Here is a 57,671-nt window from a genome sequence, read left to right on the forward strand (position 1 = left end):
AGGAGGCCGGCCATGGCCGAGCAGACCACCACCACCCCCGCCGTCGACTTCGCGGCCGAGGTCAACACCCACGACGTCGCCGAGCTCACCCTCGGGCGTCAGGTCTTCAACGACTCCGACAAGGACAACTACTTCGAGGGCTGAGCCGCCCCGGCGTCACGCGAATCCGGGGGTCGTCGCACTGCGGCGGCCCCCGGGCTCGTTTCCGGAACCGAGGAGGAGGCAGAGAGATGGAAGAGCAGTGGCTTGCCGCCGGACCAACGGCGGAGAGCAGCGGTATCGGTGTCGCCGGCCTCGACGGCGTCCGCACCGGCGCCGGGGCCCGGGTGCGCGGCGCGGCTGAGGGCGCCGCTGCCGTCGCGGTCATCGGGGACTGCCCGGTGGGCGAGAAGGAGCTGCACGGCGCGCTCGCAGCCGTGCGGGCGGGACGGTGGGAGGAGCTGACGGGCTGGCCGGGCTCGTACTGGGTGATCGCCGGGAACGAGCGCGAGCGGTTCGTCTGCGGGGACCTGGCCGGGCGTCGGCCGATCTACTACACCGTCGACGGAACGTGGACGACCAGCCTTCGCCGTATCGGGAAGCCGCTCACGGCCGACCTGACGCTGGCGGCCGCGAGGATCGTCGCCGGAAGCGACCACTGGCCCGGCCGCAGCCCGTACGAGCAGATCAGTGTGGTGCCGGGCGGCTGCGGCCTGCTGCTCCGTACCGGGCAGGCGCCGCAGCTCGTCGACGTCGCCGCGATCAAGCCGGTCGAGGACCTGCAGTCCGGTGCCGCACGGTTCGGATCCGCACTCACCGAGGCCGTTCAGTACCGGGTGAGCGCTGCTGGGGCGACGGTGGGCGCGGACCTGTCGGGAGGTCTCGACTCCTCTGCGGCCGTCGTCCTCGCCTCCCAGGTCGGCCGGGTGCACGCGGTCACATACACCGACGGCTACACCAGCGCCGAGGACGCCTCCTTCGCCGCCCGGATTGCCGAGCACAGCGACATCGAGCACACCATCGCGCACGGTACCGACGAGGACTTGCCCTTCTCCTTCCCCGTCGGCCAGCCGACCGGCCTGGAGCCGGCCATGGGTGCCGCCCTGTTCGACATGGACCGCACCTACCTCGCCCCCGTGGCAGGCCGGCCGCTTCACCTGACCGGGCACGGCGGCGACGTCGTCCTGGACGCGACCTCCTCGATATGGGTCCGTCTCCTCCAGGACGGCGAGCGCCGCGCCGCGCACCGCCAGGTCGTCGCCTTCGCCCGGCTGCGGAACATGGCGCCGGGCCCCTTCTGGAAGAGCCTGCGGGAGACCGCCGCGCTCGGCCGGACCGGCGTACTGGGCAGGGCCGTGGAGCAACTGGAGAAGAAGCCGGCGCGGCCCGCGCAGGACGCGATGGGCTGGTCCTGGTGCCGCCTGGGCGCGGCCGCGTCCTGGCTGACCCCCGACGCGCGTACCCAGGTGGCCGCGCTGCTCCGGCAGGCCGCCGCCGACACCTCCCAGCCGGAGCGGGCCGACGAGTTCGACCAGTGGTCCGCGCTCCGCTTCACCGGCGCGGCCGCGCGCGCCTGGGAACCCTACGCGGACGCCCTCGGGGTCCGCCCCGTCTACCCGTACCTCGACAACACCGTGGTCCGCGCCGCGTTCGCCGTGCCCCCGGCGGCGCGCCGCGGCCTCTACACCTTCAAGCCGCTGCTCTCGGCGGCCCTGCCCGATCTGCCCGACTGGCTGCTCGGGCGCCGCTCGAAGGGCTCCTTCACCGCCCAACGGGTCGTTGCCTTCCAGCGGCACCGCGCCCGGCTGGGCGACCTCCTCACCGTCAGCCCCCTGATCACCGCCGGTCTGTTCGACCACGCGGCCGTGACCGGCACCCTCGACCAACTCGGACAGGGCCGGACTCCGATCGGAGCCGCGGACATGCACCAGATGCTGACGGCCTCCTGGTGGCTCACCGGCACCCACACCCCTGCGGAGGCATCGTGCTGACGCCGGCCGGCCACATCCACTACGCCACCGACGAGCACGGGATCGTGCTCCTCGACGTTCGCGCCGCGAAGTGGTCGATGCTCAGCCCCGACGTCTCCCGGATCTGGCAGGCGATCGTCACCAACGGCACCACCAACGGCACCACCAACGGCACCACCAACGGCCTCGCCGACGAGCTCGCGATCCCCACCGGCCGCGACCCGCACGCCGTGCGCCAGGGCATCGACAACCTCGTGAACCAGTGGAAGCGGGACGGGCTCCTCGTCGACCCCACCCGCGCCCCGCGCCGCAGGTGGTGGAAGCGATGACCCAGATGGTCCCCGCCCCGCTGGACACCCCCACCCTGCCCGAGCGGGCCATCGCCGCTGCGGGGCTTGCGCTCTCCCTCGCGCTCGGCCGCTTGCCGCTGAGGCACCGCATCGCCGCCGTCCGCGCCCTGCACCGCCTCCCGCACGCCCCCCGCGGACAGGTCGCCCGGCTCGACACGGCCGTACGCCACATCACCCCCACGTGGTGGCCGGGACGAATCGCGTGCCTGGAGATCAGTCTCGCGACCGTCCTCGCAACCGCTCTCACCGGCCGCCGCGCCTCCTGGGTCCTCGGGGCCCGCCGACTGCCCGACGCCGCACACGCCTGGGTCGACACCGCCGAGGGACCCGTCGGCCACGACGTCGGCGACGGCGCGGACCGGCCCTACACCCGCGTCCTGTCCGTCCCCTAGGACGCTCACAAACGGCTGTGGTCCGGCGAGACATGCCTCCGTCTCCCCGGACCACGGCTCCCCGATCGGGTGAACTTCGTAACGCGAAGTTGACGGCCTGATTGTCTGACCGGCCCCGATGTGCACATGCCTCCGACAATCACGTTGCCTCACCCCGCCACGACGCGCGTTCCTAGGCCCGTGAGTTCTACCGCCACCATCGCACCGGCCGCCGTCGGTCAGCCTCCCGTCATGCGTATGGCCTCCGACCGGTACCAGGACGCCAACGCGACAATGTCGACCTGGGCCATTGCCCGCCGCCTGCCGAAAACCCTCGGCGAAGCCGTCCGGCTGGGCTGGGCCACCGACCACCGCGCCGTCCTGACCCTCGCGGCCTGCCAGATCGCCGCCGCCCTGCTCACCGCCACCGCGCTCGCCGCGACCACCCACGTGCTCGCCGGCCTGTTCACCGGCACCGGCGTACTCGCCGGGCTCCAGGATCGTGCCGGAGCCCTGACCCTCCTTTGCCTCGCCTTGTGCGCCCGCTACGTCTTCGACGCCACCACCCGGGCCGCCGCCGCCCGCCTGGCCCCGCAGGTCGTCCGGGAAGCCGACCTCCGCGTCATCGCCGCCTCCACCGCGGCCGAACTCGCCGCGTACGAGGACCCCGACTTCGAAAACGCCCGCCAAGCCGCCTCCGACGGAGCCGACAAAACCCGCGACCTCATCATCGACGCCCAGCTCCTCACCTCCGCCGCCGCCCAGATCGTCGCCGCGGCCGCCGTCGTCGCCGTCCTGCACCCCGCCGTCCTCGGCCTGCTCCTGCTCGCCGCCGCCCCCTGCGCCTGGGGCGCCGTACGCGCCGCGCGGATCGAGCACGACGCGCACCACCGCAACCTCGGCGACTCCCGCCTGCGCAACGTCTTCCGCTCCTACACCACCGAGCACACCACCGCCGACGAGGTCCGAGCCGGCACCATGGCCGACTTCCTCACCAGCCAGTACCGGATCATCTCCAGCCGCCTGGAAGCCGAACAGCTCACCGCCACCCGCAAGGCCCTCACCGTCCGCGGCATCGGCGACGCCCTCACCGCACTCGCCACCGCCGCCGCGTGGGCCGCGCTCATCCTGCTCGTCTCCACCGGCCGCATCGAACTCGCCGCCGCCGGCGCCGCAGCCCTGGCCCTGCGCACCGCCTCCGCCGCGCTCGGCACCACCGTGCGCGCCGGGGCCGGCCTCTTCCGCACCTCGCTCGCCGTCGGCGACTGGCACCACTTCCTCGCCGTCGCCGGGCCCTGGACCGCCCGCCGCGGAACCGCCCGGATCCCGGAGACCGGACCCGAGGTGATCAGCGTCAACGACGCCGCCTTCACCTACCCGGGCACCGACCGGCCCGCGCTCACCGGAATCAGCCTCGACCTCAAGCGCGGCGAGGTCATCGCACTCGTCGGCGAGAACGGCTCCGGCAAGACGACCCTGGCCAAGCTCCTCACCGGCCTCTACCTGCCCACCAGCGGAAACGTCCACTGGGACGGCATTGACCTCGCGACCGCGGATCCGGCCACCGTGTACCCCCACATCGGGCTCGTCCCGCAGGACTACACCCGCTGGCCGCTCGACGCCCGCTCCAACGTCCACCTCGGCCAGCCCCGCCCCGAAGGTGACCCCGCCATCCATGCCGCGGCCGAAGCATCCGGCGCCGACGCCGTCCTCGCCCAGCTCCCCGACGGTCTCAACACCTCCCTGGCTCGGTCCTGGTGGGGCGGACACGACCTCTCCGGCGGCCAGTGGCAGCGCATCGCCATCGCCCGCGCCTTCCACCGCGACGCCCCCGTCCTCGTCATGGACGAACCCACCGCCGCCCTCGACGCCCGCGCCGAACACCGCATCTTCACGCGTCTCAAGCGCCTCGCCGCCGGTCGGGCGACCCTCTTCATCACCCACCGTCTCGCCAACGCACGCCTCGCCGACCGCATCGTCGTCCTCGAAGGAGGCCGCATCATCGAGAGCGGCACGTACGAGGAGCTCGTGGGACGCGGCACCGACTCGGAGTTCTACAAGCTGCTCCAACTGCAGGAGAACGGAGACTGACCGGCGGGGCTGGTGGGGGCGTAGTTCTCCGTTGAGGTGTCACAAAAATTGCTCGTTGACGTTTGGGAGGGAAAGGGGTTGCGGCTTGTGTCAACCCCGCACTGAACCGGAGGAACGGTGACGACCGCGACAGCTCCCCTCTCGCCCAAGAACCGTGCGTACCTGCAGGAGAGCCTGTTCGCCTGGCTCGAGCCCGAGACAGCGGCAGCGCCTGCCCCTGCGCCGCGCAGCGAGCCCATCCCCGCCCCCCTGCCCATGGGAAGGGCAGCAACGCGGACGCTCTACGAATCCACCCCTGGTGGGCCGCCGGCTTCCCCCGGTCAGGCGCGGCCGCGCGAGCCTCTCCCCGCCCCCACGGCCGTGCAGGCGCCCGCCAAGGCCGCCCCGGCAGAGCCGACGAAGGCGCCCGAGCCGACGAAGGTAAACGACCTCTCCCACGTGTGGGTCGTCGCCGCAGAGGTGGAGGTCACCCCGCGGATCGCAAGCATCGCCGACTTCCGAGGCAGCTTCAAGGCCGCCGAGGGGCAGCGCGTCGAAGCCCTCGAGGTGTACTGCAGGGGCTGCCGCCGCCCGTACGACGAGGTCCGCGGCAACGACTGCGCTGCCAAGGTCGACAACACCCACCTGATCGGCGGCGACCAGTCCCAGCGCGCGAAGCGGAAGGTCGTCACCCCTCCCCCGAACGCCCGCATCATCCCGGGCGCCACGATCAACCGCCGCGGCATCGGCGCCTACATGTCCGGAGTCTCCCGCCCCAAGAGCTGACCGCGCGACAGTAGCGCCGCCCGCTGTCCATGGTGCGCGGCGTGACTACTCAGCGAACCTCCAGGGCCCTGGCCCGCGAAGCGGCCGGGCTGTGCCTCACCCCCCTTGGCGTGCTCGGTGTCCTCGTGGCGCTGGGCTCACTCCACTGGGCTGCCGGCCTGTCCGCCGCCATGGGCGGGGTCCTCGCCGCCGCCGTCCTGCTCCCCCCTCAGCCCGACGCGTCCCGCCAGGCCCACGTGGTGCGCTGGGCGGCCGGCCTCACCGGATACGGCGGCCTCACCGGCTGCGCCTTCGCCCTGTGCGCGCCCGTGGGATGGATCGGTGTCTCCCTGGCCGTGACCGCCGCAGGCTGGTGGCTCGCCACCAGCCAAGCCGTTGAGGGGGCCTGATGCCGCGCCAGTTCCTCCCCACTCTCCGGGGGCTCTTCGCGCCCAGGGACGTCGAGATGGCGTCCTCCCCCGTCGAGACGAAGGACCTCATCGCCGGGGGCGTCTACACGTCGATGTCGTACGCCGGGGTCACCAACGTGTGGGGCACCCCAGGCCGGGCGGCCGGCTGGGACCTCGAGCGCGTGATCTCGGAAGGCTATGAGCGCTCCATCTGGACCTTCAAGAGCGTCGAGGCGATCAGCAAGCACGCCTCCACCCTCCCCGTGCAGATCGGTCGCGGCGGCGACGAGCGCGAGTTCGACGAGGTCCTCGAGGACCACCCGCTCCTGCGGCTGCTGAACAAGCGGGCCAACCCCCAGGAGACCGGCGACGTCTTCAAGAAGCGCCTCAGCGCCCAGTTGCTGCTCAGCAAGAAGGGCGCGTTCATCGAGAAGACCAAGAGCCGCGCCGGCGTCCTGGTCCGGCTCGACCTGCTCCCGCCGGACCGAGTCGAGGTCATCCCCGACGACGAGAACGCCTCGTACGTGAAGCACTTCCAGTTCACTGACTACCGCGGCCGCGTTCACGAGCTTCCGCCGGAAAAGGTCATCTGGATCCGGGACCCGCACCCAACGGACCCCTTCTGTGGCGTGACTCCGCTCGAGGCAGCCGGCCTGTCCGTCGACCTGGACGTGAAGGCCCGCACCTACAACATCAGCTTCATCGACAACGACGGCCGCCCCGGCGGGATCGTCGGCATCGACCTGGACGGCGTCGACTCCGGCGAGGTCGACCGGATCCAGCGCCGTCTCGCCCCCGGCGCGCACAACGCCGGGCAGCTCACTCTCGTCGGAACCGGGCCGGGTGGCGTCTCCTACGTCGACACCTCTGCCCGCCCGCGCGAGATGGCGTACGAGACGCTCTCCACCACCTCGAAGAACGAGATCCTCAGCGCCTTCGGTGTGCCCGAGTCGGTCATCGGCAACGCGTCCGAGCGGACGTACGCGAACGCCGACCGCGAGGAGTACAACTTCTGGCGCCACACCGAGCTGCCCCACCTCAACCTGATCGCCTCCGCGTTCGACCCGGACCTATCCGACGACTGGGTCATCCGCTTCGACACCAGCGGCATCGAGGCCCTGGAGTTCCCCCGCCGCCAGGCCCGGGAGGAAGCCCGCAAGGAGTTCGAGGCCGGGCTGATGACGATCGACGAGTACCGAAAGATCGCCGGGCGGCCCCTCTTCAACACCCCCCAGTCCCGGGCCCTGTGGATCTCCCCGCAGAAGGCGCCGGTGCCCGCCAACGACCAGGACGCGGCCGCGCTCGGCCTCGCCCCCGAGCCGGGAGCCGGCGGCGAGCTCGGACCCGGCCCGGACCCGGCCCTGCCCGCAGGCGAGGGCTCCGCAGCGGCGGCAGTGGCCGAAGCTCGCTCCCTCGACCCGGGCCCGACCGCCGCGGACGATGTCGCCCTCGCCCGCGGGCAGGCACCGCTCGAGCTCCCCGCGGCCCCGGGCGCACCGGCAGCCGCCGACGTCGCACGCGCCCGCACGGAGGCGTCCGCGCCTCCGGCCCCGGGTGATGCCGCCGACGACGTCGCACGGGCCCGCACCGCGACCGTGGAGCCCGGCCGGGGGCCCGCGGCCGACGACGTCGAGGCCGCCCTCGCCCGGCCTGAGACGAAGTCCCTGCGACCGACCGGATTCGAGGTCACCGACGACGACTTCGACGCCCTGTCCATGGCCGTTCAAGCAGCCCTGACGGCTCTTCTGGCGCGGCAGGCCGGTGTCATCGCCGCCCGGCTGCGGGCGCCGAAATCCAGGAAGCACACCCGCTTCTGGACCCCGGAGAACGAGCAGGACACACGCGGCGGCGAGGCGAATCTCGACGAGGACCGCCTCGTCGGCGCTGCCCGCTGGGCGGAGGAGACCACCAACACCCTCGCGCCGATCCTGCAGCAGGCAGCGACCACCACCGCCCGCAATGTCAGCCGCGCCCTCACCGGCAACGACTCGGCGCCCCCGGCAGCCGTTGCTGCTGCCCTCGTCTCCGCCATGTACGCCGGCGAGGCCGTGGCCGCCCTCCTCGGCGACCTGGCTGAGGAACTGCGCACCCTGCAGACCAGAACGGACCTTGAGCTGGAGGACCTGGAGCAGGCAGTCAGCCAGTTCTACGCGACCTCCTCACCGGCGCTGATCGCCAACGTCGCCGAAGCGTGCGCCGTGTCGACCGTCAACGGTGCCGCTGACGCCGCGGCTGAGAGCGCCGGCCCCGGGGTCGTCCGGACATGGGTCACGCGCCAGGACGACCGCGTACGGCCCGCGCACAAGGCACTGCAGGGCAAGACGCTGCCGGCAGGAACGCCGTACGAGATCTCTGGCGCTCAGCTCCGCTACCCCGGCGACCCCTTCGCCCCCATCGGCCTGACGGTGAACTGCCGCTGCCGTCTCCACTACGACACCGACCCCGAGGAGTAACCCATGTGGCCTGCCATCTGGATCGCCTGGACCCTGGCCTTCGCGGTTGCCGAGGCTGTTGCCCTGGCGAACCGGCGCGACGAGGACACCCTTTCCGAGAACGTCCGGCGCCTGTTCCGCACCCGCACCAGCAAGGCCGGGCGAGCGATCTTCGCGGTTGGCTGGTTCGGGTTCAGCGCCTGGTTCGCCATTCACATCCTGACCGAGACCATGTGAGACATGGGCGGCAGGCCTCTTGCCCAATTGGGCAAGAATGATCTTGAACAGTAGGGGCGCAGCTCAGCACGCGACGATAGCCGCCCCGGGTGTGCATCGTCCGCGCATGCTGAATCGTCCCGACGCTGCCCGAGCTGAGTTGCAGGCCCAGAGTGGCCTCGAGACCAAGGCCGCCCGCCGCAAATGGAACCCTGCCCTGCACCCGCGCGACAGCAAGGGCCGCTTCATCGAGACGGGCGGAACGGTTCGCTTGTGGGGAGGCAAGCTCGCCCGCGTCGTCCGCGCGCTCCCCAACGACCGCATCCTCGTCCAGGACCAGAGCGGCCCGAACGAGTTCCGCGGCCGTCGCCACACCACCAGCGCCAAGTGGGTCAGCATGGTGGCCCGCCCCGACGGCACCGCGCCCACCGACAACGAGCAGAAGGTCCAGGAAGAGGACGCGCGCCGTCTCAAGAACCCGAGCCGTGGCAACGGTGCGGCACTCGATGACGACGGCGACCCGACCACCCCCAACGACCCCCACGACGTCGACGACCAGGGGCGCCCGATCGGCGTCGACGGCCCCGACGGTCCTCCAGACGACGACGATGAGGACGAGCCTGCCGACGGCCGACTGCCCGTCAACGTTGCCGCGCTGCCGAACAAGCGCCACAACGGAGACGGCCGCTTCGACGACATCGCAGCCGTCCGCCAGCATTTCCTCGACCTCGCCGACGCCCCGGGCCAGAGCACGGACATGGCGGAGTTCCTGCGCTTCGCCGCAGGTCGCGACGACCTGCAGACCACCGACGACGGCCGCCTCGTCATCCTGATGGACCTCCAGCGCGGTGGCTGGTACCTGACCGCCGCAGGCACTGGCCAGCGCATGAACACGGCCGGCACCTTCGACACCCCGCAGCACGCCGCCCGGTTCGCACGCCACCTCGAGCGCACCGCGCCCACGGACGGCTCACAGACAGCGTTCAACTCCGGCTTCGACTTCTCCGACCCTGACCTCGACACCGTCGCCAAGACGTGGCGCTCAAGCCAGGGCGAGAACATCGCGGCCGCCATCAAGCGGGCCCGTACGGAGTTCAGCAACGGCACGCCCCCGGCCGCCCGCGCCCCCAAGGCGGACAGCACCCCGGAGCCCGAGGCGCAGCCCCTCGAATACGACTGGGCCCCCGAAAACCTGATCACCGTCAGCATGCCTGCGGCGGTCGCGGAGTACGCCTTCCCGGACGGTGAAGCGCCCGAGCATGAGCCCGACATCCGCAAGGCGTACGACGACGCGAAGCGCGGCCGCACTGGCGTCCTCAAGATCACCGCTCCTGTCGAGGTGCACGAACTGCTCATCGACCGGTCTTCTGTCCTCGCTGGCGACGGCGCGGACGCGACACCTGCCGAGACCCGCGGGTACAGGAAGTACATCAAGGACGTCGACACCGCCGCGCAGGAGCAGCGCGCGCGACGTGCCGAGCAGAACACCCCCGAGCCGCCGCCCGCCGCCCCGGCCGCCCAGCCCACGGCGAAGAACGGCGACACCGTCAACCTCACCCCCGACGAGGTCAACGAGCCTGCGGCCGCCGCCCGTGCCGCCAAGGCCCCGTCCGCCATGGGCAACAGCGAAATCCGCGACGAGATCGTCTCCCTGATGGAGAAGGAGATGGCCGACGGCGGGCTGTCCGGCGTCGACCGCACCCGCATGACTGTCCTCGAGGCCGAGGAGGCACGACGCGCCGGTCGAAAGCCGAAGGAAGAGCCGAAGCCGAAGGCGAAGACTCCCACCGAGGAGCCGGGCGGGCTTTTCGACGCGGAGCCCGACCAGCAGCAGCGCCACGTTCCCGACCCGAACAACCCCCACGACGTCGCCGACGACGCGTTCGGCACCCCTGACCTGTTCGCGGCCGCCGAGGGCCGCGACACCAGCCGTCTCCGCCCCGTGCAGACCCGCGCCCCGCAGGACTTCCAGCAGGGCGACCGGTTCGTCGACACCGACGGCCGCACGCACACCGTGGCGCAGGCCCCGATCCGCACCGGTCGTGGCCGCATCCGTGTCGTGGACGAGGACGGCCGGGAGCACTTCCTCAGCCCCGACACCGAGCTGCGTGTCCTGGCTCCCGACGAGGCCGCCCCGGCAGTCCCGGACGCCACCCCCACGTCGGACGGCCCGGATGACGTCCCCGAGGGCGACACTCCGACCCCGGAGAACACCGACGCACCGGAAGCGGACAGCACGGCGCCGGAGGACACCGACGTCCCCGAGAACGCTGCCGAGCCGGCCGACACCGCGGCGGTTGACGACCAGGTCGTCATCGACCACAGCGGCACGGGCACCGTCGTGCGCTTCCCCACGCCCAACGGAACGGTCACCGACGGCGAGTTCGCCGCGCTGCGCAGCCTCGGCTTCAAGGCGAGCCGAGACCGGTCGAAGCCGCGGTTCTTCTACCTGCCCAGCAACATGACCCTGTCGCTCCGTGAGGACCGGGTGCGCCGCCTCAAGGAGTGGCTGGACGGCCGGAGCATGGCCTACCAGTCCCCGAAGGAGACCACCGAGCGCCCGGAGCTCTCCACCGAGCAGCTCGCCCAGCTCGAGGGCCGCCACATCGCACCCGTGGGCACCTGGGCACTGACCGACTTCCAGCCTGGCGACGAGGTATGGACCGGCCTGTCCTGGGACACCGTCGACTCGCTCGGGCCGAAGAACATCCGGCTGCAGTCGCGTGGTTCCGTGCCGTACGACCGGATCCTCGCCCGCCGCCGCGGCGGCGAGATCCGCACCATGCTCGACACCCCGGCCGACGACGGCACCCCGCGCCCGGGAACCGATGACCCGAACTACCTGCGTGACGAGCAGATCGCCGCCGAGCTCGACCATCTGCGCGCCGCCACCCTGCCGGACGGCTCCGACCCCACCTCCAAGGCTGTCCGTCGCCAGGTTGCCGCTCGTATCCGCCAGCTCGACGAGACCCGCGGCCAGCGGGCCTACGCCCGGCGCCGTGCCGAGTCGGACCGGCGCGACCGGTCCGCGTTCGTCCGCGACCCGGCCCGTCTCGCCGCGAAGAAGGGCGAGCAGGTCCAGGGCCGCGATGGTGCGCTCATCGGCGCCGTCTACCAGGAGAAGAAGGGAAAGTGGACCTTCGCAGACCGCGACGGCCGCGTCCCGGGAAGCCGCGGCACCGTCACCACCTACACGAGCCGCGCCGCCGCCATCACGGCACTCAACAAGCACACCGACTTGCGCAACGACCGCTCTGGCGAGGGCTGGAAGTACACCGCCTGGGACGACGTCCAGGCCGGTGACACGATCCGCCTGCCCGAGCTGGGTCGCACCGATAACCGCCGTGTCATCACCGGCTGGTCCGAGCCCTTCGAGGTCTCCCAGATCAGCCGCGGCGAGAACGGCCAGATCATCCTCGCCGGCCGCCGCGGCGACGAGGACGTCGAGCTCGAGGTTCCCCACACCGACGCCACCTTCGGCGCCACGAAGCCGGGCACCGTCCCGGAGCGCGAGCGCAGCGCCGCGGGCGACGGCATGCCGTGGCAGCAGATGACCCCGAACGACTTCGGCCGGGACGAGCGGCCGACCCCGGCCGGAGACCAGAACGCGCCGCGTCCGGCCGATGAGTTCGGCACGCCGGACCTCTTCGACAACGGCACCCCGGACACTCCCGAGGCGGCCCCGGAGGCGCCGGAGGCGGCCCCGGAAACGCCGGCCCTTCCGCGCAACGAGAACGAGACTGCCCGCGCGATCCGCGACCGGCTCCCCGACCTCCCCCCGCTGCCGAAGCTCACGGGCCTCAACCGACAGGACAAGGACACCGTCCGCCGCATCCGCGGCGACTACGCCAGGATTCTGGAGTCCCTCAACGGCATCGTCGCCGAGAACCCGCCGACTGGTGACGCCCGCGAGGACCTGCGCCGCGTCCGCGAGAACCTCGACTACATCGCCGAGCGGCTCACCAGCCAGCTCCTGCCCGACTCCGAGCAGGCGCGGACCGCGCAGGCCAGCCTGTACGACCTCGGCCAGGACCTCGACAGGATCATGTCGGCGCTGCCCGAGCGCACCCCGCAGCCTCAGGGAGACGGCCCCAACGGCGGCACCCTGTTCCGCCCGTGGGACCTCCAGGACGGCGACCTGGTCCGCTTCGACGCAGTCAGCCCCAGCTACCGCTCCGGCGGCCTAGCGCCGTACTTCGGTAGCTTCCGCAGCTCGTCCACCTCGTCCGGCGACCACGGCAGCACGTTGGTGACCTACCAGGGCCGCGAGTGGAACGACGACCGCCAGCAGTGGGAGCCGAAGATCTCCCAGGACACCGTCATCATGCCGCCCCGTGGGCTCGTCGAGCGATTCACCGAGGAGGAGTGGGACGCCTGGCGCCGCCCGCAGCAGTCTCAGGAGGCTCCCGAGGCCCCGAAGGCACCGCCGGCGCCGATCGGTGCCGCGTCGCCCCGCTCGATGAGCAACGAGGAGATCGAGGCCGAGCTCGAGGCTCTGCAGGCGTGGCAGGACCAGCACGTCAGCTCTGCAGGCGAGGGCCCGCGTGTTGAAGGCAACCGCATGCTCGCGATCATGCCGGTCGGAAACCGCCGGGGTGACCTGTGGGAGGAGCAGCGTCTCCGGGCGGCCGCGCGCCGCGACCAGGAGAGGAAGGAGAAGGCGAAGCAGGAGCGCGCCGCTGCCCTGGCGCGCACCGAGATCGGCCAACGGAACGGGGATGGGTCCTATCCGATCTCCGTCGACGGCAACGAGGCCGGCACCGCGCGGCGCCTCGGTCGCGAATGGTCGTGGACCAACACCGACGGCGACACGGCCCCCGAGCTCTATGGCAGCCGTACCGAGGCTGCCGTCGCCTTGGTCGGCAACGTCGATATCCGGCGGAAGAACGCGGCCGAGCGGGACCGCGGGTCAAGCAGCGACGCCAGCCGCTCGCACGACGACCGAGCCGGCCGGGCCCGGAGTGTTTTCGACGAAGGCATGAACGTCGTCGGCGGCGAATCCCTGCCTGAGATGCAGGAGCTCGACGACCGTCTCGGCCGCGCCGACACCAGCGACGACCAGGACGCGGAGCTTCGCGACGTCGCCGACCGTATGGACGAGCTCGCCGAGCAGTACGAGCTTGCCGGACCGCAGGGCGAGCTCGCGGCCGACCGATTCCGCCAGGCTGCCCGCATCGCGCGCGGCGAGGAGGACGACCGCCGCGACAACGACCAGTCGGACGACGGCAGCGAGAAGACCGACACTCCGGTGGACGGCGACGAGCAGCAGAGCGACGCCCAGCGCGACGAGGAGAAGGAGGACGGCCAGGAGGACGACGAAAGCCGCCGTCAGCGCCGCGACGGTGACGCCGACAGCGCTGGTCCGGACGGGGAGCCGGACGGTGGCGGGGCTGGCACGCCCGAGGGACCTGACAAGGACGAGGACGTCGAGGACGACCCGGAGGGGGAGCAGGGCGACGATCCGGAAGACGACGACGAGAAGCGGCGCAGGCGGCGCCGTCGCCGCCGTGACGGTGGTGGCAACGGCGGCCCCGGCGGTGGCGGTCCCGGCGGGCCCGGCCTGCCGCACCTGAACCTGCCGGACTTCGACGGCCCCAGCCCGACCGGCGGTGCCGGAGACGGCGGTGCCGATGCAGGTGACCGAGGCAGCGGCCGACGTCACCCCGACACGGACTCCCTGCGTAGCGCCTGGAGGAACGGCGAGGGGCTCTCCCCGGCCGAGGACACCCCCGAGCGACGCGCCCGCCTGGCCGACCTCGCGGACCGGGAAGGTCTCGCCTTGTCGCCCGACGGCGGCCTGGCGACGTACCCGGAGACGCAGGGCGATGGCACGACGCTGTGGCGGTTCACACAGGCCCGCAACGGCAGCGGCCTGCCCGGCATCACCCTGACATCCGACAACCCCGACGAAGCACTGGAGCTCGCCGGACGGTTCGAGGACCTCACCGACCCCAATGGCGACCCGTTCGAGTGGCACCAGGTGTGGGACTCGGGAATGGTCGCCGCCTGGCGGGACAGCGAAGGCCGCAGCCTGCCCGAGGCTCTCCGCGCAGTGCGCGACGACTACGAGCAGGAACGCGCTGGAGCCTTCTCCCTGCCCGAGGACCTCACCGCCCTGAGCAATGACGAGCTCGAGGCAGTCGTCCTCAACGGCCTGGGCCCGGAAGACATGCAGCGGCTCATGGACGAGATGGACCGCCGCGACGACGTCGACGCGCGCGTGCGTGCAGCCGTCCCGAACACCCCGCCGGCCAATGCCGAAGAGGAAGAGGCCCGCGGCCTCGCCATGGACGAGGCGTTCAAGTTCGGCGACACCGACGTCACGCAGCCCACCGTGGCCACCCCGGGGCGTATGCGGCGTGAGTTCGACGCGCTCGACGAGGAGCGGTACCAGGCAGCCATGGACGCCACCGGCGGCCGCATGCTCAGCCCCGAGGCAGAGGAGCAGGGCGTCGACCCGCGCGCCGTGTTCTCCGGCCGGAAGTACACCAAGGCGCAGGCCCTGGAGTTGGCCTCGCCCGAACTGCGGCTCTGGATCGAGGGCGACGAGGACAAGGAGATCCCCGGCAACGGGCGGCTCACCTACGCCGGATACCGGCAGCGCGAGACGGACCGTGCCCTGTACGCCGAGTTCGCCGAATGGGACGAGGCCCGGTACCGGCTGGCCATCGACGCGACGAACGGCTACTTCCTGCGCCGCGAGTACAAGTACGGAGGCAGCGGCTTCACCGAGCGAGACCTGTTCTCTGGCGGAAATATGACGGCCCGCAACCGGTGGCGGCAGTACGCCAGCGAGGAACTGCAGGAGTGGTTCGACGCCAACGGCGGCCGCCAGACCTTCGCCGACTTCAAGCAGGCACGACGCGACGGCGCCCGTGCCGAGCGGCACCAATACGAGGAGGAGCAGAAGCGCGCCACTGAGGAGACCCCGGCCCCTGCCGCCTCGGCCGCGGACATTCCGGCCCCGGCCGGCAACTCGCGGCACGACGAGAGCGAAGAGGAGGCCGCTTTCCGCTATGGCGGCCGCGACCGCATGCAGGAGTTCGCGGACCGCGCCGAAGTGCGCCCCGGCCGCAACGCCGACACCGTGTGGCTCGACGGCCGGCAGATCGGCCACATCAGCAACATCTACCGCTCCGACTCGGACCGTGAACCGCTCTGGGACGCGACACCGTTCTTCGGCTTCGCTGCCGGTCGGAGCAGCCGATCTCGCAGCCGGGACACGGCCGTCGCCAACCTGGTTGTTCGGGCCCTGCAGGACGGGCCCGCCGATCCGGCGAACCCGAACGAGCACATGTGGGACTCCGTGAAGTCGGGCCTGGCCGGCCTGACGCACGAACTGCCGGACCTGCCGCCGCGGCTGCAGAACAGTCCGGAGGCCCGCGCCCGACACGACCGGCTCAGGGCGATGATCGACGCCTTCCGGGCCAAGGAGTCGCCCAGCGGCGACCTGCGTCAGGACCTCGTCCAGGCGCGGGACGACTTCGCGTGGCTGCGGAGCACCCTGCCTCATACCCGGAAGGGCGGCCCGCAGCGGAACGCGCTGGACGACCTCGACCACCGTGTCCACGTGGCCCACCACTTGCTGGACGGTTTCGGGCCGGACAGCGACCTCGAGCGCCCCCGCTCCAACGACCCCCAGGGAGATGACGACACAGCGACCCCCGACGTCGTTCCGACGCCGGACGTCCCCGAGGCCGCGCCGGAGCCTGCCCCGGCCCCGTCGGCGACGCCTGACCCCGAGGCGGATCCGGACCCGATCGGCGGGCAGCCCGCACACTGGGCCCGTGTCGAGGACCTCGTCCCCGGCGACATGGTCCGGATGAACGGCACCACCCGGCAGGGCCGGCGAGTCCAGCGCGCCGGGTACGTCGGCAACACCGGACCTGTGCTCGTCGACGTCACCCGCCGCGGCCGCACCGAGCAGATGTGGCGCACGTGGGTCACGGAGCACCCGGACGGCACCGGCGAGTCGGGCAACGTCTTCACGTCGGCCAACTCCACCGCGGCCCGCGCCGAGGCGCCGGACAACGTCGTGCCCGGGTCTCCGGCCAGCGGCGCCCAGTCCTCGCTCCGGTCCGGCGACCTTCCCAACCAGGTCCCCGCGGACCGCGACGGCCGCGGCCTGTTCCCGGGCAGCACCGTGAGCGACACCGGAGACCGGGAGGGCACCGTCACCGGTGCCACCGACACCACTGTCGCGGTGCGCTGGAGTGACGGGAACGATGACGCGGCGCTCTCCCCGACCACCCTCACGGTCACCGATGGGCAGCGCCCCGACGGCTGGACCCCGGAGGGCCAGCGCGTGACCCCGTCGAGCGTCGTCAGCGACTCTGACGGAGCGCTCCTCGGCCCGGTGGACGACGTCGACGGCGACGACGTCACCATCACCACGGAAGACGGGGCGATCACCCGCAGCGCGGGGGACCTCCGCGTCACTGGCGAGGTCCGTGACGAAGCCCCGGACACGGGCCCCGTGACCGGTATCGACGAGCCCGCCGCCGGCGACCTCCAGGACGGCGACGTCGTCCTCCTGGACCTCGACGGGAACCTGACCACCGTGGCGATCACCGGAACCCCGGAGCGGGACGGAGACCGCGTGACCCTCCAGTACGCCGACACCACCACCGGCGAGATCGGCGAGATCGATGTCGACGCCCGCGCCGTGCTCCCGCGCGCTCAGGGCCCCGACGGCGGCGCCCCGGACCTCGGCCCGGACGACGCCCCGGAAGCCGACGACGACCTGACCATCCACCCGCAGCCGCGCACCGTGGAGCCGGTGACCGGTCCGACTGTCGACCCGGAGCTCGACTCGAGCGACCGGGACGTCATCGGCGACCACGCCGACGGCCCGGACGACGACCCCGACGCCCACCAGGCCGCCGTACGGATCAGCAGCGACCTGCCCGTCACCCCGCAGCAGGCCGCGGCCCTCGCCGCGCAACTGCGGGCCACCGCGGACCCCTCCATGCCGGAAGGGCGGGCCGCGCTGCGTGCGGCCGACCACCTGGACCACGCGGCCGGCCGTACGCCGCCCGCCGGATTCGACCGGCCGCGCCCGTCGAACGTCGCCCGGCTGGGAGCGGGCGACCTGGTGGCGCTGCGGTCGAACAGCAGCACCGACCCCCTGCGGGTCTACCGCGTCATCGACGCGATCGACGCGCCGGGCGGGATCCGCAGCCTGCAGCTGGAGAACGAGGACGGCGTCCGGGACCACCGCATCGAGCACGGAGCCATGCCGGTCTGGCTGCTTCCCGAAGCTCAGCCGGACCCCGTCACCCCGCCCGAGCCCGACGACACCACCCCGGAGGCCCCTAACACTCCCGCAGCCCCCGCCACGCCGGACACCCCGACCACCCCTGATCTGCCTATCGCCCAAGTCCGCCCGGGAAGCCTGCGCGCCGGTGACGTCATCGACGCGCCTGTCAGCAGGACCGGCTACCAGCTCAACGGGCACCGCAAGCTGACCATCATCAGCGAGCCGCAGCGCAATGGCTGGTGGATGCAGCTCACCGGTATTGACGAGGACGGCAACGTTCACGACTTCGGCCTGCACAGTGGCCGCGCAGTGAACGTCTACGACCGCAACCGGCCCACCCCGGCCCTCCCGACGACCGGCACGCCCCGCGACCCCAACCAGGCGCCGCAGGCGGACACCGACCGCCTCGCCAGCGACCACGCCCGCAGCATGGCCGCCCGCATCATCGGCGAGGCCATCGCCGGAACCGACCCTGCCGGGGACATCCACGCCCTGCGCGAGCAGATCGCCCAGCGCCTCACCCGCGAGGCCCTGGCCGACGCCCGCCAGAGCGTCCGCCGAGACGGGATCGACGCCCTCGACGCAACGGGACTCACGGGGGACGACCGGGCGGCCGCCCTGCGCCGCCTCCGGGATGCCCGCCAGCGGGCGCACACGCAGACGGTGAAGGCCGCCCTGCGCACCATCAACGATCTTGAGCCGCTCCCCGGCGAGAGTGACGAGGACCTGGCCGCGCGCGCCCGGGACCTTCTGCGCCTCATCCCGGACCAGATCGCCAACCGCCAGCGGGCGAACGCCGGCGGCGACGCGGAGATCAACCGGGCGGTCGACGGGCACGTCGACGAGGCGGTGAACGCGCTCATGGAGCAGCTCCAGGGAGCCGGACTCGACGCGGGTGACGCCGAGCGGATCGCCCGGATCCTTGCCCAGCAGATGGGCGGATCCCGGCGGCGTACCGCCCGCCGGATCGCGTCCCGGGTTGCTGCGGCGTCCCCGGCCGCCGGCCGGGAGCCGGGCCTGCTCGCGAAGATCGTGGCGCTCTTGATCCGGCTGTCCAAGCGTCTCGTGGAGCTGGTCAAGGCCGCCGCCCGGAAGATCGCCGAGAAGTACCGCGACGCACGGGAGCGCATGGCCCGGATGCGGGCGTTCCTCGGGCGCATGGTCCAGCGCGTCCGGCAGTGGCCGGAGTCCCGCCGCCTGGCGCGCCTGCACCGCGCGGTGAACCTGCCTGATGCGGACGGCGACACGCTGGCCGCCCGGGTCTCCCACTGGGCGGGCCTCATGCCGGAGACGGGCCGGTTCGGGCAGTCGCAGCGGCGCGTCACGTTCTGGCGGCCCAGCACGTGGAGGCAGCTCGCCGCGGGCCGGCTGCCGGAGCGCTCGGACCGGATCCAGTGGACTCGGGACCGGGCGGCCGACGGCGGCCCCGGCCTCACCGGGCTCCGGCACATGGCGGCGCTGCGGGCGGCCGGCACCGACGTCGACCAGGACGTGACCCGTCGCCTGGCCGCCGTCCTCGGCGACGACTTCGGCGACAACCCGCACGACACGCTGCAGCACGCCGACGACTACATCGCCAGCAGCGAGCGGCGCCTGGTCAACCTGCAGGCAGCCCGGAGCAGCGGCACCATCCCGGACGACCCGGACCTCGAGATCGAGCTCCACGCGGCCCGTATCGAGCTCTCGGCTGCCCGCAGGGAGTACGCAGACCTCCGCGCCCGCTACGCCGCGGCAGTTCCGGACGCTGTGGCCGCCTCCCTGGGCGACATCCGCGAGATGGGCCCCCAGGGCATCAGGGCGCTCGTGTTCGGGCCGGACACCGACCCGGAAGCGGAGCGGGCCCTGCGGGGCGTGGAGAGGTTCCTGCCGCGCGCGTGGTTCAACATCCCCCAGGTCCGCGGCGTGACAGCCGTAGACGGCAGCCGGGGCCGCTACGAGCAGGAAGGACAGCGCATCACGGTCGCCGATCTCGCCGACGAGGGCCGGGGCACCGCCGGGTACGGCCTGGCGCAGCACCTCGCCCGGTACCTCGAGGACCTGGACGTCGCCCAGCGCATGTACTGGTTCAGCCGGACGCACACCGGCCGGCCCGGCGCCCGACGGATGAGGCCGAGCGCCCTGGACCGGCTCCTGCGGCGCCAGCAGACGCAACCGGAGACCGGTGACACTCTCGCCCAGTCCATTCAGGCGATGTTCAGCGGCGATTGGTACCAGGACGACGACCTGCGCGCGTTCCTCCTGGGGCTGATGGCCACGCGATAAGGAGGCAGCAGTGCTCACCGTCACCGGCTCGTTCGACGACGGTGCGACCTACACCGTGCAGATCACCGGGCGGGCCGACCGCCCGGTGATCGGGTCGCACCGGGCCGCAGCTCTTGCAGAGCTCCACCTGGGCGAGAGCGTCGCCCTGTCCCCCACCGGCCCGATGGCGACCGCCGCCGGCGACGACGAGGCGTCCATCCTCGCGGTGCTCCGGCGGCACACCACCGTCCTCGAGGAGACGGGGCCGATGCCCGCCCGCGCAGTAGAGCCGTAAACGGCCTCTTGCCCAATTGGGCAAGAATGATCTTGGTCGGCGGATGGGCACCGGCAACGGGCGACACAAGCCGGGCCGCGTGCCCATCCTCCGCCCCGTGACCAGATACGGATTCGCCATCAAGGCTCTCCCCCCGGGCGGCAAGCCCTTCGGGGAGGAAGACGACGAGAACGACGAGACCATGGGCACCGAGAAGGCATCTCTCGACGAGGCCAACCCCGGCGGCTCCGAACCCACCGACGACTTCGCAGACGACTTCCCCGAGGAACCGAACGCCGCCCCGGCCATGCCCGCCGAGGACCCCGCGGCCGCGCCCCAGGGCACGGACGCCCCCTCGGAAGGCGAAGCCGGCCAGGCCCCGGAGGCGCCGCCGACGCCCCCCGACGACGACTCCCGCCCGTGGGCCGGAGACATGTACGACGAGGGCAACGAGACCGACCCGGACTCCGCGTACTCCGCATACAGCGGCGTCGACGGTGAACAGGCATGGCTCGACCGCGGGCCCGACGGCACACTGACCGGGTGGGTCCGCGACTCCACCGGCCAGGTGTGGCGCTACACCGACCCCGACGCCTGGTCCACCGACGTCGACGGCGCGCAGATGACCCGAACCCACGGCCCGGACGGCGAGGACAGCCCGCCCGAGCCGGGAGGGAGCGGTCAGCCGCCCGCCGAAGACCGCGGCGCCCAGGAGCCCCTGTTCGCAGGCCAGTAAGGAGCCGAGAAGGTGCAGTTCAACCGTCAGACCCAGATGGACCTCATCAGTGAGGGGAAGGCCGCGTTCCAAGGCGGCGACCCGTCCGATGCCTGCCCGTACGACAGGTACGGCGACCGCGAGCAGCAGGTCGGATATCGCTACTGGACGAGGGGCTGGGGCGCCGCCCGCGCCGAAAGCGAGGCTGCGGCCGCGCAGCGCGCGCAGCCCAGCGCAGGACAGTAGCCACGCGCTGACGGCACGGTGCCCGGCGGCCCACTGTCCACCGCCGGAGGTTCCCCGCCGTGCCGAGCGCTGCTCCACTCACCACATCACCCCGCCCCACCATCCAGCGAGGCACCAGCCGGGCAATCTACGCCGTCACCGGCGTCGTCGACGAGGTCAGCGACCTCATCGTCCCCGGAGCCTTCGCCCGCACCCTTGCCACCCGCCCCGTCAAGACCGTGTGGCACCACGGGTGGAAGGACCCCGTCGGCGTCGTCGTCGAGTGCGAGGAATGGCTGCCCGGCGACCCCCGATTCGCCGACGTCCCCGGGGAGTGGCCGGCCGAGGCCGGCGCCCTGGTCGCCACGGTGCTCTACAACCTGCGCACCCGCCAAGGCCGCGACGCCTACGAGCAGGTGAAGCAGTGGCACGAGCACAAGCAGGCCGCGTTCTCCATCGGCTACCGCGTCCCCGACACCGGCGCGAGCAAGCGCGGCGACGGCGTCCGCGTCATCCACTACCTCGATCTCTTCGAGGTGTCGCCCGTGCTTCACGGCGCGCACCCCCTCACCCGCTCGCTCGAGGTCAAGTCCGCCCCCAGCACCGGCGACGTCGACGGCCTCGAGTACAAGACCACCCCGTCCCACGTCGAGATCGACGTCGTCGCGTTGACGGAGGGCAAGGACATCAAGGTCGCCGGACTCGCGGTCAAGGCCGCCGACACCGGCCGCGTGCTGATGATCCAGCGCGCCCTCGACGACAAGGACCCGGCCGCCGGCACCTGGGAGCTCCCCGGCGGCCATCTGGAGAAGGGCGAGGACGCGCTCACCGCCGCCGTACGCGAGTGGACAGAGGAGACCGGGTCAACGCTGCCCGCCACTGCGAGCGTCGTCGGCTCCTGGACGGCCCCGAACGGCATCTACCGAGGGTTCGTTGCCGTCGTCCCCGCAGAGGCGGACGTGCCCATCAACACGCCGCACAGCGACCGGAGCGTCGAGAACCCGGACGACCCTCGCGGCGACGCCACCGAGGTCACCGCCTGGTGGCCGATCGAGTCCCTCCCCCGCATGCCGCTCCTGCGGCCCGAGTGCCGCGAGATCCCGTGGGCACTCCTGACGGGCGCCTCCCTGCCCCAGGGCCCGGCGCAGCCGCCCCCGCCCCCCGCCCCGAACATCCTGGAGGGCATCCTCGCCGCTACCCGGCACGGAGTGGCCCCCACCGAGCAGAAGTCCGCCCGTGCCGCCGTACGGGCGGCCCGCAACCTGCCGCGCGTCGAGCACAAGTCCGCCCGCTCGATGGTCGCCGAAGCCAAGAGCCGACTCCCTGTCCCCCTGGAGACCCCCGTGATGCCGTCCAAGCCCCTTCCCGAGTCGCAGGAGCAGTTCCGCTCCCGCCTGTCCGACAGCGTCCGCGAGCTCATGGACCCGGACGGCACCACCTGGACGTGCATCGAGGGCACGTACCCGGACCGCGTCATCGTCTCGGTGCACTCCGAAGACGGCGAGCGACGCACCCGCAACTACGCCATCCCGTACACGGTCTCGGCCGCCGGAGACATCACGCTCGACAAGCCCCAGCCCGTCGAACTGGCCACCATCGTCGTCCCCGAGGGCGCCACCGCACACCGTCAGGCGACCGACGACGAGGACGTCGACGCCCGGGTCATCCAGCCGACCGTCGGGGCTCTCGAGGACGCCACCGCGCGGGTCAGCAGCTCCACCGCCGACCCAGAGCAGCTCGAGGGCGTCCGCGACAAGGTCCGCAGCCTGATCGCCGCCCTGTCCGCCAAGGGGCTCGACGTCGAGGAGGAGGAACCCCCGCCGAGCGGCTCCACTGTCGGGTTGGACCTGTGGGACGAAGACACCTTCCCCGACGACACCGGCGAGGCGGACGGCCCCGGCGAGGACGAGGAGGACGACACCGCAGACACGCCGCCGGCCCCGGCCGTACCCGAGGAAGAGGAGGAGGACACCGTCCGCCTGGACCCCGACGAGGTGAAGGCACTCCTCGCCGAAATCCGAAGCTAGGTTGCATCCCTCAACTCCCCCACCCTCTCCGTCACACGCCCCACAGAGATAGCAAAACCGCAGGTCAAACCCATCGCGCTGCCCGCTCCGCACACCCGGAACGGGCAGCGCGCGACGTTAGGCCCCCTCTCCCCTTTTGATCCGCCTCGCGTTGAGGCGTCCCGGTGCTGGCCGGGCGAGCGACGCACGTCAACCGCACCCAGCACCCCAGGGAGAAGACCCCCAATGCCCACCAGCCGAATCGAAGAGCTGCAGGTCGCGCTCCAGGCGAAGTCCGCCGAGGCCGAGCGCATCTCTCAGACGTTCAAGGTCGAGGACGGCGGCCAGTTCATCGTCTCCAGCGACCAGGCCAAGGAGTTCCGCAAGGTCTCCGCTCAGGCCCAGGAGATCAAGTCGCTCATCGACGCCGAGCAGGGCCTCACCCAGATCAAGCAGTACCTCGAGGCCCCGGAGTCCGCGCCGGCCGCGGCGAGCCACTACGGGCAGCGCCCCGGCGTCGAGGAGAAGTCCCTCGGCGACCTGTTCGTCGAGTCCGCGTCCTACCGGCGAGGGGCCGAGCTCGAGTTCCGGGACAAGCCGTACATCCGCGCCGACATCGAGGGCAAGTCCATCTTCTCCCTCTCCGCCGGCACCGTGACCCACCAGGTCCTCGGCTCCGCGCAGAACCTGGGCATCGCCGAGCGCCCGTTCCGCAAGTTCCACGTGCGGGACCTCTTCCCGAAGTCCACGACCAAGAACGCCGTCCTGTACGGCGCCCGCGAGACCGGATGGACGAACGCGGCCCGGCAGGTCAAGGAGCGGTACGCCGCGGACGGCACGTCGCCGGCCACCGGCGCCGACACCGACACCTGGGGCCGGGCCCCCCGGTCGAAGCTGACCCTTACACCGACGATGTACCCGGTCGCAGAGGTAGCCACCCTCCTGGACGCCCACAAGAACATCCTGTCCGACGAACCGCGCCTCAAGACCTTCATCAACACCCGCATGGTCGAGGGCGTCAAGTACGCCGAGGACTGGGACCTGCTCCACTCCGTCGGTGACGGACAGTCCCTGACCGGCATCTACAACACTCCGGGCGTCCAGCAGTACACCGGTCTCGCGACCGACCAGTACAGCGTCCAGATCCGGCGCGCCATCACCAAGGCCCTGCTCGCCGAGTACGACCCGACCGGCATCGTCCTCTCGCCCACGATGTGGGAGCACGTCGAGGTCGAGGAGGACCATAACGGCGCGTTCCGCGTCGCCATCGCCGTCGCCATCGGCGCCGAGAAGAAGGTGTGGAGGCTGAACGTGGTCGAGACGACCGCGATGTCCGACAACGACTTCCTGATCGGCGCATTCGGCCTCGGTGCGCAGCTCCACGACCGGGAGAACGTCTCCGTCACCGTCTCCTCCGAGAACGGCGAGAACTACGAGAAGGGCCTCATCACGTTCCGCGCGGACGAGCGGCTCGCGCTCGAGATCCCCCGCCCGGAGAGCTTCGTCATCGGCAAGTGGACCACCCCGGCCCCCTGATCGATGCCGGAGTGAGGGGGCGTACCCAGACCTGCGGGCGCGCCCCCTCCCACGTACCACCATCACGACGACGGAGGACCCGGTGATCGAGAAACTGACAGGCCTTGCGGCGGAACTGGACGCCCTCACCAGCGTTCCCGCCGCCCCCCGCGGCCCCCGCTGCAGCGTCGGCGCCCTCCTGGACACCGCCGGCGGCGACGTGGCCGCCTCTCTGCGCGCGGTACTGGACAAGCCGAGCGTGTCCGCCACCGCCATTGCGGAGACCATCAGCCGCCACGGCGAGCCGGTCACGGCCTACACCGTCAACCGGCACCGCCGGCGCGGAGCCCCCAACGGATGCAGGTGCGAGCGATGACGAACCTGAGCAACGACCTGCAGGCCCTCCTCGAACCCGCGGCCGCCGAGCAGAGCAGCCCCAGCCAGGTTCAGCGTGCCTACCCGGCCGCGCCGCGCGGCTGGGAGAGCGGCATCCGCTACGAGCCGGGCGGCACGATCGTCGTCACCACCCCACCCGCCTCCGAGCACCCGGCCGGCGAGAACGAGTGGCGGGCCCGCGTCGAGGAGATGGGCCTCCCGATCCCCGAAGGCTTCCGCGTCCGCCTGGTGGAGGCCAAGCACGACCCAGCCGCCTGGCACCGCGACGCCCAGGGCGAGGACGCCGTTACCCGCGCCGTGTGGCGCTGCCGCTACGTCATCGAACCGGCCGCCCCCGCCTGGATGTCCGCCGACGACGTCGACGCCCTCGTCCGCGATGCGATGCGCCGCCGCCGCAAGCCCCGCACGGCCGTCGACGGCGTCGACCGCGCCCTGGTCGTGGTGTACGCCGATGCGCAGGCCGGGAAGGTCGGCCGCGATGGCGGCACCCCCGAGCTCCTCGCCCGGGTCGCTGACCGCTTCGACCGACTCGACGACCACATTCGCGACCTCAAGGCCGTTGGCCGCGCCCCGTCCGCCGCGTACTGGGCCGACGCCGGCGACTGCATCGAGGGCTTCGAGAATGTCGCGGCGCAGGCGTTCACCAACGACTTGACCCTGACCGAGATGGTCCGTGTCCACCGTCGCATCACCTTCGAGGGCCTGGACCGGCTCGCCGGGAAGTTCGGTCGCGTCGTCGCCGCGACCTGCGGCTCTAACCATGCGCGCGTGCGCCGCGGGAAGGACGCTGTGGGCCCGCCGGTCGACGACTGGGGCATCGAGGTCATGTCCCAGGTCGCCGACGCCTACGCCCGGAACGAGGACGCGTACGGACACGTCTCGTTCGTGATGCCGGAACGATGGCGAGACACCGTCAGTCTCGACGTCGCCGGGAAGATCGTGGGCCTGGCCCACGGACACCAGTTCCCCCGACCGGAGAAGGCCGCCGACTGGTGGCGCGCGCAGACCTTCGGCCGCCAGCCCGTCGCCGACGCCGACATTCTCCTCACTGCCCACTACCACCACTTCCGCGCGCAGCAGATGGGCAATGGGCGGATATGGCTGCAGGCGCCGACGCTCGACAACGGAAGTGACTGGTTCGCCGTCCGCTCCGGCGAGGTCTCTAAGACCGGCCTGCTCGTGTTCAGCGTCGGCCCGGACGGTCTGGACGATCTGCGGATCCTCTGAACGCGACGCAAGCTCCTTCGGCCGCTCACCGTCCTGGCCATGACCAAGACACCACGGTGGCTACTCACCCAGAACTCAGACATGCGCCGACAGGGGATCTACAACTGGTCCATCCCGGCGTGGGCCGGGACCCTGCCGGACGGCCGCAACTACAACACCTGCCCGTCCGCCGGAGTCTGCAAAGACCTCTGCTACGCCCGACAGGGCGCCTACCGGTTCCCTGGCGTCAAGGCCCGCCACGAGGCGAACCTGATGATGACACTGGACGACCTCGCCGGCTGGGAAGCACAGATGACGGCCGAGCTCCAGCACAAGCGGTACCAGGGCCGTTGGGTCCGCTGTCACGACAGCGGTGACTTCTACTCCGCGGAGTACACCGAGGCCTGGATGCGCGTGATGAGGGCCTCGCCGGGCGTTCGCTTCTACGCGTACACCAAGTCCGTAAGCCTCTTCCGCGAGGTCGTGGAACCGGACCCGCCGGAGAACTTCCGGTGGGTGTACTCCCTCGGCGGCCGTGAGGACCACCTGGTCGACGTCACCATCGAACGGCACGTCGACATCTTCCCCGACGAGGACACCCTCGCCGAGGCCGGCTACACCTCCCGCGGCAAGGCCGAGGAGGGCTGTCTCGTGTCCGTCCTCGGCCCGCAGAAGATCGGGATCGCAGCGAACAACATCAAGCACCTGCAGAAGAAGCAGGGCCCGAACCGGTGGAGCGACCTCCAGCGCGCGCAGGACGACCGGCGCCGAGGGCCCGGCAAGCAGTTCAAGAGCAGCAGGCCGTAGCCAGTCCCGGGGACAAGTCACCCGGCGCCGGATCCGCGCCGGACGACACCAAGATCATTCTTGCCCAATTGGGCAAGCGCCCCGCATCCCAGTCACCACGCGACCCAAGTCGGGCCCGTGCCGCATTCTGCGCCCGCCACCGACCCCCAGAAGGGAAACCCCCATGCTCCACAAGGAAGACGGCACCTTCATCAAGAAGGCGTCGTTCCCCGCCTCTGCTGTCACGGACGTCCCGATGCGCATCACTGAGGACGTCTACGAGTCCAAGGTCTACGGTCCCGGCGACGGCCGCGCCGAGGGCTCCCGGTACCACCTGCTCTACCAGGCCGGAACGATCGTGCTCCAGTCCGAGATCGACCGGCTCTTCGCCCCGGCCGCGACTGTCGCGACCCTCACCCCGGCCACCGGACCGGCCGCCGGCGGCACCACCGTCACCATCAAGGGCACCCGCCTTGCTGGCGTCACCGGCGTGAACTTCGGCGCCACCCCGGGCACCGAGCTCAAGCGCGTCTCCGACACGGAACTCCGCGTCAAGACGCCCGCGGGCGCGGCGGGGGCCGTCAACGTCGTCGCGGCCGCCGACTCCGGCAACGTCACCAAGACCAGCGGGTTCACCTACTCCTGATCCCCACAGCAGAGCGGCCCTTTCGCTACAGCGGAGGGGCCGCCGCGCGTAGGCCGCGACACAAGCGCCGCTCTCCGGCCAGGGTGCGCGCCGAACCGACCACCACCCCATCAGGGAGCCACTCATGGCAGGCACGCCCCGCACCCGCAAGACCGCGGCCCCGACGGTCACCGAAGCCGACCCCGGCGCGGCCCCCGAGGAGACCACGGAGCTCGAGACCGCCGCGGCGGACACCGTCGAGGAGTCGGCCACGGCCGCCGACACCACCCCGGCGGCGCCCGACGCTGCCCCGCTCGAGCCGCCGGCCGTCCAGGAACCCCCGGCCGCACCCGCGGCAGCACCGTACGCGACGCCGACCGAGGTCATCCCGGACGATGAGAACCTCGCCGACGTCATCGTCGATGACGCCACCCAGGAGCCTCCGGTCGACGTGGACGCCGTCTTCGCCCCGCTCACGGAGTACGGCTCCGTCCTCGTGTGCACCGTGCGCCTGGTCGAGCGGACGTTCCTCGGGCCCCATCTCAACCCCGTGCACCGACTCCTGCAGCCCCAGGGTGCGCACGTCTCCGAAGGCGTCGCGAAGCGGATCCTGGAGCGCCTCCAGGCCCAGGCTGCGCGGCAGGCCGCGGCCGACACGACCGACGAGCAGTAGGAGACCGGGGTGTACGACTACAGGCCCATGTACGGCGGCGCGTTCTACGATCCGGAGCCGGCCGGAGGGCAGGTGACCAGCCTGACCCTCTACTCCGGCCCCGACCGCGCCACCACCGTGACGGCGACGGGACCGGCCACCCGGCTGCGTGCCGGGGTGTACCGCTTCGCCCTGCCGGACGTGCCAGCTGGCCGCTACTGGGCCACCGTCGTCTTCACCCCGAGCCAAGGGGCCCAGCCTGTCCAGGACCAGTCCGTACGCCTGGACCTGCCCCTCGGGCTGGGCCTCGTCACTTCCCCGGAAGCTGTCGCCACGGAACTCGGCGCGACGCTCCCCCTCACCGCCGAGCAGCGCGACGACCTCCTTACCGCCATTCGCAAGGCGCAGGCTGACGTCGTCGGCTACCTCGGACAGCCGGTGATCCCGCGCATAGTCACCGGCAGCGCGCTCGCACCCCGCTGGAACGGTGAGCTCGAGGACGTCGACACGTGGCCATTCGAGACCGACGACCTGGTCCACGTCGTCTCCTACCGGGAGCGACAGGACGGCACCTACGACGTTGACTTCCTCCTCGGACTCGACGGAGCCGCCGTCGAACCCGTCGTCCGCTACGTCACCACCCACGCCGCCGAGACCGAACGCAACCGGCCGGGCGGAGTAGGCGCCCAGGGCCGCCGTGTGTCGTCCGTGAGCGCGGAGGGACAGTCGATCTCCTACGAGGCCGAGCCGACCGCCGGCCAGGCCGGGGCGCTCCCGACCCTCGACAGCCTGTCCCGCTGGAAGCGGCGCCTTTTTCAGCCGCTGAACCAGCCCGCCCGTGCGCCGTGGCCGTACTCCTCCAGCCGCGGCCGCCGCTGAGAAGGGACCCGCTCGCCGTGGCCGTCGTGCTGCCGAACGTCATGCTGACCGCGTACGTGCTCGCCCACCCCTGGGAGCGCGACGCCAACGGCGTGCCCGTGCCGCCCAACCCGAACCAGAAGCCGACCCCGCGCGGCACCTGGCCCGGGTCCGTGCTCGAGCAGCCCGACGGCTCATGGACCGTACGGCTCGACCCTCAGGCATGGCCCGTCAAGGAGGGCGACACCGTCTCGGATTCCGACGGCCGCTCCTGGACGCTGACGGCCACCCGTCTCCACGCCGTCCCCGGCTGTCCGGACGTCGACTACGTCCAAGGCACCGCCACCCTCAACCCTCCCGAGGTGTCGTGATGGCCAAGTTCACTCCGGCGCGCGGCCTCGAGGAGCAGCTCGCTCGCATGCTCGCGCCGGACGTCCGGCGCATCGCCCACCAGGTCGAGGTCGAGGCGAAGCGTCTGGCGCCGCCCGTGAAGAAGTGGGTGACCATGGGCGATAGCAAGGTCCGCCCCACCCACGTCGCCGCGAACGGCCAGGAAGTCCCGGACAACCTGAGGTTCAAGCTCGACTCCATGGACTGGGACATCGAGCACCGCGGTGTCGGCGCCCATACCTACATGATCCGTCCCAAGGATGAGTCCTCCCGGGCCGTGGCCAACCTCAAGAACTGCCGATGCACTGTCCACCGCGACCCGGACGGCATCGCCCAGCACATCAACACCGGGCAGCCCGTCGTCGCAGGGAAGAAGGTCACCGTCACCGTCTCCGTGCAGGCCGACATGGTCGTCGAGGCGGAAGTGGGCACCGTCTACCCGGGCAACCTGCGCGCCGACGGCACCTTCTTCATGTCCCGCGCGGCCGCGATCGTCGCCGCCCGCAGCTAATCTTCGACACCCAGTATGGCGCGCGCACAGTTCACGAAGGCGTCCATGGCCTCGTTGTGCTCGCGCCCGAACTGCTCGATCAGAGGATCTGCCTCAGGCTCCATGTAGTCGTTGAGCAAAGCCGACCGCTCCTCTGCGCTGAGAAAAGGGATCCGGTCGAGAGCATCCGATGCCTCGTTGTGGACCTCCATCATGTTCGCTGCATCGGCTGCATACGCGGCTCACCAGGCATCCATGGCCGTCAAGGCCTGTTGGGCATCGTCGTACTCAGGCCAGCCGCGCACGCCGTTCAACTGCATACGGAGCCGATACGCCTCACCTCGTGTCCGCGCAAGGCATTGGAAGGCCTGCGACGTTCGCAGCACTTTGTCGGATTCGGCTTTGAGGGAGGTGGGAGCAACAAGCTGGACGACTCCCCAAGTGTGAAGGAGCTCGTCGTAGGAGGGCGTGGAGTCCACGTTGGGCTCCCGGAACATCGTGTGCAGAACTCGGCCGAGCGTCCTGTCGGCACGGATCAGGTTTGTCGCTGCACTGATCCGCTGATCGCGCAAAGCGGCGGTGTGTGCCTGAGTTGCGGCATGGTCGGCCTGTTCCCGGACTGCTTGAAGGGTTGCTGTCGCAGCCGTCTTCGCTGCTGCCTCTGCGGCTTTGGCCTGGATAACGCCTCCGCGGGCCTGGAGCCATGCGCCGAAAGCAGCGCCGGCGAAGCCGACCACGATGGTGAGGAGCGCAAATATCTGCGCTTGGTGCGCCTTGAGGAAGTCAATCACGCGAGGTGACACTAGCTGCCGCCCCCTGCACAGTGCGCGCCATGGCTACGAACTCAACCACCAAGAAGCCCGCCGTCCCCGCGGCCGCGGAGCAGTCCACCGACGCCGACATCGTCATCCAGCCCGCTCCGGCCGTCCGACCGTCGACTCTCGCCCGCCGCGTCGGTCCTGCGCTCGACCCCTCCGTCGCTCCGGTCGCAGTCCGGCTGACGCACCACCACGAGATCGACGGCACGGCCTACGCGCCGGGCACCGAGCTCCTGGTCGACCCGGAGTACGCCGAGCGCCTGCGGGCGCAGGGCTACGCCCAGCCCTGATGAGCGAGCCGAATCTGGCCGACGCGGATCCGGTCTCCGCGATCCTCGCCTGGCTGCAAAACCACCCGGAGGTCGCCGACGCACTCGGCGGCCCCGGCCGCGTGTCCGGAATCGAGGAAGGCCCGTGGCCGCACCTGCGGGTCGACCACGGGCCCGGCGGCGATCTGCGAGACCTGCGGTGGGCCATCTCGCCGGAGGTGACGCTCGAGGTACTCGGCGACCCGGGCGGATGGCCGGGCAAGGCCGAGCTCCGCCGAATCCTCCTGCGCTGCGCTCTGGCGGCGCAGGAGCTCGCGGAGGCCCCCCACGTGCCCGGCAAGCCGGTCATCAGCGGCATCAAGCCGTCCGGACTGCTGCTCTGGGCACCCCTTGCCACCGGCCACCCCCGGTGGCTGATGAACCTCTCCGTCACCCTCCACCCGTAGCACGCGACGCAAGCAGTCCCGGCTCTCCAAGGTGTCCGCGCCCCAGTACCGGACCCCAAGGAGACGCCCGCCATGGCTGGCGAGACCACGAACAACAACCAGATCGTCATCCCTCAGCTCAGCCGCGTCTGGCTGGCTCCCGTCGGCACCACGGCCCCGGCCGATGCCACCGTCGCGATGCCCGCCGGCTGGTACACGGCGGGCCTGTTCACCGAGGACAGCCTCAAGTTCAACTCCGAACCGAACTTCGAGCAGGTCCGAAGCGCCCAGTCCTCGTACCCCACCCGCACCTTCCAGACGACCGACGCCGCGACCATCGAGGTGGACCTGCAGCAGTGGTCCGGCCAGAACTTCAAGGCGGTGTACGGCGGCGGTGCCATCACCGTTGTGACCCCAGCCGGAGGCGGCAAGCACTACCGGTTCGCCCCTCCGCGGATCGGCGGACGCTCCGAGATCGCCGCGTGCATCGAGATCATCGACGGCGGCAAGCACTACCGGTACGTCATCCCGCGCGCCATGCAGATGGAAGGCGTCTCCAAGGACCTCGCCAAGACCAAGGAGAGCGTCCTGCCGCTGCGCCTGGCGATCCAGGGCGGCGACGAGACAGATGCGTGGTACGTCCTCAGCAATGACCCGGCCTTCCAGTTCCCGGACCCGACGATCACGACCGTCACGCCCTCCACCGGCCCGGCCGCCGGCGGCACGAACGTGACGATCACGGGCACTGGCCTCAGCGCGGTCACCGACGTCCTCATCGGCGGCACGTCCCTCGTCGGCGTACTCCTCACCAACGACACCACGCTGACGGGCGTGACTCCGGCGGGCACCGCTGGCGCGAAGGACGTCGTGATCGTCTTCCCGGGCGGCACCGCCACCAAGACGGGCGGCTTCACCTACTCGTAGCCCGGCCTGCGGGCCGCTCCTTCCCGCGCCCTGAGGCAAGGGGCGGCCGCACGCCGCGACACAAGCACTGTCGCGCTGCGACTCTCCGCGCGCTGCCGAAACCGGCAACTCAGCCCGACATCCACGAAGAGGTCCCCACATGTCGTACGTCATCGACCTGGCAGCCGAGCGCCGCGAGATCACCTACCCCGACGGCATCCCCGTCCGGTTCACCGAGAAGCTGGACCTGTACTTTCCGGCCGAACTCCCGGCCGACGCGCTCGACCCGATCCTGTCCGACGAGCTGGACCTGGTCGGCCTGATCGGCGACATCTTCAACTCGACCGACGGCGACAGCGACGCCGGCGTTGCGGAGATCGTCGCCGCGCTCTTCCGGCGCCCGACGCTCCCGCGCAAGTTCCTGGGAGCGGTCCGCGAGACCTACAGGATCCTCCTGGACGCCCAGCTCGAGGGCCAGCACCATGCGTTCCTCGCCGCCAAGCCGTCCCTGTCGGACTACGTGCGCCTGACGACCGGCCTGGCGAAGGTCTACGGGGTGGAACTGGGAAAGCTCTTCAAGTCGCCCGCCTCCTCCGAGAGCGATGGAGCGACGTCGAATCCGACCTCTCCCGCTACCACGGAATCGACGCCCGACGCGTCTGGCTTCGTCCCGGACAACCCGGATTCCTTGGGCTACGGCGGTTGATCGTCCTCCTCGACGGCCTGCCTGACGACTCCAGGGTCCGCTCCGCCCCCACCGCGGGCTGGACCCAGCAGCTCGAGCTCATGGCACTGCTCATCGAGGAGGTCGGGCTCCTGGCCTCCGACAGGCGGCGCGAGGAGCCGCTCACCATCGTTCGCCCGTCGCGACCCGACACCGCCGCGGGCCGCAGCCCTGGCTTGCCGGACCGGACGCAGACGAGCGTCGTCGAGGACCAGACGCCCTGCATGACCGGCCACCGGCAGATGCTCGCGGCCGCCCTACAGAGAGGAATGGTTCGTGGCTGAGGGCCTGCAGGCCGGCCGCCTCGAGGTGCCGGTCGTGGCTGACCTCGCGGGGTTCGCGGGGAAGCTGCGCACAGCCGTCGAGACGGCCGCCGAGGGCGTGGCCGCCAAGATCAAGGTCGAGGTCGACAGCAAGGGGCTGCGTAGACGGCTCAAGGACGTCGTCAAGGAGGCGTCCAAGGGCGTCACCGCGAAGATCCGCGTCGAGATCGACGAGGACCGATTCCGCGTGTCCCTCGACGACGTCCGGCGCCGCATCGACGAGGCCGACCTGAACATCCCCGTCCGACCACGCGAGGAAGGCGATGCCCGCGGCGGAGGGATTCGCGACTGGATCCGCCGGATCATCGAGGGTGGCCAGGACGAAGCCGACCGGAACCCGATCGACATCCCTGTCGCGCCCCGCCTTCCCGGCCGGGGACGCGGCGGGCTGCGGATGCTCGGGATCGGCGCGCTCGTCTCCCTGGCGCAACCGGCCGTTGCCCTCCTGGGCCAGTACGCCGCCGGGCTTACCGCGCTCGTGTCCGCGGCTGCGCCCGCAGTTGGTGTGCTCGGCGCGATTCCCGGGCTGATCGCCTCGGCGGGCGCGGCTGCGATCGGTACCAAGGTGGCATTCGCCGGCTTCGGGGACGCGCTCAAGGAGTCGCTCAAGGCCCAAGGACAGATGGCTGCGGCCGGCAAGCTCACGGAGGCGCAGCAGGCGAAGCTCGACAGCAGCCTCCAGAACCTGTCCGCCTCCGCGCAGAAGTCGGTCAAGACCATCGTGGGCCTGTCCGGCGCGTGGAAGACCATGCGGCAGTCGGTCCAAGAGCGCTTCTTCTCCCGGATCGCGGACGACATCAAACCCGTGTCGGACTCGATCCTCCCGCTCTTGCGGGACTCTCTCGGCAGCGCCGCCGACCAGATGGGCCGTGCGGCAGAGCGCGGCTCCCAGTTCCTGCGCTCCGGCATCTTCCGCCGCGACTTCAAGACGATCGCGGGCACCAACTCACGGGTGCTGAGCAGCATGACCGGCTCGCTCGGCAACCTCGGCCGCGCCAGTCTCGACTTCCTCGTCGCCTCCGGCCCGTTCGTCGAGCGGGTCGGCAAGGCGACCGAACGCGCCACCCAGTGGGTCCGTGCGTCCGTTGCCGCCGGCCGCGAGACCGGTTCCCTCGCCAAGTTTCTTGACCACGCCGGGGACAAGGCCGCGCAGCTCGGCCGCGCGACCGGCGGCCTGATCCGCGGGCTCGGTGGCGTCGGCCGGGCAGCCATGGACACCGGCAACGCTCTCCTCGACGGCCTCGAGGGCAGCATGTTGCGCTTCGACAGGTGGGCGAACTCGGGCGCGGGACAGAAGGCGATGAAGCAGTTCTTCGCCGACGCGGCCCCCGCCTTCCACGAGGTCAACCTCCTGTTCGGCGACATGATGCGAGGCCTGGGCCGTGCCATGAAGGACGGCGGAATCACCGACCTGGTCCGGCAGATCCGGGTCGAATTGATGCCCGCCCTCGGCGCCTTCTTCGACGCGATCGGCCAGAGCGTCGGACCTGCGGTCATCAGCGTCATCTCCAACCTCGCCGAGGCCATCGCCGGCGTCTCCGAGGCAGGGGTGGGCCTCGGCCTGCTCCTCACCGCCTTCGGTGGTCTGGTCAGCGTCTTCAACACGCTGATGACGGCGATCCCCGGCGCCAACACGGCGCTCGCCGTCTTTCTCGGCCTGATGCTCACGCTCAAGGTCGTCTCGGCAGTCACGGGCATGTTCCGCGGCTTCGCAATCCAGGTTGCCGCCGCCAGGACGTCGCTGGGCAACATGAGCAACACGCTCCGCGGGATCGGGCCGGGGCAGCTCGGCCCGCAGATCTCGCTGTGGGGCCAGATGCGCAACGCCTACCAGGGCGCAGCCACCGAAGCCGGCCGGCTGGGCGGGGCGATGCGCGGCATCGGCGCGGCGAACCGCGTGGCGTCAACTGCTCTGGGTGGCATGACGGCGGCGCTCGGCGGCCCGCTGGGCATCGCCATTGCCGCCATCACCATCGGACTCGGCTACCTCGCCTCCCGGCAGGAGGCCGCAGCCCGCGCGGCACAGGCACACAAGGACCGGGTGGAGGCACTGTCAGATGCCCTGACGGCGTCCGGCGGCGCGATCGACGCCAACGTCCGGGCCAAGGCCGCGATGCTTCTGCAGGGCACGGAGCTCGAGGACGGCGAGGGCCGACTCGTCGACGTCATGGCGAAGGCCGGCATCGAACTGGGCGATCTGACGAACGCCTACCTCAAGCAGGGCAAGACCCTGGGGGACCTGGAGAAGGAGCTCCAAGCCACCGCCGATGCGCACTGGACCTATGAGACCCTGGGCCGATCGACGGTCTACACCCTGGACGCTCAGGGCAAGGCCGCCAAGGCCGCCAAGGACGCTCTCGCCACGGTTCGCGGTGAGCTGGAGGGAAGCCAGAAGCGCAACGAGGAAATCAGCAAGGCGGTGAACGACGCCGGGACCAAGGGCGTCAGCGCCTACGACCGGCTGTCGGCCGCAGTTCAGACGTACAGCAACAAGACGAAGAGCGCCGATGAGCGGACCGAGGCGCTCAAGAGGGCGCTGGACGCCCTGAGCGGCGGCTCGGACTCCGTGCACGACGCAACCGCCCGCCTCAACCAGCAGCTCCTCGACATCGACGACACGATGAAGTCGGCGAGCCAGAAGACCGGCGGCTGGGGCAAGGCGCTGGTCACCAGCAACGGCGAGGTCAACACGGCCACCCGCAATGGCCAGACCCTCAATCAACAGCTCAACCAGCTCAAGGACTCGGCTCTCGGGCTCACGGTCCGGTATCAGGAGGCTGCCGAGCAGGGCCTCATGCCGATGTCGGAGGCCATGGAGCAGAGCCAGGGCGCGATGAACCGGACCCGGACGAAGGCTCTCGAGCTTGCGGCCGCGTTCAACATCCCCAAGGCGGAGGCCGAGAAGCTCGTCAACGAGCTGGGACTTGTTCCCTCCACGGTCACCACGATCATGACGACGGGCGGCGTCCCGAAGGCGACCGCCGAGTTCCTCGCCCTGCGTACCCAGCTCATGGACCTGGAGCGGGGCAGGGCGATCCGGATCACGGCGCCGACCCCCGAGGTCACTGCTCAGCTCCAGACGATCGGCTTCAACGTCCAGCGCATCCCGGGCACGAAGGACGTCGAGATCTCAGCGCGCACCGACGCGGCCCGCGGGAACCTCCAGGCCCTGACCGCCGACATAGCGGCCGCGCCGGACCGCAAGTCGGTCACGGTTGAAGCGATCGTGAAGCAGGCTGCCGGCGACCTCAAGGGCATCCGCGACAAGGTCGCGGACATGAAGGGCAAGTCGATCGAGGTCAAGGCTCCGACACAGGTCGCGCAGAAGGCCCTCCAGGACCTCGGCTACAAGATCGAGAAGGTGGACAAGGGCGGGAAGACCGTCAGGATCACGGTGCCGACACAGGATCCCGTCGGGAACGTGCAGACGATCCAGAGCAGGATCAACAACCTGACCGGCCGGACGGTCCACGTCACCGTGCAGTACCACTCCGTCGGCAAGCCTTCGGTGATCGAGAAGGCGGACGGCGGCATCGTCAAGTTCGCCGACGGCGGCTTCCACGGTGCGGCCTCCAAGATCCGGGCCTTCGCCAATGGTGGTCTTCACGGGGCGGCCAGCCGCATCCGGGCGTTCGCCTCCGGCACGGAGAAGCACATCGCGCAGATCGCTAAGGCGGGGGAGATGCGGCTGTGGGCGGAGCCCGAGACCTATCCCGGGGAGGCCTACATCCCTTTGGCGCCCTCCAAGCGCCGCCGCTCCGAGGAGATCCTGGACACCGTGGCCGACTTCTTCGGCGGCACGGTCGTCTACCCGGGCCGGGACTTGCGGCAGTTCGCCGACGGGGCGCTGCGGCTCCAGCAGAACGCCACCAGGGCGAGTGCCCCGCGCCGCATGCCCGCCCCGCCCAATCCGGCGCCCTCGCTGGTGGGCGGCGATCTCAACCTGAACATGGCCACCGGCTCGGCAGGCGACGCAATCGGCGACGCCATGTTCGAGCTCCGACGCATCAAACTGGGAGGGGCGTATGCCTCCGGCTGAGGGCGAGTGGAGACTCTGGCACAGCAGCTACCGCATGTTCGCCGGCACCGACTTCACCTTCGGGACCGTCCGTACGGGCGTCTACCTGCTCGAGCCGTATGAGATCACCCTCGGGGACTCCGACGTGGGCGACATGGCGCTCCCACGCAACGACGGCATCCGCTTCGGCCGGGACCGCCGTGCGGCCAACAAGATCACGTTCGAGCTCGGCGTCGACTCCGTCGGCTCGGGGAGCACACGCCTGGCCCGGCACGCCGCCAACCTGTCGAAGCTCAGCCAGTTCGCGCAGGCCTGGGACGCCGAGGCTTTGCGGCTCCAGTACGGGCACTCAGCCACCCTGTCGACGACGCAGGGCGGCCGCTCCCGCCGCTTCTACGGCCGCCCCCGCCGATGGGCGGCGGCCGGCTCGCGGCTGACCCATCAGGGCTACACCCCGGTCGTGGCCGAGTTTCAGTGCGTCGATGACACCGCGTACGACGACGTCGAGCAGGTCGAGCGGGTGCCGCTGCGATGGGCGGTGAAGCCCGGCGGCATCGGAGGCCCCATCCGAGGGCCGATCTGGTCGCCAGGAGGGATCCGGAACCCGGCCTGGTGGCCGGCACCGACGGGCCCCGGGTCCCCGCCGGTGCACCTGCCGGGTCACGTCGTCAACCGCGGGACCAAGCCCACGTGGCCGGTGATCACGATCTACGGCCAGATCACCACCCCCGTGGTCAAGCTCGAAGGCCGCTGGACGCTCACTCTGGACCTGTCCCTCAAGGCGGGAGAGGCCGTCACCATCGACACCCGGCCCTGGATCGCGACCGTCACCAGGGGCAGTGCGTCGGTGGCCGGCCTGATCCGCCGCGGTTCTCCCCGGCTGGACCAGATGCGTATGCCGCCCGGCAACTGCGTCTTCGACCTCGACGGCAAGGGCGCCCCGAACGCCTACATGACGGTGGCCTGGCGGGACGCCTTCTCGTACCTGTAGCCGCCCGGCCGCTGCGCCGCGACGCAAGGTGGCCCGCTGAGCCACCCTGCGCCCTTCCGACAGATCGACCGACGAAGGAGTGCAGGATGTGGGACGGGGTTCCGTGGTACGTGGAGGGCGGTGCACTGCACTCCGAAGCCACCTTGCGGCTCCTCGCGTTTGCCGCGTTCGGGAGCAACGAAGGCGTGGTCGGCTCGAAGGACCTGACCGTACGCGCGCTGGCGCAGCCCGACGCGAGCGTGCAGGTACTCCCAGGAGCGTGCGCGGTCCTCAACCGGGCCGAGGGGGCGTCGTACCAGGCATACGCCGGTCGGCTGCCGGTCCCCGACACGATCCCGATCGCGTCGACCGGCAGCCAGCCGCGCAGTGACCTGGTCATCGCCCGCGTGGAGAACCCGTTCCCGCCCGGGGAGGCGTGGGCGTTGCCGACCGACGTCGAGGCGGGCCCGTACATCTTCACGCGGGTCATTTCCGGAGTGCCGCCGACGACAGTGGCGCGCGACCTCGCGACGCTGGCGCCGCGGGACTCGGCAATCGTCCTGGCCCGCATCGACCTCCCCCCGGGAACCACCGCGGTGACGCAGGAAATGATCAAGGACCTTCGGTCGATCGCGAACCCGCGCCATGAGCGAATCCAGAAGACCGCGACGCTCAGCGCGGCAACCCTGCTCGGCTACTCGGACGGCTCCTGGCAGAACTGGCCCGGCGAGGTGACGAGCTGGAACCTGGACATCCCGCGGTGGGCCACGCACGCCAAGGTGCAGGTGACCCTGGCCGGGGTCCGGATGGCCGGCGGCGCCGTGGCCGGCTCGATGCACCTGATCCTCGGCACCGCGCCCGGGGCGCCGATCCCCATCGGCGACGACCAGAGCGCCGCCGTCCGGCGCCGCACGGTGGTGCTCTCGACCGAGTTCCCCATCGCCGACGAACTGCGGTCCACGACCCAGGCCCTGACGGTGCAGACCAAGATCGCTGCGGCTGGCGGGGACGTCCAGGTGGACACCCTCACGTGGATCACCCTCGACATCGAGTTCTCCGAGGCCCCCGACATCGAGGGGGCGTGAGGTGCAGGACTGGCGATTCATCGCACAGCGCGCCCTGCCTGAGACCATCCTCGACTGGGAGGTGCCCCTGTCCCTGACGTCGAACCCGCGCAGGGAGCTGTGCGGGGCCGGGTCGATGACGGGGGTGATCGAGCCGGAGTACCAGCGCATGATCGGCTCCGACGGCAAGCCAATCCTCCAGGAATGGGGAACAAAGCTGTACCTGGAGATCGCCGGACAGATCCGGTGGGGCGGGATCGTCACCAAGACGTCGTTCGACGGCGGGAAGGCCACGATCCAGTGCGAGGGCTTCACGTCGTACGCGCACGGCATCCCGTATGAGGACTACCTGATCTCCGGCCCACTGATCACACCGAAAGACCCATATGCCGGAAAAGACAAGAACCATGATGGGTGGATCGACGGTAAGAAGGGCAAGCAGAGAACCCCGAAGCCGCCAAAGCCGTACGGCGGCACGCGCTACGACGTCCTGCACGTCTACCGGCTGATCTGGCAGCACATCCAGACCCGCTCGTACGGCAACATCGGCCTGACCTTCGACACCCACCCCCTCGGCGAGCTTCTGGGCGCAAAAGACGGCAGCGACCCCTGGGAACTGGCGTGGTGGGACAACCCCGACTGTGGACAGGTCCTCGACACCCTGACGCGCACCACCCCCTTCGACTGGGTCGAGACCCACGCCTGGGCCGCCGGCACCGGCAACAAGATCAACCACCGGGTCCGCCTCGGCAGGCCGCGCCTGGGCCGCCGACGCACCGACCTGCGCTTCGCCGACGGCGAGAACATCATCGCCATCGCCAAGCCGGAAGGGATGGGAGACGAGTACGCCAACGACGTCGTCGTCCTCGGCAAGGGCCAGGGTCGCAAGATGGCCCGAGCGCAGGTCCACGCCTACGACGGACGGATGCGCCGCGTTGCGACGGTGACGGACAAGACCCTCTCCTCCTCCGCCTCGCTCGCCAATCGCGGCCGCGCCGAACTCGCGGGCCGCACCCGACAGCTCCAGATCCCGCAGATCCAGATCATCGACCACCCCAACGCCCGATTCGGGTCCTGGATGCTCGGCGACGACATCCGCGTCCAGGTCGAGGTCCCATGGGTCGGCGTCGTCGACGTCTGGCACCGGATCATCGCCGACGAGGTCAGCCCTGACGGCGTCCTGACCCTCCACCTGCGCCGCTCCGACGCCTTCCACTACTGACCGTTCCGGCAGCGGGCGACACTAGCGTCGGCGGTCCTCACCATCCCCGTCATGGTGAGGATTCTGGAGACAGCGACAGGGGCCCAGGCGCTCGCCCGCACACTGCACGAGCACGAACTGCGCCTGCGGGCCATCGAACGCAGCGGGCAGGCATCGCACACGTCCATCGACGGCGGTGCGATCGACATCTACGACGAGCAGGGCCAGCTCAAGGGGTCGGTAGGCGTGCAGCCCGACGGCGGCGTCGCCCTGGTCCCGGTCAACACCGACCCGCCGCCGACCCCGATGCCGCCCACCGTCGAGCCGGTCCTCGCTGGTCTCGTCATCGGCTGGGACGGCACCTGGGACGACGCCGACGCCACCCCCACAGACTTCGCCCTGGTCCAGGTACACGTCGGCCCGGCGGCGGACTTCACCCCGGACCTGTCCACGCACGTCGCCACGATCACGGCGCAGCTCGGCGGCACGGTCACCGTCGCCATCGAGGGCTACAGCCCGGTGTGGGCCCGTCTCGTCGCCCAGAACACCGCGCAGATCACAGGCATGCCCTCGGGCGCCGTGCAGGGCGCGCCGCGCCAGGCCGTCGGCCAGGACCTGATCGACGGGATCATCTCGGAGGTCAAGCTCGCCACCGATGCGGTCACCGCCGCGAAGATCGCCCTTGGCGCCGTCACCGAGGACGCCATCGCCAACAACGCCGTCACCGCGGGGAAGATCCTGGCGGGGTCGGTCACCACCGCCCACCTGACCGCCCTCGCGGTGACTGCGGAGAAGATCGCCGCGCTCGCCATCACCAGCGAGAAGATCGCCGCGCTCGCCATCACCGCGGACAAACTCGCCGTCAACTCCGTCACCGCAACGAAGATCGCCGCCGGGGCTATCGACGCCACCCACATCAAGGCCGGCTCGCTCACGGCCGAGAAGCTCGCCCTCGGCGTCGACGGCAACGTCATCCCCGACCCCAGCTTCGAGGGACCCATCTCAGCCCAGCGCGTCGCCTACCTGCCGGACTGGATCATCGTCAACACCGGCAACAGCACCCCTCGCTCGGTGTGCACCGACCTCATCGTGGACCCCAACCCCGGCAAGACGCTGCTCCTGGCCGAGCTGCCCGCAGTCCCCGGCCAAAAGTTCTGGTTCGCCGCCGACTACCTGGTCCCCGCGAACAGCAATGTCGAGAGCATCACCATGTGGGTCGAATGGCGAGACCAGAACGGCAACTACGTGGAGGACTCCCGGCTCCAACTCACCGGCACCGGGGTCGTGAAGGGCGGGTGGCAGCGGATGTCCGGGGTTCCGGACAAGCCCGCGGCTCCGAACACCACCAGGGCGTTCATCTTCATCGGCGGGGTGGTACGCGCCGGCTCCCTCTCCTTCGACAACGTCGCCGCCCGGGTGGTCCTCGCCTCCGGCTTCGCCGGGGCCAGGGCCGAGCTTTCTCCCCGCGGCCTGCAGCTCTACGACAACGACGGAAGCGAAGCCGTCGCCCTGGTGACGGGCCGCCCCAACTACCTCACACTGTCCAGCAACGGCATACCGGTGGCCACCATCGACCAGATGGGTAACGCCGGATTCGGCGACCTCGCCGTCGCTGGCAACCTTGAAGTCGGCGGCGACTCCCTGACCAAGATCCTGAACGCCCTCCCCCGTGGCCTCGTCGCCGTCGACTACATGGCCACGGCTGTCACCGCAGGCTCCACCGAGTACGGATACATCGAGCTCGCGTTCGAGGCCGAGGCCGCCCGCATGTACCGCGTTGTCTTCGACTGCTACGCCGACCCTGATGTGTCCGGCGGCGAAATCGTCGTCGTCCTGCGCGACGGAGGAGCCTCCACCCCCTCGATCAGCTCCCTCCAAATCCAGTCCATGGTCCGCCCCCTGTCCGGAGCTGGCTGGAACCGCGTCCGCCTGGAGACCGTGCGATCCGGCTACGCCTTCGGCGCCGGACTGCACCGCCTTCTCATCAGCTTCTACGCATCGGCAGGGCCTGCCGGCCAGACCGTCCGCATGCTCGGCGGCCCTGGCTACCCGGGCCTCTTCTACATCGAAGACATCGGCCCCTACCTGCCCGAGACCGGCGTCTACAACACCGGCGGCGGCACAGCCACGCCGCCCAAGCGGACGTACACGAAGATCTACCAAGCCTCCTGGTCCGGCTCCTACGCCAACCGGTCCGGCTACAACAGCTACTACGGCAATCAGATGCTCCAGGGCTACGTGTCCTCCACGAACGGCATGCAGGCCTCGCTCGTCGGTTTTCCGGCAGCGCTCTCCACCGACCTCGCGGGCGCCACGATCAACAAGGCCGAGATCTACCTGTACTTCGAGCACTGGTACAACAACGCCGGCGGCACCGCCGTCATCAAGGCCCACAAGCACGCGGCCAGGCCCGCCACGTTCTCCTGCGACGCCGAAGCGAAGTCCGTCACCTGGGCCCGTAACCAGGGCAAGTGGGTCGACATCACGAGCGTCTTCGATTCGACGCTCTGGCGCGGCATCGCGCTCGACCCCAACAACTCGTCCGCCACTTACTACGGGCGCGCCCGTGGCGTCGGCGAGACCTACCCCCCACAGCTCAAGGTCACGTACACCAAGTAACAGGAGGCTCCACCATGCCCGTATCCATGCTCATCGACGAACACGATCGGCTCATGCGCAACGCGACCTTCGCCGCCCGCGTACGCGTCGCGTTCGGACGTGTCGCCCGCGAAGTCCTCGCAGAGACCCCCAGCACCGTCGGCTACCCGCTGCGCTTCGCGCTCGCCCGCGGCACCCTCAACCCCTCCGACTTCACCGGCTCCGGCTACGCCCCTGCCATCGCCACCGACCCCGTCATCTCTGCGGCGGCCGCCGACGGCCACGTCGACGGCCAGCCCGACAGCGCCCAGGCCGCCATCACCGACCAGCAGCTCCTCGACGCCGTGCGCCGCAACTGGAACCCGATCGCCGGAGTCGTCGACCAGGCCACCGAAACGTAGAGCGCACGCCGCGACAGAAGCCGGCCGGTCGTGCACCGTACGGCGATGCGGGGAGCTGCGGCCTGCGGGCCCGGCTCCCGCGCATCCCTACTGACGACGATGGCTGAGGAGGCGCTCGTGGAGTGGCTCGTCTCTCTGGCGCCTGTTCTCAACCCCGTGCTCGGCCTGTTGGGCGTTTTGGGCGGCGGCTGGATGGTGCACCGCCAGAGCAAGCGGAAGAACGACACCGATGCGAAGACGGCGGACGCCACCACGTTCGCCACGTCCGTGGAGACCGTAACGACCGCCTTCACGCAGCTTCTCGAGCAGCAGCGCGAGACAAACGCGGCGACCCTCGAGCGGGTGACCACGCTGGAGAACCGCGTCGAGCGCCTGGAGGAGGAGCAACGGCAGTGGCGGCGCTGGAAGGCCGCGGCCGTCGACTACATCCACCACCTGCGGGGGCTTCTGGCCAAACTCACCGAGCGGCCGGCCCCGCCCCCGCCGTCGGAGATCGCCGAGGACCTCGGCGACAGCGCCCCCTGAGCCAGCGCGCGACGCAAGACTCCGCCCACCCGCACAGTCCGCCCGTCACGCATCCCCGCATGAAGGGCAACCCCCATGTCTCAGACCCTCAACTCCCTCGCCACCGGGCTCCAGGTCGGCGCCGTGCTCCCGCTACTCACCGCGGTCGTGCAGCGCCCGAACTGGTCGGCCCGGTACAAGCGGATCGTCGCCGTCTTCGCCTCCCTCGTCGCCGGCACCGCGGCCGTGGCGGCGGACGGCGGATGGTCCCAATTCCAGCAGGGCAAGCTCACCACCGTCACCGTCCTCGGGGTCCTGGTGGCCGCCCAGACGAGCTACGACCTCCTGTGGAAGCCGTCCAAGCTCGCCCCGGTGATCGAGGCCGCGACGTCCAGGAAGACGCCCCAGCGGGCCGAATAGAGCTGCCACCGCCCGGCCGACACCCAGCCGGCGGGTAACATCAGCAGCGAGGTGGCCGTACCGCTACCGCGAAGACGCGTTTGAGACGTCGGCCAGGTTGTTTCGGGGCGATTCCTTTCCCCCGTGGTCCGACCTGACCACAGGACGTCGACCAACCGGGTGCGTGTAGAGCTCTCGGGGCCAGGGAGCGGATGCTCCTGCGACGATCTGGCACACGCTCTTCGCGACCGTACGGTCACCTCGCTGTTTCAGCAGCCGATCACCGAGTCCCGAGAGCACGGGCTCACCCCGAGCGGAGGAACACACGCCCATGGCCACCGATGCGAAGCGGATCGCAGCCGAGGTAGAGCGGCTGGCCACCATGGCGGAGGAGCGGTTCGTCAAGACGCTGGTCCACTACGTCATGGGCGGCACCGATCCTCGGTGCCCCCGAGACGTCCAGGGAGCAGCGTTCCTCTCACCGGACCTGGCCCCCGAGACCCTCACCGGGCTGGAGACAGCACTCCGCCAGGCGAAGGCGTTCAACCCCAAGCGCGAGGACGAGAGCAAGCGCGACCAGCAGGCGCGCATCGCACCGTGGCGCGAGCGCATCAGGGCCGCGATGGCGCCGGTGCAGGATGTCATCGACGACCAGGCCCACGCGTACATGAAGACGCTCGCCGCCCTCGACGACGCTGCCCTTGAAGAGCGGTGGAGGGACTACGTTCTCGACGAGCCGGCCGCCGACGGCACTCCGCACCGCATCGTCGCCCTCGGATTCCGCTCACCGAGAGTAGCGGCCAGGGCTCAGCGAATCTGCCGCATCATGACCGAGGACCCGATCCGCTTCATGCACCCGGCGCCCGCCGGCGAGAGCGGCAACGCCTTGGCCGCGCGCATCGAGTCGTTCCGCGAGCGCGTGACCGCCGAGAGCCAGTTCCTCCGCTACGCCGCCCAGTACGCGGAGGCGCGCCAGGGCCGGATGCCGGCCGAGCCGAACCACCGACTGCAGGCGCTCAAGCTCCTCGGGCAGGCCCATCCCGAGGAGCTGCTCGTACTCCTGCGCCAGGTCCGGGGCGAGGACCGCGTGGCCGTTCAGGAGGCGCGCCAGGAGCGCCGAGACATCCGGCGCGCGGCTCGGACCGGCGGCGCGCCATAGGCCGCGCGCTCGACCAATCATCCACTTCTCAGGGCGCGCCCATCTGGGCGCGCCCTTGGTCATTCTCAGAGCGCGCCACCCCGGCCGCGCGCCGTGCCCGCTCAGCCTCCGATCCGCGCGTGCACTCCGCGCTCAGCGAGGCCGCGCCGCGCCTCCGCCCGCCACGCGCTCGACGCCTGACCGCGCCGTTCCGAGGCCCGCGCGGCGCGATCCGTCCCTCGCGCGAGGGCGGCGCGCCTCGATCAGGCGCAAGGCGCGCCGCCATAAACCCAGAGGTCAGGGGCGCGCGCCGTGCGCGCGCCTGGTTGGGACCAGGGCGCGCGCCTCTCTCGGCGCGGGCGCGCTGCCCCGCCGATCCAGGCGCGCGCTGTCACATTGCCGGCGGCGCGGGGCACGGCGCGGCCCTGCGCGCGCTCCTGACTGGCGCGCGCCTCAGCGCGTGAGAGCAGGCGCGCCGGGCCACGGCGCGCAGCGCGCTCCGGAGGCGCGCGGGTCGGCGCGGAGGCAGGCGCGCCCGCTGTCGGCGCGGCCGCAAGGAACGCGCGCGGATCGGCGCGCGAGACTGCAGCGCGGTGGGGGCGCGCCTCGTCGGGCGTGGCAGGGCGCGGGCGCGCCTTCGCAAGATGAGGTGAGGTGATGGGGGGGGGAGAGGCGGACCACGCCGCGGGCGCGCCCAGGAACGGTCCGGGCGCGCGTCACGTCACTTCGTCACTGCGGGATCGAAATGAGCGGCGAACTTCCTAGCGATCTGCGGGTCAGGCAGCGGAGCGTTCCGGTAGACGTCGGCGAGCTCCTGCTCACCGTCACTCTCAAGCTGGGCGATCAGACGGGGCCGGTTCTCCTCCACGTACTGCTTGAGCTCCATCATCGACGGCTCTCCGCTCCCGGAAATCGGCCGCAGATAGTCACCCTCGGTGAGGAACTGCAGTCGCGCTTGGACCTTCACCTCGTCGCGCAGGGCCTTGAGCGCAACGGCCGCTCCCCGAGTCACACGAGTGCGAGCCGGGGGCGTGGGGCGGTCCTGCGGCTCCTCCGCCTGGGAGGTCTCCTCCGGGACCTCGTCCGTCGGCGGCGGCTCCTCGGCCTCAGGGTCCGGAGGCGGTGGCGCCGAGCCCTCGGCGAGCGGCTCCTCCACGGCGCGCTCCTGGGCCGGCTTCGGCTCCGGCCCCGACGGACCTGCAGCAGCCTCGGCAGCGGCAGCGTTCCCGGCCGGGTTGTCCTGGCCCGTAGGCTCTCCCCGCGGCGGCCTGTTGTGCTCGCTGCCGGTGCTCTTCGTGCGGCCGGACGACGGGCCGGACTCAGCGCGCTTCTCCGCCTGAGCATCGTGGTGGACGATCGCGCGGGTGATCAGGTCGTCGGCGTTCAGCTCTCCGAAGAGCTTCGTCTTGGTCGGAACGGTCCTCAGGATCCGCTTCCCCCACTCCTCGCGGAGCTCTATCAGACGCTGCTTCGGGTCGGTCTCGTCCTGGAGGGCCTTGTGGACCAGCCCCATGATCTGCTTGCTGGACAGCACCGCCGGGGGCGCGGCCGGCTGCGAGGAGGGCGGCTGTCCGGCCTGCTGGTGCCGGGCCTGCATGACGGCCTCGGGCCTCAGCTCGGTGACGGCGCGCGTGCTGACGGCATCCTGGTAGCCGAGGCGCCGCAGGAGGTCGTCCAGGCCGTCGTAGCGGTAGATCCACCCGGGCTTGATCTCCCAGTGCTGCGGAGCGCTGTGCGCACCTGTGATGTACGCCTCGCCCAGCGTCTTGAACTCGACGATGGCGTCGACGGCGGAGCGGATGTTCTTCTCGGCCTTGATACGTCGGCTGGTGTGCGCGGTCGGCTTGTCGTTCTCGAATGCGGTGACGGTCTCCTGGCGGGCGATGAGCAGGGTGGGCCCGTTGTGCTGCCGCAGCAGCCACAACATCTCTCCCCACCGGTCCTTCGCCTGGATCCAGAGGTCGCGCTCATCGTCGACGGGCTCGTCATCAAGGCGGAGTCCCCTGCGCTCGGCGCGCCGCCGGCTGACGAACGAGACCTCGTCGCTCAGGAGGTCCCACACGGAGGAGATGTCATCGATGACGAGCATGTTGCGCTTTCCGTCAGCGTCGGACGGCTGGGCGATCGCGGCACGGAGGGCGTCGAGGATGTCGTCGAACGATCCGTCGTGCGGGACGATCTCATAGCGCGCGCCCGCGAGCCGGCCGTACTGGTCGGCGGTGCCGGACACTCCCCCGACCTGGATCCAGTACGACGTGGCGATCAGGTCAGAGCCGGTCCCTGCTGCGGCCTCCCAGCTCTTGCCGGTGAACTCCGGCCCGGCGAACAGAATGATGGGCGGGTTGGGGAGGCCGCTCGGCGTACGGAAGTTGCGCGCGCGTTGAGGCGCAATGGTGCCAGGCATATGCGGTGTTCCCTTGCTTCGTGGTTCCCCGGGTGCTCTCCCGCGGAGGATGCAACGGCGGAGGCCTTAACCTCTCGCCGTTCCCTTTGGTGTACTACTCTACCCGCCTAGCGTGGGGCAGATCAAAGCCTGTGGAGCAGATCCGCGACAGGAGTCGGCAGTTCCGGGTCCTGGTCCTCGCGGTGACGGGCGTACCAGTCGTCCAGTGCCTCGTGCCCCTCGGCCGCCGCCTCGAGCGCGGCCTCCGGCGTCGCGCCCCACTCGGCGACGTCCTCGCCGAACTCCTGCTCCACCGTGGCCGCGTCTCGTCGGCCGAGTGCCTCGGTGATCTCCTCCCAGCCGGCGCCGCCCAGAGCCTCGGCGAGGGTGACGAGGTCGACGATCTGATTGGCCAGCTCCCGCAGGCGGCGGGCCTCCCGGATGCGCTCCGTCGGGCTGGCGGGCTGGGCGGTGGATGCGACGGCGAGCCGGGCGAGGTCGGACAGGTCGCGGGCGGCGCGGGCGGTGGCGATCCGGGCCAGGATCTCCGGTGTCATGAAGAGGGTCCGATCATGCGGGCGGCGGGCACCCCGTAGTGGGGGCCCGCCGCTTCGGTACGGGTAGAGGCAGGATGCCTTACGCGTCGACCGGCGTCCTCGCCTGGGCGAAGGCCCCGAAGACGGCGTCGGGCGTGGCAGGCTGTGGGAGCTGAATGCCCCAGGCCGCAGCAACCTCCTTGATGACGCGGGCACGGACCTTGCGGCCGTTGCCCTCGCTCTGGCCGAGGGTCTCCGCGATGGCGGCGCCGGTCAGAGGCCCGTCGAACGCGTCCCGGTGGCCTCCCTCGAGGACCATCTCGATGACGACCCGCAGATCCTCCTCGGTGCTCCACTCGGGGACCTCGAACGGCTCGGTCTCCTTGACCGGGGCCGGTTCGGGGGCGGGCACGGTCGCGCTGACGGCGCGCGGCCGCGGCGCCGCCGCGGGGACAGCGGCCGCGGGTACGGCGGGGGCGGGGACAGCGGCCGCAGGGACGGCGGGGGTGGGGGTGGGGACAGCGGCCGCGGGTACGGCGGGGTCAGGGACCGTCTCGACGGTGACCGCGAACACCCCAGTCGGCTCGATGCCCGCAGCCCGGAGTCCTTCCGGGATCGACTCATCCAGCGGCACGCCGACCCGGGCCAGACGGAGCGGCATCAGCGCCTCCACCGGAGCCTTGCGCCTCCAGGCCCGACCGAACCGGCTCCGCAGCAGGGCCTCGTAGGCGAGACGCTTCTGCTCGAGGCCGAGGACCTCGTCGTAGGACGTGAGCTCCCACAGCTTCATGCGGCGCCACAGGAGGAAGGTGGTCGTGGGAGCGAGGAACCAGCGGGCCCACCGGACCTTGTCCATCTGCCGGCGGCGCCCGGTGGCGGCGCCGATGCGTACGGCGTAGATGTGCGCGGCGATTTCGGAGACAGCGACCCACAGCAAGGCCATGGCGCCGTGCGCGACCTTCGACCACAGGGAATTACCGGACGCGACGTTCAGGGCGCAGGTGACCAGGCTCAGCACCCAGGGGACGAGCCGCGCCCACCACAAGGGCATGCCCGTGCGGATCAGGAAGAGGTACGCCCCGGTGAACACGGGGATGGCCGTGTCGATGGAGGTGGGCAGCACCCAGGGGTCGGTGAAGCCCCACACCGCAGCCTTGGCGGACACCGCGTCGAACGAAGCGTAGAAACCCAGGCCGCCGACGGCCGCGCCGCCGAACGCGGTCGCGGCGGCACCGTACTTCTCCCAGCGGGTGAGGGGAGGGACGCCGGAGTTGCCGGGCATCTTGGGCTCGATGTCGTCGGGGGTGCGACGGGTCAACAACTTCAAGGCCGGTCCTTTCGTTCGGGTCACGCCCCGGCCGGCTTATGCTCTTGGCCACCCGGGTCGACCAAACGATATAGCGTCCTCCGCCTCGTGTGCCTATATCGAACGCTCACGCCCCATCAGTAAGCAGCACATACCGGCCTTTTCGGGTGTATGGTCACCAGTCGAGCGGCTCCGCGGGCTTTCGGCGGTCGGGGCCGAGGATCTTCGCAACGTGCGCCGAAGACTCAAGCCGGGACAGCAGCCGCTCCCCCAGGATGTCGACGACACCCATGGCCTGACTTCCGGGCTGTCGGCGGCTGCGAAGGTTCGTGGTGTACGCCGTCGGCCGTCCGGCTGAGATGCGGGAGTCGATCAGGTCGATGGTCTCCTTGCGGGCGAACTCCGTAGCCGTGACGTCCATCTCGCCGCACAGCTCGTCGAGGACCAGGAGGTCGCACTCGACGAAACGCTTGCGGACCTCCCACGCCTTCAAATTGTGTGGAGCAGAGTCCGGGCGACGCCACGTCAGGTACGTTGCATGCTTCAAGAACAGGACGGACAGCCCCCGCTCGGCCGCCTCGTTCCCGAGCGCGCTCACCCCGGCCGTCTTTCCGCTCCCGATGTTCCCCGGAATGATCATGTTCAGGACTTCGGGTCGTGCGCCGGCCCTCTTGGCCTCCACCAGCGAGTCGAGCCAGTTCTCCAGCGTCTTCGGCTTCTGGTTCTGGTCGAGGTGGTTGAAGCGGAACGCCAAGTACTCATCGTGGGCGGCGTCCCGCATGCTGTTCTGCCAGGCGTTCCGTCGTGCGCGAGCTTGCGGCACTGCCACGTCCTCCCAGAGTCCGTCCTCGGGCGCCGGCTGGGCCGGTACTCCGAGCTTCGACATGTCGGCCCCGTTGGCCTCCAGCACCTTGTAGAGGTGCATGTTCATCACGGCCGAGAGGGGGTTCAAGCCGCGCTCCGAGGGAGCGGTGGCCAGTTGGACGTCGGCCGATGCACGGACCTGAATCTCAGTGCTGCGCGACGCCAGGCTCTCGACTGCGAAGGTGCTGTTCGACACCGGATCTCCTTACGGCCGGGCGATGACACCGAAGGTGGCGTCGTCGCTGTCGTCGGATGCGTCGGCCGCGGGGGTGCTCGCGGGGGCGCTCGACTGCTCCCCCCAGGCGGCGGCGTCGCTGTACGGCGTGCGGCCGTTCGGCTGGCTCGGGACGATGTGATTTGACGCGATGCCCAGCGCCTTCTGCCACTGCTGGGGACTCGGCAGGTGCTGACGAGCGTTCTGCAGAGCGGAGGCGCACTGCTTCTGCGTGTACCCGGCCTCGAGCGCCCTGCGGACCATGGCGCGCATCGCGAGGTAGCCGTTGGTCTTACCGACGAACGCGCCGAGGTGCGTCTTGGCGTGTTCCCACCACCACTTCGCCACCTCCTCGGCGGCAGCGTCCAGGCGGGTCTTCTCCTCCTCCTTCTGCTGCGCGGCCTGGGCCTTCTCCGCGTCGTCGGCAGCCTTCTGCGCACTGGTGCGGCGCGGGCGGCGGGCCTTCTTCGGCGCCGCGGCCGCCGTGTCCTTCACGGCGGCGGGGGCCAGTGCCTCCCCGGAGGGGTGCTCCTCCTCCGGCTCGGGTTCCGCCGGCGGCTCCTCACCGAGGTCGAGGTCGGGCTCGAAGCCGTCGCTGCCATACGTGCCGTCCGGGTACTCCACCAGGAACGAGCCGTCCGGCTGCTCGACTACGGGGACGGCAGGATTCGACTTGGTGCTGAAAATCTCGTGGTCCTTGACCCACTGCTCCACGGGCTGCTCGGAGACCGCGGTGCCCATGACGAACTTGCCGTCGAGGAGTCGCCGCCGCTCCATCCGGTAGTAGCCGAGGGAAGCGAGCTTGTTCAGGACCTTACGGATGGCCTCGCGCCCTTCGCGGCCCTCTCCCTTGGAGAGCTGGTCGGAGCGGACCTGCCACCCTTCCTTCTGGTCGAGGAGGTAGACGAGCACGCCGAGCTCGCGGTAGCTCAGGCGCACGTCGCGGACGGTCCTGGATCCGACGTGAACGTAGGGGGGCCGGTTGACACGAACCGCGGTGGGGCTGGACAGGCGGCTCATGCGGAGACCTCGCTGGTGTAGTCGGCCAGGCAGAACGAAGTGCGGTGCGTGGGGTGGCCCTCGCGGCGTATGTAGCTGCGCTCCCGTTCCACGACGCCCGCGGAGACCAGCTCGGCCAGGGCGCTGCGGACCTCGTGGGACGTCAGGTCGAGGCCAGCGCAGAGCGCGGCGACCTCGACCCACTCGCCTTCGGTGTGGTTGACCCTGAGCTGGAAATGAATGCGGTGCGCGCGGTCGGACAGCCGCGGGCGGGTGGTGGTGCTGGTGGTCATCGTGCTGGCCCCTGTGGAGTGGGGCCCGGCCGCCGGGGGCCGGGCCCGTGCGGTCTCGTTACGCCTTGCTCGCGCCGGGCTGCTGGCCCGGCAGCAACTCGGGCGTCGCCCGCAGAAGCTCGTTGAGCGCCCCGCTCTGGTAGGCGGCGAGGAGGACCTCTTTGCCGATGTTCCGCCCGTGGAGCTTCTTCCACGTCCAGGTGACCGTGCCGGTGGGGGTCCCGCCCGGCACGAACTTGATCCCCGGGATCTCCTCGCCGGTGCCGGAGTTGTAGATCTTCCCGTCGGGGCCGAGGACGGCGGCCTTGAGGACCGCAGACTCGAACGATTCACGGCGCCGGACGACGATCTCGATCTCGCCCTTGGACTCCGCGTAGCGGTCGAACACAGCCTCGTCGTCAACCACGAACCTGTCGCTGGTCTTGTTGACCCTGTAGCGGCCGACCTCGCCGCCGCCCGGGACGATGACCGTCAGGTCCGAGCGCTGCTCTTCCACGAAGCCCTTGATCAGGGGACTCTTCGCCGCGTCAACCTTCGGCGTGATGACGTCCTTCTGGTGTTCCTGCATCGCGCGGGCGAGCACGGACACGAGCGCCAGGTCCGTGAGCTTGACCTCGGCGGTCTCCTCGACCGTGGCGTCGTCAGTGACGTCGTTCGACATCTGAGTTCCTCTCCTTCCCCGGACGCCGCGGCCCAGGGATTTCGGTCCTCCCGGGGCTGGGCATCTCGGGGCGTCATGTAGAGGTACGTCGCGCGCCGAAATTTGTTACACCTAGCCGCAGGTAGCTGGGTTGCTCTCCCAACTGACTCGAACAGTACACCAAGGGGAACGATGCGCAAGCACGCGACGTAAGCCGCGTGTCCGCCTACGTTCCTCGCGGTTCTGCACCGCCCGGTGACGTCACCGGATGAGGCAGAACCCCGGCTCCGCCTCATCCGGAACGAGGGCGGAACCGACCTGGCGGCGGGCGAGGGACGGCCATGACGGCATGCCCTGCTTGCGAGGCGGGGCGCCGCGGTTGAAGTCCGCGGGCTCGCAGCCCTCACCCGTCGCCGGCCACCGACGCATGGGAGAGGACCACACCGCCGTGACCGAGACGATCGCCAGGCCGCCACGCTTCATCGGGTACGTGCCGCTCACCGATCTGTCGCCCGCAGACCGCAACCCGAAGCGCCACGAGCTCGAGCTCATGATCGCGTCGATCGACATGCACGGCCTGGTGGAGATCCCCGTCGTCGACGAACGCACCCAGAAGACCCTCCACGGCCACGGCCGTCGGGAGTCACTGATCGAGATGCAGTCCCGCGGCATGAGCGCCCCCGGCGGCATCGTCATCGACGAGGACGGCGGCTGGCTCGTCCCCGTCCTGCGCGGCTGGGCCTCGGAGCACGACGCCGAGGCCGAGGCCCTGGCCATCAAGCTGAACAGACTCCCCGGCGAGGGCGGATGGGACCCGCGCGAACTCGCCGAGATCCTCGAAGACCTCGCCACCGGCGACGCAGACCTCTTCGACTCCCTGGCCATCCCGCACGACGAGATCGACCAGCTCCTGCGCCAGGTCGACCCCGAGACCCTCCCCGGCGGCCACCGCGAGGCCGAGACCCCCGTGCTCCACCTCCCCGACGACGGAGACCACGACATCGGCCTCAGCCCTGACGACGAGGGCCGTGCCGCACACACGACCTGCCCGGCCTGCGGGCACCTGTTCACGACCGGCCGCTGACCGCCCTCCGAGGAAGACGATGCCCCGACGCAAGGCACGCCGGTCCCAGAACCCCGCCGGCCGCCCGCGCCTGCTCTCCGAAGAGGTCGAGCAGCGCCTCGTCAGCGCGTCACGCACCGGCGTCGCCGTCGAGCTGGCCGCCGAAATGGCCGGGGTCTCCCGCTCCAGCTTCCTCGCCTGGATGGCCCGCGGCCGCGCCGAGGTCGAGGCGCGCGAGACCGGCGAGGAACCCGACCCCGTCGAGGACGAGTACGCCGCCCTGTACGAGAAGGTCCGCACCGCCCGCGCCACGGCGGCGGCCCGCGCCATGATGAACATCCGCAGGGTCGCCGACGGCGGCATCGTCACCAAGACCACCACCCGCCAGTACCGCGACGGCGTGACCGGCGAGATCGTCACCGAGACCGTCGAAGACCGGACCCCTCCGGACTGGCGCGCCGATGCCTGGTACCTCGAGCGCCAGCACCGCGAGCAGTACGGCAAGGACGCCGTCGTCGCCGTCGAGATCACCGGCCTGGGCGACATCCCCCAGGGCGACGACGAGGGACCTGTCGACCTCTCAGCGCTTGCCGAGCGCCTGGACAAGTCGCTGCACTCGGTCGAGTATCCGCCTGAACTGGAGTCCGGTGACGTCGTCGACGCCGAAGTCGTCGACTGAACTACGTACGGCCCCAACCCTCCGTCGGGGCCGTCCTGCCTTTCACGGCGCGACGGTAACCACCTCCGCCCTGCACGGTGCCTTCCCCTGATCACCCAACGGAGGGCACCACCCCATGATCACGATCATCCCCCGAGACACCTGGGGCGCTTCGCCCTGGGAGGGCACCCCGAACACCGTCCCGCTCGCGAGCCGAACCGAGTTCTACGTCCACTACGACGGTGCACACCAGATCACCCGCACCGGCTACGCCGTCCCGCGCGCCATCGAGGCCGTCCACATCCGCCAGAAGTGGGCGGGCATCGGCTACAACTTCGTGGTCGACCAGGCCGGCACGATCTACGAGGGCCGCGGCTGGACCCTCCAGGGCGCCCACTGCCCCGGACACAACGTCTCCGGCCTCAGCGTCCAGATCGCCATCGGTGGCGACCAGGAGCCCAGCGCCGCGGCCCTCGCCGCGTGCCGCGCCCTGTACGAGGAGGCGTGCCGGCGAACCGGCCGGGCCCTGGCCAAGCGGGGCCACAAGGACGGCTTCGCCACCGACTGCCCCGGCCCGAAGCTCTACGCCTGGGTCAAGGCCGGTATGCCCGCAGGCGGATACCGGCCGGCCCCGAACCCCGGCGGGTCCCTGCCGGGCGGCACCGGCGCGCAGCCGTCCCGGAAGCAGGTCACCTTCGGCGGCCTGACGTACGGCTACGGCGCGAAGGGTGACCACGTCACCCGCGTCGGCCAGGCCCTGGTGAAGGCCGGGTTCGGCACGCACTACACCAGCGGGCCCGGCCCGGTGTGGACGGACGCCGACACCAAGAACTACGCGGCGTTCCAGCGGTCGCTCGGCTACTCCGGCACGGCGGCCGACGGCGTCCCGGGCGAGGCGTCGCTCAAGAAGCTGCTCGGCACCATCCCGACCAAGGTCACGGCCAAGCCGGTCCCGCCGTTCCCCGGCCGCGACAAGTTCGGCCCCGGCGAGAGCAACGCGCACATCACCCTCCTCGGGCAGCAGCTCGTCCGGAAGGGCTACGGCAAGCACTACACCAGCGGCCCCGGCCCCCGCTGGTCGGACGCGGACCGCCAGAACGTCGCTGAGTTCCAGCGTGCACACACCGAGCTGGCCAAGGCCGCGGACGGCCTGCCCGGCCCCCAGACCTGGAAGATCCTCTTCTCCTGACCTCCCCGGCCGGCCCGCGGCCGCGGGCCGGCCCCTTCCCGAAAGGCCCTTCGTGGCAGGCGAGACCGTCATCACCGTCGTCGGCAACCTGGTCGACGACCCCGAACTCCGATTCACCCCCTCGGGCGCCGCTGTGGCCAAGTTCCGCGTCGCCTCGACCCCCCGCACCTTCGACCGGCAGACCAACGAGTGGAAGGACGGCGAGAGCCTGTTCCTGACGTGCGCCGTGTGGCGCCAGGCCGCCGAAAACGTGGCCGAGTCCCTCCAGCGAGGGATGCGTGTCATCGTCCAGGGGCGCCTCAAGCAGCGGTCTTACGAGGACCGCGAGGGTGTGAAGCGCACCGTCTACGAACTGGACGTCGAGGAGGTCGGCGCCAGCCTCAAGAACGCGACCACGAAGGTCACCAAGACCAGCGGCTCCGGGCAGCGACATGCACCCGAGGCCGGGCAGGGCCCGGCGGCAGACCCGTGGGCCAAGGAGCCGCCGTTCTGACTCGGCACAGCGAAGGGCCCCGGACAGATGTCCGGGGCCCTTTCGGGTTGGTTCAGGCGGCGACGGTCCAGGCGGAGTCCAGGATCAGCAAGTCGTCGCCCTGGTCGTCCGGTGCGGGCGCACTTTCGTCGGGCTGCTGCGGGACCTCGACCGGGGTCTCCTCCGCAGGCGGCGGCGTCTCGTCGCCGGGCGGTGCCGGCGTCTCCTCGCCGGGCGGTGCCGGGGTCTCCTCGCCGGGCGCTGGTTCCTCCCCACTCGGGTCAGGCTCGGGCGTCTCCCCCGCTGGCGGGGCCGGCGGCGTGGGCGTGCTCGGGGCCGGCTCCACCGGGGTCGGGACCGGAGTCGGCGGGGTCGGCTTCGGGGTCTCGGCCGTCGGCGGTGGCGGAGTTGTCGGTGGAGGGCTCGTCGGAGGAAGGGGCGCCGGGGGTGTCGTCGGCGGCGGCGTCACCGGAGGCGTGGGTGTCGGCTCCGACGGTGTGACCGGCGTTGAGGGTGTCGGCGACGGATCAGTCGTCGGCGGACGGGTCGGCGACGTCGGCGGGAACGTGCGCTCCTCGGTCGGGGACTCCGTCGTCGAAGTCTCCGTCGTCGGCGGCGTCTCGATGCCGGCGGCCAACGCCACTATGTCGTCGTCCGCAGGCTCGTACACCCCCGGAGAGGAGCCGAGCCCGAGCACCAGGCGCGCCGCCATCATGGCCGGACCGTCTTCGGACTTCGAGGAGACGTTCGCGATGATGTCGCGGACGGCGTCCTTGGTGATCCCCAGCGTGCCCAGGGTCAGCGCGGCCAGCCGCGAAGGCAGCGGCGAGGGTCCGCTCGCCATGGCGGGACCCGGACCCGGGCCCCGGCTTCTGTCGCGGTCGGCTTTCTCCAGGAGCAGCTTGTACTCGTCGATCCGCGCCATGTCGGTGCCCCACAGGACGTACCGGCCGTGCCGCTTGATGTTCGGGTACATGCCCTGGGACCCATCCTGGCGGGCCCAGGTGTCCGCGTACTCGCTGTCGTAGAAGATCCGCAGGCCGATGCGCTCGCTGCCGTAGGAGAAGGTGAAGATCGTGCTGTCGGGGCCGGTCGCCG

The 57,671-nt window shown here is 70.9% G+C and carries 50 protein-coding genes (1 of these 50 running past the window's edge); 40 read left to right on the plus strand and 10 right to left on the minus strand.

From position 1 onward, the window contains the following. Positions 1-230 precede the first annotated feature (230 nt). From ABTY59_RS31620 to ABTY59_RS31725, 22 genes are all read left to right on the plus strand, one after another. Entirely contained in the window at positions 231-1,970 is a 1,740-nt protein-coding gene (locus ABTY59_RS31620; protein ID WP_352022514.1) for an asparagine synthase-related protein, read from the plus strand. Continuing rightward, positions 1,964-2,278, plus strand: coding sequence for a hypothetical protein (locus ABTY59_RS31625; RefSeq protein WP_352022515.1), 315 nt, complete (start codon positions 1,964-1,966; stop codon positions 2,276-2,278). Before ABTY59_RS31620 ends, ABTY59_RS31625 begins: the two co-directional genes overlap by 7 nt. After that, positions 2,275-2,691 (plus strand): lasso peptide biosynthesis B2 protein, encoded by a 417-nt coding sequence (locus ABTY59_RS31630; protein ID WP_352022516.1) that lies wholly within the window; start codon positions 2,275-2,277, stop codon positions 2,689-2,691. Before ABTY59_RS31625 ends, ABTY59_RS31630 begins: the two co-directional genes overlap by 4 nt. A 231-nt stretch (positions 2,692-2,922) precedes the next feature. Then, on the plus strand, positions 2,923-4,761 hold the full coding sequence (locus ABTY59_RS31635; RefSeq protein ID WP_352022517.1) for an ATP-binding cassette domain-containing protein: 1,839 nt from the start codon (positions 2,923-2,925) through the stop codon (positions 4,759-4,761). A gap of 360 nt (positions 4,762-5,121) precedes the next feature. After that, positions 5,122-5,526, plus strand: a complete 405-nt coding sequence (locus tag ABTY59_RS31640; RefSeq protein ID WP_352022518.1) for a hypothetical protein — start codon at positions 5,122-5,124, stop codon at positions 5,524-5,526. Positions 5,527-5,567: 41 nt separating this feature from the next. Then, the gene (locus ABTY59_RS31645) at positions 5,568-5,915 is read left to right on the plus strand and encodes a hypothetical protein (protein ID WP_352022519.1); all 348 of its coding nucleotides are present in this window, start codon (positions 5,568-5,570) and stop codon (positions 5,913-5,915) included. Continuing rightward, the gene (locus ABTY59_RS31650) at positions 5,915-8,368 is read left to right on the plus strand and encodes a phage portal protein (protein WP_352022520.1); all 2,454 of its coding nucleotides are present in this window, start codon (positions 5,915-5,917) and stop codon (positions 8,366-8,368) included. The genes ABTY59_RS31645 and ABTY59_RS31650 overlap by 1 nt, the downstream gene beginning before the upstream one ends. A gap of 3 nt (positions 8,369-8,371) precedes the next feature. After that, positions 8,372-8,584 (plus strand): hypothetical protein, encoded by a 213-nt coding sequence (locus tag ABTY59_RS31655; RefSeq protein WP_352022521.1) that lies wholly within the window; start codon positions 8,372-8,374, stop codon positions 8,582-8,584. 106 nt (positions 8,585-8,690) lie between these two features. Next, positions 8,691-20,084 (plus strand): hypothetical protein, encoded by an 11,394-nt coding sequence (locus ABTY59_RS31660; protein ID WP_352022522.1) that lies wholly within the window; start codon positions 8,691-8,693, stop codon positions 20,082-20,084. 10 nt (positions 20,085-20,094) lie between these two features. Next, positions 20,095-20,358: a hypothetical protein gene (locus ABTY59_RS31665; protein ID WP_352022523.1), complete on the plus strand. Its 264-nt coding sequence runs from the start codon at positions 20,095-20,097 to the stop codon at positions 20,356-20,358. A gap of 97 nt (positions 20,359-20,455) precedes the next feature. Next, entirely contained in the window at positions 20,456-21,073 is a 618-nt protein-coding gene (locus ABTY59_RS31670) for a hypothetical protein (RefSeq protein ID WP_352022524.1), read from the plus strand. 12 nt (positions 21,074-21,085) lie between these two features. Further along, positions 21,086-21,298 (plus strand): hypothetical protein, encoded by a 213-nt coding sequence (locus tag ABTY59_RS31675; RefSeq protein ID WP_352022525.1) that lies wholly within the window; start codon positions 21,086-21,088, stop codon positions 21,296-21,298. A 59-nt stretch (positions 21,299-21,357) separates the two neighbouring features. After that, entirely contained in the window at positions 21,358-23,304 is a 1,947-nt protein-coding gene (locus tag ABTY59_RS31680; protein ID WP_352022526.1) for an NUDIX domain-containing protein, read from the plus strand. A 225-nt stretch (positions 23,305-23,529) separates the two neighbouring features. Next, positions 23,530-24,819, plus strand: coding sequence for a phage major capsid protein (locus ABTY59_RS31685; protein ID WP_352022527.1), 1,290 nt, complete (start codon positions 23,530-23,532; stop codon positions 24,817-24,819). Positions 24,820-24,901: 82 nt separating this feature from the next. Beyond that, a complete protein-coding gene (locus ABTY59_RS31690; RefSeq protein ID WP_352022528.1) occupies positions 24,902-25,174 on the plus strand; it encodes a hypothetical protein in 273 nt (90 codons plus the stop codon). Further along, positions 25,171-26,421 carry a hypothetical protein gene (locus tag ABTY59_RS31695; RefSeq protein WP_352022529.1) on the plus strand — a complete coding sequence of 417 codons (1,251 nt, stop codon included), beginning with the start codon at positions 25,171-25,173 and terminating at the stop codon, positions 26,419-26,421. The genes ABTY59_RS31690 and ABTY59_RS31695 overlap by 4 nt, the downstream gene beginning before the upstream one ends. Positions 26,422-26,460: 39 nt before the next feature. Next, positions 26,461-27,207, plus strand: a complete 747-nt coding sequence (locus ABTY59_RS31700; protein WP_352022530.1) for a GP88 family protein — start codon at positions 26,461-26,463, stop codon at positions 27,205-27,207. A 163-nt stretch (positions 27,208-27,370) separates the two neighbouring features. Further along, positions 27,371-27,832, plus strand: coding sequence for an IPT/TIG domain-containing protein (locus tag ABTY59_RS31705; RefSeq protein ID WP_352022531.1), 462 nt, complete (start codon positions 27,371-27,373; stop codon positions 27,830-27,832). Positions 27,833-27,956: 124 nt separating this feature from the next. Beyond that, positions 27,957-28,484: a hypothetical protein gene (locus tag ABTY59_RS31710; RefSeq protein WP_352022532.1), complete on the plus strand. Its 528-nt coding sequence runs from the start codon at positions 27,957-27,959 to the stop codon at positions 28,482-28,484. A gap of 9 nt (positions 28,485-28,493) precedes the next feature. Then, positions 28,494-29,342 (plus strand): hypothetical protein, encoded by an 849-nt coding sequence (locus ABTY59_RS31715; RefSeq protein ID WP_352022533.1) that lies wholly within the window; start codon positions 28,494-28,496, stop codon positions 29,340-29,342. 17 nt (positions 29,343-29,359) lie between these two features. Then, on the plus strand, positions 29,360-29,692 hold the full coding sequence (locus ABTY59_RS31720; RefSeq protein ID WP_352022534.1) for a hypothetical protein: 333 nt from the start codon (positions 29,360-29,362) through the stop codon (positions 29,690-29,692). Beyond that, the gene (locus ABTY59_RS31725) at positions 29,692-30,222 is read left to right on the plus strand and encodes a putative phage head morphogenesis protein (RefSeq protein ID WP_352022535.1); all 531 of its coding nucleotides are present in this window, start codon (positions 29,692-29,694) and stop codon (positions 30,220-30,222) included. The genes ABTY59_RS31720 and ABTY59_RS31725 overlap by 1 nt, the downstream gene beginning before the upstream one ends. On the opposite strand, the gene ABTY59_RS31730 is transcribed toward ABTY59_RS31725, so the two are convergent. Together ABTY59_RS31730 and ABTY59_RS31735 are read right to left on the minus strand one after the other, a co-directional pair. Further along, a complete protein-coding gene (locus ABTY59_RS31730) occupies positions 30,219-30,416 on the minus strand; it encodes a hypothetical protein (protein ID WP_352022536.1) in 198 nt (65 codons plus the stop codon). The genes ABTY59_RS31725 and ABTY59_RS31730 overlap by 4 nt on opposite strands. A 27-nt stretch (positions 30,417-30,443) precedes the next feature. Next, on the minus strand, positions 30,444-30,992 hold the full coding sequence (locus tag ABTY59_RS31735; RefSeq protein WP_352022537.1) for a hypothetical protein: 549 nt from the start codon (positions 30,990-30,992) through the stop codon (positions 30,444-30,446). Positions 30,993-31,033: 41 nt separating this feature from the next. On the opposite strand from ABTY59_RS31735, the gene ABTY59_RS31740 reads away from it, so the two are divergent. The 14 genes from ABTY59_RS31740 (at position 31,034) to ABTY59_RS31805 (ending at position 45,977) form a co-directional block, all read left to right on the plus strand. Further along, entirely contained in the window at positions 31,034-31,309 is a 276-nt protein-coding gene (locus ABTY59_RS31740) for a DUF7210 family protein (protein ID WP_352022538.1), read from the plus strand. After that, on the plus strand, positions 31,309-31,734 hold the full coding sequence (locus ABTY59_RS31745; protein ID WP_352022539.1) for a hypothetical protein: 426 nt from the start codon (positions 31,309-31,311) through the stop codon (positions 31,732-31,734). Before ABTY59_RS31740 ends, ABTY59_RS31745 begins: the two co-directional genes overlap by 1 nt. A 72-nt stretch (positions 31,735-31,806) precedes the next feature. After that, positions 31,807-32,637 (plus strand): IPT/TIG domain-containing protein, encoded by an 831-nt coding sequence (locus ABTY59_RS31750; protein WP_352022540.1) that lies wholly within the window; start codon positions 31,807-31,809, stop codon positions 32,635-32,637. Between the two features lie 139 nt (positions 32,638-32,776). Then, positions 32,777-33,322 carry a hypothetical protein gene (locus tag ABTY59_RS31755; protein WP_352022541.1) on the plus strand — a complete coding sequence of 182 codons (546 nt, stop codon included), beginning with the start codon at positions 32,777-32,779 and terminating at the stop codon, positions 33,320-33,322. Then, positions 33,319-33,624 carry a hypothetical protein gene (locus tag ABTY59_RS31760; protein ID WP_352022542.1) on the plus strand — a complete coding sequence of 102 codons (306 nt, stop codon included), beginning with the start codon at positions 33,319-33,321 and terminating at the stop codon, positions 33,622-33,624. The genes ABTY59_RS31755 and ABTY59_RS31760 overlap by 4 nt, the downstream gene beginning before the upstream one ends. After that, positions 33,617-37,702: a hypothetical protein gene (locus ABTY59_RS31765; protein ID WP_352022543.1), complete on the plus strand. Its 4,086-nt coding sequence runs from the start codon at positions 33,617-33,619 to the stop codon at positions 37,700-37,702. The genes ABTY59_RS31760 and ABTY59_RS31765 overlap by 8 nt, the downstream gene beginning before the upstream one ends. Continuing rightward, positions 37,689-38,672: a hypothetical protein gene (locus tag ABTY59_RS31770; RefSeq protein WP_352022544.1), complete on the plus strand. Its 984-nt coding sequence runs from the start codon at positions 37,689-37,691 to the stop codon at positions 38,670-38,672. Before ABTY59_RS31765 ends, ABTY59_RS31770 begins: the two co-directional genes overlap by 14 nt. 86 nt (positions 38,673-38,758) lie before the next feature. Then, on the plus strand, positions 38,759-39,736 hold the full coding sequence (locus ABTY59_RS31775; RefSeq protein WP_352022545.1) for a hypothetical protein: 978 nt from the start codon (positions 38,759-38,761) through the stop codon (positions 39,734-39,736). Between the two features lies 1 nt (position 39,737). Continuing rightward, positions 39,738-40,937 carry a hypothetical protein gene (locus ABTY59_RS31780; RefSeq protein ID WP_352022546.1) on the plus strand — a complete coding sequence of 400 codons (1,200 nt, stop codon included), beginning with the start codon at positions 39,738-39,740 and terminating at the stop codon, positions 40,935-40,937. Between the two features lie 51 nt (positions 40,938-40,988). After that, positions 40,989-43,535 carry a hypothetical protein gene (locus tag ABTY59_RS31785; protein ID WP_352022547.1) on the plus strand — a complete coding sequence of 849 codons (2,547 nt, stop codon included), beginning with the start codon at positions 40,989-40,991 and terminating at the stop codon, positions 43,533-43,535. 14 nt (positions 43,536-43,549) lie between these two features. After that, positions 43,550-43,915: a hypothetical protein gene (locus ABTY59_RS31790; protein WP_352022548.1), complete on the plus strand. Its 366-nt coding sequence runs from the start codon at positions 43,550-43,552 to the stop codon at positions 43,913-43,915. A gap of 117 nt (positions 43,916-44,032) precedes the next feature. Continuing rightward, positions 44,033-44,440, plus strand: a complete 408-nt coding sequence (locus tag ABTY59_RS31795) for a hypothetical protein (RefSeq protein WP_352022549.1) — start codon at positions 44,033-44,035, stop codon at positions 44,438-44,440. A 75-nt stretch (positions 44,441-44,515) separates the two neighbouring features. After that, positions 44,516-44,839 (plus strand): hypothetical protein, encoded by a 324-nt coding sequence (locus ABTY59_RS31800; protein WP_352022550.1) that lies wholly within the window; start codon positions 44,516-44,518, stop codon positions 44,837-44,839. Between the two features lie 310 nt (positions 44,840-45,149). Next, positions 45,150-45,977, plus strand: coding sequence for a hypothetical protein (locus ABTY59_RS31805; RefSeq protein ID WP_352022551.1), 828 nt, complete (start codon positions 45,150-45,152; stop codon positions 45,975-45,977). A 700-nt stretch (positions 45,978-46,677) separates the two neighbouring features. Here the strand turns inward: ABTY59_RS31805 and ABTY59_RS31810 are convergent. From ABTY59_RS31810 to ABTY59_RS31840, 7 genes are all read right to left on the minus strand, one after another. Then, positions 46,678-48,360: a hypothetical protein gene (locus ABTY59_RS31810; protein ID WP_352022552.1), complete on the minus strand. Its 1,683-nt coding sequence runs from the start codon at positions 48,358-48,360 to the stop codon at positions 46,678-46,680. Between the two features lie 122 nt (positions 48,361-48,482). Then, a complete protein-coding gene (locus ABTY59_RS31815) occupies positions 48,483-48,896 on the minus strand; it encodes a hypothetical protein (protein ID WP_352022553.1) in 414 nt (137 codons plus the stop codon). Between the two features lie 79 nt (positions 48,897-48,975). Next, a complete protein-coding gene (locus tag ABTY59_RS31820) occupies positions 48,976-50,202 on the minus strand; it encodes a DUF2637 domain-containing protein (protein WP_352022554.1) in 1,227 nt (408 codons plus the stop codon). 154 nt (positions 50,203-50,356) lie between these two features. Next, on the minus strand, positions 50,357-51,241 hold the full coding sequence (locus tag ABTY59_RS31825; protein WP_352022555.1) for an ATP-binding protein: 885 nt from the start codon (positions 51,239-51,241) through the stop codon (positions 50,357-50,359). 9 nt (positions 51,242-51,250) lie between these two features. Further along, positions 51,251-52,198, minus strand: coding sequence for a hypothetical protein (locus ABTY59_RS31830; RefSeq protein ID WP_352022556.1), 948 nt, complete (start codon positions 52,196-52,198; stop codon positions 51,251-51,253). 77 nt (positions 52,199-52,275) lie between these two features. Beyond that, complete coding sequence (locus ABTY59_RS31835) at positions 52,276-52,551, minus strand: hypothetical protein (protein ID WP_352022557.1); 276 nt, start codon at positions 52,549-52,551, stop codon at positions 52,276-52,278. A gap of 58 nt (positions 52,552-52,609) precedes the next feature. Then, a complete protein-coding gene (locus ABTY59_RS31840) occupies positions 52,610-53,212 on the minus strand; it encodes a hypothetical protein (RefSeq protein ID WP_352022558.1) in 603 nt (200 codons plus the stop codon). A 427-nt stretch (positions 53,213-53,639) separates the two neighbouring features. Here ABTY59_RS31840 and ABTY59_RS31845 point away from each other — a divergent pair, with 427 nt between their 5' ends. From ABTY59_RS31845 to ABTY59_RS31860, 4 genes are all read left to right on the plus strand, one after another. Beyond that, positions 53,640-54,275 carry a ParB N-terminal domain-containing protein gene (locus tag ABTY59_RS31845; protein WP_352022559.1) on the plus strand — a complete coding sequence of 212 codons (636 nt, stop codon included), beginning with the start codon at positions 53,640-53,642 and terminating at the stop codon, positions 54,273-54,275. A 19-nt stretch (positions 54,276-54,294) separates the two neighbouring features. Next, positions 54,295-54,933 carry a hypothetical protein gene (locus tag ABTY59_RS31850; RefSeq protein WP_352022560.1) on the plus strand — a complete coding sequence of 213 codons (639 nt, stop codon included), beginning with the start codon at positions 54,295-54,297 and terminating at the stop codon, positions 54,931-54,933. A gap of 115 nt (positions 54,934-55,048) precedes the next feature. Beyond that, positions 55,049-56,101, plus strand: a complete 1,053-nt coding sequence (locus ABTY59_RS31855) for a peptidoglycan-binding protein (protein ID WP_352022561.1) — start codon at positions 55,049-55,051, stop codon at positions 56,099-56,101. Between the two features lie 52 nt (positions 56,102-56,153). Continuing rightward, a complete protein-coding gene (locus tag ABTY59_RS31860) occupies positions 56,154-56,594 on the plus strand; it encodes a single-stranded DNA-binding protein (RefSeq protein WP_502995450.1) in 441 nt (146 codons plus the stop codon). Between the two features lie 52 nt (positions 56,595-56,646). Here the strand turns inward: ABTY59_RS31860 and ABTY59_RS31865 are convergent, their stop codons facing one another. Continuing rightward, positions 56,647-57,671: the 3' portion of a hypothetical protein gene (locus ABTY59_RS31865; RefSeq protein WP_352022562.1), read on the minus strand. The gene runs 598 nt beyond the window's last position; only the last 1,025 of its 1,623 coding nucleotides appear in the window; its start codon lies off the right edge, out of view — the gene reads right to left on this strand; its stop codon occupies positions 56,647-56,649.

It is taken from the genome of Streptomyces sp. NPDC096079 (assembly GCF_040303145.1).
Taxonomy (GTDB): Bacteria; Actinomycetota; Actinomycetes; order Streptomycetales; family Streptomycetaceae; genus Streptomyces.

Bases quoted from the DNA above. Each gene is read 5' to 3' on its own strand.
- ABTY59_RS31620 (WP_352022514.1), top strand. From the start codon at position 231: ATGGAAGAGCAGTGGCTTGCCGCCGGACCAACGGCGGAGAGCAGCGGT.
- ABTY59_RS31630 (WP_352022516.1), top strand. From the start codon at position 2,275: ATGACCCAGATGGTCCCCGCCCCGCTGGACACCCCCACCCTGCCCGAG.
- ABTY59_RS31635 (WP_352022517.1), top strand. From the start codon at position 2,923: ATGCGTATGGCCTCCGACCGGTACCAGGACGCCAACGCGACAATGTCG.
- ABTY59_RS31650 (WP_352022520.1), top strand. From the start codon at position 5,915: ATGCCGCGCCAGTTCCTCCCCACTCTCCGGGGGCTCTTCGCGCCCAGG.
- ABTY59_RS31655 (WP_352022521.1), top strand. From the start codon at position 8,372: ATGTGGCCTGCCATCTGGATCGCCTGGACCCTGGCCTTCGCGGTTGCC.
- ABTY59_RS31660 (WP_352022522.1), top strand. From the start codon at position 8,691: ATGCTGAATCGTCCCGACGCTGCCCGAGCTGAGTTGCAGGCCCAGAGT.
- ABTY59_RS31685 (WP_352022527.1), top strand. From the start codon at position 23,530: ATGCCCACCAGCCGAATCGAAGAGCTGCAGGTCGCGCTCCAGGCGAAG.
- ABTY59_RS31695 (WP_352022529.1), top strand. From the start codon at position 25,171: ATGACGAACCTGAGCAACGACCTGCAGGCCCTCCTCGAACCCGCGGCC.
- ABTY59_RS31700 (WP_352022530.1), top strand. From the start codon at position 26,461: ATGACCAAGACACCACGGTGGCTACTCACCCAGAACTCAGACATGCGC.
- ABTY59_RS31705 (WP_352022531.1), top strand. From the start codon at position 27,371: ATGCTCCACAAGGAAGACGGCACCTTCATCAAGAAGGCGTCGTTCCCC.
- ABTY59_RS31710 (WP_352022532.1), top strand. From the start codon at position 27,957: ATGGCAGGCACGCCCCGCACCCGCAAGACCGCGGCCCCGACGGTCACC.
- ABTY59_RS31725 (WP_352022535.1), top strand. From the start codon at position 29,692: ATGGCCAAGTTCACTCCGGCGCGCGGCCTCGAGGAGCAGCTCGCTCGC.
- ABTY59_RS31730 (WP_352022536.1), bottom strand. From the start codon at position 30,416: ATGATGGAGGTCCACAACGAGGCATCGGATGCTCTCGACCGGATCCCT.
- ABTY59_RS31740 (WP_352022538.1), top strand. From the start codon at position 31,034: ATGGCTACGAACTCAACCACCAAGAAGCCCGCCGTCCCCGCGGCCGCG.
- ABTY59_RS31745 (WP_352022539.1), top strand. From the start codon at position 31,309: ATGAGCGAGCCGAATCTGGCCGACGCGGATCCGGTCTCCGCGATCCTC.
- ABTY59_RS31750 (WP_352022540.1), top strand. From the start codon at position 31,807: ATGGCTGGCGAGACCACGAACAACAACCAGATCGTCATCCCTCAGCTC.
- ABTY59_RS31755 (WP_352022541.1), top strand. From the start codon at position 32,777: ATGTCGTACGTCATCGACCTGGCAGCCGAGCGCCGCGAGATCACCTAC.
- ABTY59_RS31770 (WP_352022544.1), top strand. From the start codon at position 37,689: ATGCCTCCGGCTGAGGGCGAGTGGAGACTCTGGCACAGCAGCTACCGC.
- ABTY59_RS31775 (WP_352022545.1), top strand. From the start codon at position 38,759: ATGTGGGACGGGGTTCCGTGGTACGTGGAGGGCGGTGCACTGCACTCC.
- ABTY59_RS31785 (WP_352022547.1), top strand. From the start codon at position 40,989: ATGGTGAGGATTCTGGAGACAGCGACAGGGGCCCAGGCGCTCGCCCGC.
- ABTY59_RS31790 (WP_352022548.1), top strand. From the start codon at position 43,550: ATGCCCGTATCCATGCTCATCGACGAACACGATCGGCTCATGCGCAAC.
- ABTY59_RS31800 (WP_352022550.1), top strand. From the start codon at position 44,516: ATGTCTCAGACCCTCAACTCCCTCGCCACCGGGCTCCAGGTCGGCGCC.
- ABTY59_RS31805 (WP_352022551.1), top strand. From the start codon at position 45,150: ATGGCCACCGATGCGAAGCGGATCGCAGCCGAGGTAGAGCGGCTGGCC.
- ABTY59_RS31810 (WP_352022552.1), bottom strand. From the start codon at position 48,360: ATGCCTGGCACCATTGCGCCTCAACGCGCGCGCAACTTCCGTACGCCG.
- ABTY59_RS31815 (WP_352022553.1), bottom strand. From the start codon at position 48,896: ATGACACCGGAGATCCTGGCCCGGATCGCCACCGCCCGCGCCGCCCGC.
- ABTY59_RS31835 (WP_352022557.1), bottom strand. From the start codon at position 52,551: ATGACCACCAGCACCACCACCCGCCCGCGGCTGTCCGACCGCGCGCAC.
- ABTY59_RS31840 (WP_352022558.1), bottom strand. From the start codon at position 53,212: ATGTCGAACGACGTCACTGACGACGCCACGGTCGAGGAGACCGCCGAG.
- ABTY59_RS31850 (WP_352022560.1), top strand. From the start codon at position 54,295: ATGCCCCGACGCAAGGCACGCCGGTCCCAGAACCCCGCCGGCCGCCCG.
- ABTY59_RS31855 (WP_352022561.1), top strand. From the start codon at position 55,049: ATGATCACGATCATCCCCCGAGACACCTGGGGCGCTTCGCCCTGGGAG.